This window comes from Chryseobacterium cheonjiense, assembly GCF_012927265.1.
Classification (GTDB): domain Bacteria; phylum Bacteroidota; class Bacteroidia; order Flavobacteriales; family Weeksellaceae; genus Chryseobacterium; species Chryseobacterium cheonjiense.
The window spans coordinates 1291933-1349603 of sequence record NZ_JABBGF010000001.1; the positions used below are offsets into that span (position 1 = coordinate 1291933).

The following is a 57671-nucleotide window of genomic DNA, read 5'->3' on the forward strand; positions in this document are numbered from 1 at the left end:
CTTTCAGGTATTTTTCTTTTTTTTCTTTTTCATAAAGATAAAGCAATACGTTACCACTGTTCAGAAGATCAATATTGTATTTTTCCAGTTCGTAAGTAAGTATTGTTCCGTCTTCCGTAACGAGCTTATCGCCGAAGCTGCTGATATAATCGTAATATTCTTTCTTGCCTGTTTTTGCGTAGAGCTGTTCGGCACCGTCCAATACGATGGCTGAAGGGTAGGTCCATTTCGGGCTTTTGCTGAAATCAAGCATCCATGATTCGGGAAAGCGGTACATCTCGGAAAGCAGCATTCTTTCTGACCAGTTCAGATGGGTTGGAACAATTTTACCCGATTGGACTGCAATCTTTTCAGTTTTTTTCTGAATTGTTGATTGTGCCGAAGCTAAGAGTATCCCCGTATGTAAAGCTGTAAAAGTCAGAATTTTTATTTTATGATTGAATAAACTCATTATTATTACATTTTAAATAACTGCAATCTAAAATAACCGGAGTTAAAAATTGTCCTGCACTGTCGGGATTATTTTAAAAATTTTAAGGTATACTATATTTTTAAAATATGGTTTATATTATAATTTATTTTATAAAATACCATTAATAACTATTTATTATTTTCAATTTTTTTATTTAAATAGAAAATAATTCTTAATCTGACGAAAAGTTTTTAAATTAGTAATAAAATAAAACTAAACAACCATCCAAAATAATGAAAATCTTTTTAGTTGATGATGATCCTTTCTTCGCGGAAATGCTCAAATATTATCTGCAGCTGAATCCTGATTATGACGTTCATATCTGCAATACCGGAAAAGAGTGTCTGTCTGCGCTTTACCAGGCTCCGGATATCATCTGTATTGATTTCGGACTGCCTGATTTGCAGGGTGATGAGTTATTTACCCAGATCAAAAGTTTATATCCGGATCTTCCCATTATCGTCATCAGTGGTCAGGAAAATATTGAGGTAGCCGTAAATTTCTTAAAGCTTGGTGCAAAAGATTATATTGTAAAGAACGAGCATACGAAAGAATTGCTGTGGAATTCTATTATCCGGGTTAAAGAAACCATTTCTTTGAAACAGGAAGTTGAAGATCTGAAAGATGAGCTTGGAACCAAATATGCTTTTGAAAAAACAATTATCGGACAGAGCGAATCCATAAAAAAAATATTTTCGAAAATAAATAAGGCTTTACAATCAAACATCAATGTTTCGATAACCGGCGAAACGGGTACCGGAAAAGAAGTGGTGGCTAAAGCGATTCATTACAATTCTGCAAGAAAAAATAAACCTTTTATAGCGGTTAATATGGCTGCTATCCCGAAAGAACTTGTGGAGAGTGAATTTTTCGGTCATGAAAAAGGTGCGTTTACCGGAGCCTCGGAAAGAGCGTCAGGGAAATTTGAACAGGCTAATGGCGGAACCATCTTCCTGGATGAGATTGCAGAGCTTGATCTCAATATTCAGAGTAAGCTGCTTCGGGCCCTTCAGGAAAGAGAAATTACCAGAGTAGGAGGGAGCCAGAAAATTAAGCTTGATGTGCGGGTAATTACTGCAACCCATAAAGATCTTGCTAATGAAGTAAAAGCCGGGACCTTCAGGGAAGATTTGTATTATCGGATTATCGGCCTTCCCATTGAAATTCCGCCGCTTCGCGATAGGGAACAGGATACTTTGATTCTGGCAAGGCATTTTATAGAATTGTTTGCCAAAGAAAATAAAAGCAAACCTTTAGTATTATCCAACGAGGCCAAAAAAAAGCTTCTTTCGTATGGCTTTCCCGGAAATGTGCGGGAGCTGAAATCGGTTATTGATCTGGCATGTGTGATGTCGGATCAGGCAGAGATTATGGCAGAAGATATTACTTTTTATAATCTCGAAAAAAAATCGGAGAACTTTCTTCACGGTCAGAAAACGCTTAAAGAATATACAACCGATATTATCATCCACTTTCTGAAAAAAAATAATAATGATGTAATTAAAACAGCTAAAATGCTGGATATCGGGAAATCAACGATCTATAATTTACTTCAGCATATTGAAAAGAAAAACACATAATATTCTTATGAAAGCTGCAAAATTACTTTATAAAAACGGAGAGTGGAAGTTTGAAAGAAATGATAAAAAACTTGATTACCAAAATACCGGGCTGGTTCTGGCTTACGGAGCCAGAGCGATACTTGAAGATGAAAATTTTTTCAATGTATTGAAAGAAAAATTCCCGAAAGCGGAAATTGCTTTGTCATCATCTTCAGGAGAAATCTTCAGCAATGAGGTGTATGATGATGCTGTAGCCGTTACGGCCATCAGCTTTTACAAGGCGTTACTGAAAACCTCCCAAATTGACATTACTGATTTTCCGGACAGTTATGAAGCAGGGAAAATGCTCATCAGCCGACTTCCAAAAGAGGATCTCAGATGGGTATTCATCCTGTCGGACGGAAGTCGGGTCAACGGAAGCCAGCTTGTTGAGGGACTGAATTCGGGAAGGCCTGCAGATGTTTTGATAACCGGTGGTCTTGCCGGTGATGATGACCATTTTGAAAAAACGGTAGTCGGACTGAATGCTGTGGCAGAACCCAATAAGATTGTAGCCATTGGATTCTACGGTAAGAACCTGGTGCTGTCTCATTCTTCATACGGAGGGTGGGAGAGCTTCGGACTCGAAAAAACAGTTACAAAGTCTCATCAAAACGTGCTTTACGAAATTGACGGAAGAAATGCACTGGAATTGTATAAAAAATATCTGGGAAAATACGCTGAAGAATTACCGGGTTCGGCACTTCTTTTTCCATTGTCCCTTACCTCGGAAAACAATCCTTATCCTGTGGTGAGAACTATTTTATCCGTTAATGAAAATGATGAGACAATGGTATTTGCAGGAGACATCCCGGAAGGCAGCAAAGTAAGATTCATGAAAGCCAATATAGACAGGCTGGTTGATGCCGCCCACGATGCTGCAGTTCAGTGTCTTGAAATGTGCAAGGAAAACGCTGCAATAGCAATCATTATCAGTTGTGTGGGAAGAAAATTGGTTTTGGGCGACCGTATTGCAGAAGAGGTAGATGTGGTAAGGGATGTTCTGGGACCGGATACTGTAATCGCAGGATTTTATTCATACGGCGAAATATCACCCCTGCAGCCTTTTGATCATTGTGTTTTGCATAACCAGACCATCACTATTACGACCATCAACGAAATTACACAAAATGGAAATTAAATTTCACAAGCTTTTAAAAAGACAGATTGATAAATATCTGACCGAAGACTGTAAAAATCATCCGCAATTCAAAAACTTCATTCATGCAGTCAACGAATCTTACAAATCTTTTGAGAGAGATAAAGATCTCATGAATCATGTTTTTAAACAAAACGAAGAAGAATATAACGAGATTAATGAAAACCTTAAGAATGAAAATATTTTGAAGCAAAAGTCCATCTCTAATCTTTACGAGGTTATAAAAATTCTTGACCCTTCTCTTGAAAGTCACGGTTCTGAAGATCTTACCGAGCTGTCATCCTATATATCTGAGCAGTTGAAAAAGAGAATATTTTTGCAGGAGCAGCTTAACAGCCAGCTTGAATTTCAGAATCTTCTAATGGATATTTCTTCCGAGTACATCAATATCCCCATAGAAGAGGTGTCCCAAAGCGTCAATAAATCCCTTAAGGAAATGTCTGAATTTGTGAAAGCAGACCGGGCGTATATTTTCAGATATGATTTTACAAAAAAAACCTGTTCAAATGTCTATGAATACTGCAGTGAGGGCATTACCCCGCAGATAGAAAACCTTCAGGATATCCCTCTTGAAATGATGGGAGATTGGGTGGAAATCAACAAAAAGGGAGGAAGTATTTATTATCCTGATGTTCAGGAACTTCCCGAAAGTGACATCAAACAAATCTTACAGGAACAGGACATTAAGAGTCTTTTTGTAATTCCGGCAATGATGCAGAATGAATGCCTGGGTTTTGTAGGATTTGATTTTGTAAAGGAGTATCATAATTTATCGGATACTGAGAAAAATCTTCTCACTATATTCACCCAGGTTCTTGTAAACGTAAGGGAACGCCTTGTTCTTGAAAGAGACCTTTCGCGTACCGTAGAAATGCTTAAAAAGCTGCTTGCCAATTTACAATCAGGGGTCTTAATGGAGGATGAAAAGCGGCAGATTATTTTTACCAATAATCTTTTTTGCAGAATGTTTAATATACCTGTTTCTGCTGATATGATGGTTGGGATGGATTGCACAAACTCAGCAGAAGAATCCAAAGCCCTCTTTAAAGATCAGGATCATTTTGTACAGCGAATCAACAAAATACTTGAGGAAAAGAAGATCGTTACCAATGAACTGCTGGAAATGCAGGACGGAACGTTTCTGGAGAGAGATTACATCCCTATTTTTATTAATGATCAATATCAGGGGCATCTTTGGAAGTACAACGATATTTCCGAAAGAAAAAGAACGGAAGACCACCTTAAGAGACAGGAGGAAAAATACCGTAACATCATCGCCAATATGAATCTGGGACTGCTTGAAGTTGATAACAATCAGATGATCCGGTACGCCAATCAGAGTTTTTGTGAGGTATCGGGCTTTGAACCTGATGAGCTGATTGGTAAAAATCCGGCTCAGCTGTTTCTGTATGGAGAAAGCAACATGCAGTTTCTTCGTGAGCAGATCGAGCTGAGGAAGAAAGGTGTTTCAAGTGTTTATCAGCTTCCTGTAAAAAACAAACGTGGAGAAATAAGATGGTGGGCAATAAGCGGAGCTCCGAATTACGACGATCAGGGAAACCTTTTAGGATCAATAGGCATTCATCTTGACATTACAGATCAGAAAAAACTGGAGGAAGAACTGAAACTGCAACGTGCCAAAGCACTTGAAGCTTCCAAAGCTAAGGAGGTCTTTCTGGCAAATATGAGCCATGAAATAAGGACTCCTTTAAATGCAATCATAGGTTTTTTACGTGAGCTGAAAAGAGCAGGGGTAAGCGGTTCACAACAGGAATTTTTAGATTACAGCTACAATGCTTCACAACATTTATTATCGATTATCAATAATATTCTTGATATTTCGAAGATCGAATCGGGAGAAATGTTGCTGGAAAATAAAAATTTCTCATTAAAAGAAAGTATTGAAAATGTTATTACCATACTCAGGCCAAAAGCGCAGGAAAAAGGACTGATGCTTACGACATCTTTTTCCGACAAGCTTTTTCCGACCTTTAAAGGAGATCCTTCTAAAATAGAGCAGATATTGTATAATATTTTGGGCAATTCACTAAAATTTACCAGCAGGGGGAAAATCGCTGTGGATTGTAAGGTTATAGAGGATCTTCCTCACCAGCAGACATTCTCGATCAGTATTACAGATACGGGCATTGGTATGAGTGAAGAATACGTCCGAAGTATATTTAAAAAGTTTAACCAGGAAGACAGCTCCATTTCCAGGAAATATGGTGGTACAGGCTTAGGAATGTCGATCACCAGGGAACTCATCCATCTTATGAAAGGTGAAATTGATGTAAAGAGCGAAAAAAATGTCGGAACGAGCATCACTATACAGCTGGTTCTCAATAAAGGGAATCAGGAACCCCGCAAAGAGGTTTCAGCAGAAAATCAGCATGTTGTTCTTGATGGTATTCGGGTATTGCTTGTAGAAGATAATGAGCTGAACCAACTGGTGGCAGAAAATTCGCTGAAACATTACAACTGTATGGTAACTAAAGCCGACAACGGCAGAATCGCCGTAGAACTTCTGGAAAAAGAACAGTTTGATATTGTTTTAATGGATATTCAGATGCCCGAAATGGACGGAATTGAGGCGACCAAAATACTACGGGAGGAAATGGGTATTAAAACTCCGATCATCGCCCTCACTGCCAATGCTTTTAAAAGCGAGATAGATAAATGTATCAGCATCGGAATGGATGATTATATTACCAAACCTTTTGCAGAGGAGAGTCTCATAAAGATTATCGATAAGCATTTAAAGAATCAAAAAAGTGGTTCAGAGGCAGTACATGCAATAGCTTCTTATGATCTTACAGAAATTAAAAAGCTGGGCCAGGGTGATGAAGCGTTTATCAGGAAGATTATTACATTATTTATTACGCAGACCCAGGAGATGATTCCTCTTATAGAGCTTGCTTTTAACGAAAAAAACTTTGCAGAAATTGCAAGGTTGGTCCATAAGATCAGACCAAGTGTGGAAGCAGTAGGCATTACTTCAATAACATCAGACCTCAAAGAGCTGGAAATTTCAGCTAAAGAGCAGAGTATGGATATTGCCATGCTGTTTTCTTTATTTGAAAAAATAAAAAATGTACTATTGACCGTCATAGAACAGATGAAAGAAGATCAATTATAGATTGTCCAGATTCAGGATCAGATTCCATATTTTGGAAATATATTTATGTGTAAATATTTGTATTTCAGTTATTTAATAAAAGGTATAATTGTGGTGACAGTATTTAGTAAATTATATAAATGGACAATACTCACAATTTGAAGCTTTTTATTGTAGATGATGACCAATTTTGCTCCAGCATGTATGAGCGATATTTAAAAAATAATTATTATAATGATATAACGATTTTCAGCAACGGAACCGAATGCCTTAATGCGCTTCACCATAAACCTGATATCATCTTTCTGGATTACAATATGGAAGACCTCAACGGTTTTGAAGTTCTAAAGAAAATTAAACGATATGATCCTAATATTTATGTGATTATGGTTTCTTCCCAGCAAAATATTGATACCGCTGTAGATACACTCAAATACGGTACTTTCGATTATATTACGAAAGGAAACGATGTCTGCGAAAAAATGAAAGAAGCTATAGAAAAGATCATCAGCATCAGAGAGGAAATGGCCCAGAATAAATTTAAAATATTCAGGAAATTTTTTTTATTTCTATTTTAATATAAGATTGAATAATACATATTTATCTATACTCTCTTCACTATTACTGTGAAAAACTTATCACGAATTTATAAGAATTACCTTTAAAATCTAACCTAAGGTAACCATTTACCATTGCCGAATTACCCCATTAAATCGATGTAAAAAAAGGAAATAATTTTCTAATTATTTTCAATTTGTCGTACCCAATAATATGATATTTTCCCTAGGTAGTAATCCAGTACAAAAGCTATATAATTTCTTATAATTTTCAGTTTAAAAATTAGACTTTATTCCAAAATATGGAAAAACGGTATTTTTAAATATGAATTAATATACTGATAATCAGTGTTTTATTTATTTGGCAATGTATTTATATTATATACATCAAAGTAAATAATATGAAAACTTTATTTAATAGTACAGGATATAAGTTGTATAGTACACAGCAGCCTGGAAGTTTAAAAATATCTTTTTCTTATATACAGAATGCAGACGGCTCCCTGAAATGGTTTTGGAACTCAAAATCAAAAAAACCATTGTTTTTAAAATTTTATAGTGCCTGTACAGTTAATGCAAAATTATATTCAATTGCAGTAAGGCTTATATTTGAGCTTGGTTTGCAGAGACTGCTCTTTAAGAAAGAGACATTATACTGCGCTGTTGAAGGAAAGCCTGTTTTTAATATCAAAGGTGACTGGGCAATGTCTACCGGAACAGCCGGTGCCGATAAAGCTCTTTTGTACGCTGCGGAAAGATTTTATAAAATTGCATGTACAGAAACAGCGAAAGATCTTCTTATTAATGAGCTTGCCAACATACGTTTTGCTTCCAGCAGTAACTTTTATTCGGTTCCGAGGTCCTTATTTCACAACGGTAATATTTTGCAGACCCGTGATATTTCTAAAAACGGGCACCGCCAAAATACATTCGGAAGAATCCATGCGAAAGCAGTTAAAGGGATCGGACAGAGGTATCAGCGTCGATGTTTAGTAGCGAATTGGGGATACTTCCAGATGCTGAAGAAAAATTTGAATATATTCAATGATGAAAATATTCCGCCGGGCTTAATCCGGAAACTGAACAAAGTAATAGAAAAAGTAGATGAAACACAATATATTAATCTTTCTTTTTCTCACGGCGATTTTACTTCATGGAATTGCTATGTGCAGGGTAATTTGCTTTCTATTTATGACTGGGAGCTTGCATCCTGTGATAAGCCGAAGGGATTTGATTTCTTCCATTTCATTATCCGGAACGGAATTTTAGTTGATAGAAAACCCTGGAAAGCTATTTTAAAGGATCTGAAACAGAAAAACAGACTAACCCTCCAATTTAGTGACGCAGAGCTGATTCACTACCTGAAATTTTACCTTATAATCAATATATCAGAATATTTCACAATACAAAAACAAAAAGTATTGGATGTGGAGACTCATCTGCTCCTGCAGACCTGGACGGAAGCATTGAACGAGTTTGCAAAAGAAATATATACAAAAAAAGAACTGCTTATCATGGATATGTTTGATAGCATGCATCTGACTCCTTATGCCGTTTTAAAATTTCCCGATCAGGAACCCGAAAAGCTAAGTCCTGAGTCTGAAATTGATATTCTCGTATCTCCGAAGAACGCTGACAACATAATCCGTTTTCTTAAAAGCAATAGTATGACCGATCATTTGATGATTTCAAAAAAATCATTTATGTACAGTATAAGAATTATTATGAACAATAAGCAGATCCTCAATCTTAATCTTATTCAAAAAATTGGAGAGAAAAGCTTTGAATTTATGAAAGCACGAAAAATGATCAAGCGGTCAGTAGCCGATACATTTGGAATAAAAACTACCTGTGATTCAGATACTGCAAAATACCTGCATTATTTTTATTCGCTTAACGAAAGGGAAGTACCGGAGTGCTGCAAAGATTTTATTAAAGAAAATATACCTGAATACAAACAGATAAAAATAACGGAGCAGATTAAAGAATTGAAAATGCAGCCCGAACAAAGAATATCTTTTTTAAAAAACACATTTATATATATCAAAGGCATTTTCTCCGGGAAAGAATTTGTCATGTCTGTTAACGGTGTTAAGGGTACTGCAGGATCCGCAGTAATTTCAGAAACAGCAAATCTTAATGTTTTACAGGATCACGTAGTACCTGCCAACCGTACAGCCAACACCCAGAATATATCAGTATTTCCATTTGTTACCTGGGAGGCGGGCGAAAATAATCAAAATAAAAAACTGCCGGATCGGGAGCAACTCTGGAAAATAGATTCGTCGCTGCAAAATCCAATTTGAAAAAGTATCATCGCAGGTGTTCCTGCTAAATTAATAATAAAGAACAATTATGAAAACGAATCAAACTATATTGGCGAGCTGCTATGCTATAAATCCTTATGAAGGATCACAAGATGAGATGGGTTGGAATTTTGTATGTCAGATTGCAAGATTCAGGAAAGTGATCGCCGTTACAAGAGAAAATAACAGGACTTCTATTGAAAAATATATAGCGGAACATCCTGACAGTATTTACAGAAATATTTCTTTTCTCTATTTCGATCTTCCTCATTGGATGAGGTTCTGGAAAAAAGGTCGTAGAGGAGCCTTGCTGTACTACTATCTCTGGCAGAAAGGTATTGTTTCATTTATTAAAAAACAAAAACTGGAATTTGATATTACCCACAATGTAAATTTTCATGATGACCGTACTCCAAGCTTTCTGTGGAAGTTCCATAAGCCAATGGTTTGGGGACCTGTGGAACCTCATTCGCTGATCCCGGAACAATATTTAAATATGTATTCAAAAACATATTTTTTACAAGACCGGTTTATGTGGATGATGAAAAACCTTTTCCGAAAGTTTTCATGTTCATTAAAAAAGACTGTCAAGCATTCCGAAAATACCTGGTACCTGAATACAGTCGTTCCCGAAAAGCTCGAGTTCACTGAAGATCTTTATCCATCCGCAAATGCCGAAGATTTTAAGCAACACCTGGAGGTTAATCCCAAATCTGGCTTTACGGCAATAAGTGTGGGAAGATTTGTTCCTTTAAAAGCTTTTGATTTAACGATACGGTCATTCATCGGATTTATCAATTATCTGCCGGAAAAAGATAAGGCCCAATGCAGACTTATACTTGTAGGAACAGTAAAGCAAAAAGCACTCTACGAAAACCTTATCCGCCAAAACGGGATGAATGATTTTATAGAAATTATAGACTGGATCGAGCGTAAAGAACTCATAAAACTGTATGAAAGTGCTTCTGTATTCCTTTTTCCTTCCCATGAAGGAGCAGGAATGGTAGTTCCCGAAGCACTGAGTTTCGGATTACCCGTGATAAGCCTTCAAAATGACGGCTCCGGAAAATTTATAAATAACAGTTGTGGGGTTTTGGTTCCTCAGCAGAATTATAAAAAGACAATAGAAGAACTGAGCCTCACTTTGGTAAGACTGTTTCTGGATCAGCCTCTCAGAAAAAAATTAAGTCTGGGAGCCAGGAAACAATACGTTGAAAAGTTCTCCCTGAATAAAAAGTAGAACATCTTAATGAAATTAGAACCGTATATGACATGAGCAGAATTATAGCCATCCATTTACTAAACGACTATAGCGGAAGTCCGAAGGTATTAATGCAGCTTTTAAAAACCTGGACAAGAAAAAATATAGAAGCTCACTTATTTACTTCCGGCGGGACCAGAGGCTTTTTATCAGATTTGCCTGAAGTAACCCGTCATCCTATTTGGTACCGGTTTTCTCAGAACCCGCTGATAAAAGGATGTAATTTTTTTATCAGTTAGCTTTATCTTACGATCAGGCTTCTGTTTTTCTTGAGAAGGGAAGATACTATCTACATTAATACCGTGCTTCCTTTTGGGGCAGCTGTCGCTGGCAAACTGAGGGGCTGTAAAATAATTTATCATATTCATGAAACTTCTCTAAAACCTGAAATTTTTAAAAAATTTTTATTCGGAATCGCAAGGTTAACAGCTTCAAAGGGAGTTTTTGTTTCAAATTATCTTATGGAAAAGGAACCGATTGTTAAAAATCAGGTACTTCTGTATAACTTTTTAGAACGCGAATTTGCCGAAAAGGCAGATCAGTCATACATGCATACAATGCAGGGGAAAACAGATCCTATTATTTTGATGATCTGTTCTCTGAAATCCTATAAGGGGGTCAACGAATTCGTAAAGCTGGCAGAAATAAACAGCACATATATTTTCAAACTTGTATTAAATGCTTCCCAGAAAGAAATTGATGCCTATTTTAAAAATAAAACGGTACCGGGTCATCTTAAAATGTATCCCGCACAGGAGGATATGCATTCTTTTTACCGTGAGGCAAGCATTATTGTCAACCTGTCACGTCCGGAACAATGGGTTGAAGCTTTTGGGTTGACGATTCTGGAAGGAATGCGATATAGGCTTCCGGCAATAGTTCCTCCTGTTGGAGGAATAACAGAATTGGTCAATGAAAATAAGAACGGTTTCCTTATCAATTCTGCAGATGTATATGAGCTGTCGGGAAAAATTCATTACCTGATGTGCAATGAGGAAATATACCGGTCTTTCAGTGAGTCGGCATATCATAAGAGTCTGCTGTTTTCAGAATCTTATTTTGAAGAAACCTGTATACGGATGATTTCCAATTAATGATTTTTTTTCCGGAATTTGGAATCTTGGATTTTAGTTTATTTATATAAAATACTGTAAGTCAGTTAATTGAATATTTAATTTAATTTGGAATATAATTAGTACTTCTCTTGTAAGAAATAACAGTATGAAACTGAAGCAAAGATTGAATAAGTTGATTATCTGGAATATAATTTAAAAAAAATGTAATCTTTATTATTTGTCCTGAAGAAATCAATACAATAAACAGGCATTAAACCTGAGTATATATTGAATCCTTATAGTACGGAAAAGCTATAATAAGTTACAGCCTAAAATACACAATGATGAATTTAATTTTCCCGAGGATCCCCATCTGTACAACAGATACACGAAATACAGTGCAATGTGGTGCAGATCCTCGGTTTTATATTAAATTTTATAAGTTAAAATAGTAGTTTTTCATGTTATAAGTTTTTGATAATGCTCCGAAGTTTCTTCGGAGCATTTATTTTAAAAATTAACCCTTATATCGGCAGGTTTTTTCATTCTTATGGTAACCTTTACGGGATTATCGGTGATTTCATACTCTGCGTCTTCATAAATTTCGTCATCTTTTCTTTCCTGTACCCTTATTTCCCCGAATCCGATTTCGTCTTTTGAGATCTCAATCACAAAATCATTTGTTTTTTCATCTTCTTTAAAATGTTCTTTTTTAAAATCAATAAACTGCATAATATATTGTATTTGGTTTGTTTTTAGATTGAGCAAATTGTGTGCAAATGGCGATGAATAAAATTATTCGGAATATACACAGTGATTTTTTTCTAATTAATTCCCTGTCTCAGATTTAATGCAGGTACGAAAAACCAATAAAATAATGTTTTTCTGCATGGTGCTGCAATCCATAATTAAGTCCCGCATCAACTTTGAAATTTTTTGCTACCTCCATCTGGACTGCAGCATTAATATAGTTGGCAAACTGATGTGCTTTAAAGTCATATGTATAATACGTTTCTGCAATGCCGTCAATATTTTTTGTTAGCGGATGGCTAATGGTAAGGGTTTGTAGAAGTTCGGTATGCATTTCCGGCAGGTCCTGATCCTTCAAACGATCTACTTCTACCTGAAATCCTAAATTCCACTCTCCTGCAAATTTATAAAGCATAGGCACGATTAAACCGTACTCAAACCGGCTTTCATCATCATACTGCGATGATGGAATTTTAGCATAGGGCAGTACCGCCATTACAAAATTACCTTTATCATTTCCTGTGATATTCTGTTTTATGCGGAAGGTGATGTCTCCAAAACCATGTGTCTTCGAGATATTGCCGGAACTTTTTTCAGTTTCTTTCTGTAATCCATAACTTTGAAAACCTATTTGTATGGCCGTAGAACCTGTAATTCCTATCTTTACATTAGCCTGATTGATCAGTATGGTCTGCGTTTTATTTAATTCAGACTCTTCTCTTTTAAGCCTTACTGCATCTGTCTCATATTGAATGTGACCTGCATCTACTGTATAAGGTGATTCGGTGACATCCGGACGGTCGGTATTCATTTCCCGCATAAGCGCTTTCGGAACAGGGTTAAATAATGAGTATTTTTTTTCATTCTCCTGTTGTGCACCGCAGGCGAAAGAAAATAAGAATGCAGATAAAACCAATATCCGGAAGCTGTGATTGTAAGTCATCGTTTTTTAAAGACTATTGCAAATTGCATACTAATTATTACCATTACCCTGAGATGTGGTATAAATGATTGCAGAGGCAAATTAAACCATCGGAAGAATATATTGTTAAGTGTACTTAAAATACCTATTTTTGCATATGGTTAAAATGTACGTTTATTCATGAATACTCTGTCTGAAAACTACCATATCGGAATGGTCTCTTCATTTCCTGAGCTTGTGAACACAGAATTTCAGGGGAATTTGAATGCTCTCTGCTGGAAGAGAAAATTAAACGGAGATTTTCACGAGATTGTATCTAAACTTACGCTTAAAGACAATATCACAGAAGTTTCTGTAAATGATCTTTTGGCCCTTAATCTGTCTGAAAAAGGACATGTAGCGCGGGAAATGATCATCCTCGATATGAAAATGCTGTCAGAGTTCGGGGCAGCACCTTGCCTTAATTTATTAAAAAACTATGAACGCGACGAAGAATTCGACTTTATTTCTACCGATGTTTATTCATATCATGCAGATCGTTCCCCTATAGAAACCTCAACTTTTTTGTGCACCTATTACGGTGCAGCCAGTGAGCTTGTATCTAATGACCAGTGTGTTCAGAAAATTCTCATTCCTGAAATTCGTGAAAAGCTTAAAAAACTATATGATGGCCCTGATACAGAATTTGAATCTTTCCTGAGAGACAACTATTTTGATCTTCATTATACCGCAGATGCAGAAGCAATACCTGTTAATTTAGGAAAAGGCAATCTCTGGAGATTGGCAGTAGAGCATCCGGGACAGAAAGTTTTGCCCTGTATTCATCGGGCTCCGCACGAAAAAGAATGGGAGTACAGACTTCTGTTGATTTGTTAAGAAGCGAAAGCATTTATTAAATTTAATCTGATTTCGGTTGCTCGTAACTACGCATCATAGGCTAAAAAAGTTTATTTACTACTTTACTGGTTTGCTCCATCGCTATTCCGAAAATAATATGAGAACCGAATTCCCAAACCCACCAGGACTTCGGCATTTCAGAAACTTTTCCCTGTAGTTTCAGGGATGGAACCGTAGAGCCATGGGTTAATGCCCACACTGCTGCTGCTGCTGCAATACCTTCACCAGCCTTAAAGAAGTTGCTTTTATTTACTAATGTCACATAACTTACACTGATCAAAGTACCCAAAGTATAATGGATTATTTTCATGGATTGCAATGTTTTAGCATACGAAAGCTCTTTATGGGTAATTTTATTATACACTTCCTTGGCTAAAACTGCCGGAGGCATATTTTCCGGCTGATGCGTTACGTCTGCTCCACGAAGTTTGAGATCATCATCATTAGGAGCAAATTGTTTTTCTCCGATCTTTTGCAAAGGCGGTTCTGCAAGAGTTTTTATGAATGACGCCACTAGTCCGACGGCAATTCCTTTTATAAAAGTTTTTGTTATGGTATTCATCGGCATAATTTTAAATCGTTTTCCTGTGGATAGAAATTCGGGCGGCCGTTTCACGGCCGCCCGAATTTTATATTATTAAAAAGTCAAAAAATTTATTTCTTCAGAACGGACATTAATTTCTCTGCGGCACCTTCTGACGAAGCGGGATTTTGTCCCGTAATCAGAAGGCCGTCCTGTACAACATGTACTCCCCAATTATCAGTCTTCGTATATTTTCCGCCGGATTTTTTAAGCTCATCTTCAACAAGAAAAGGTACAACGTCCGTTAACTGTACAGCTTCCTCCTCGGTATTCGAAAATCCGGTAACATTTTTATCCTTAACAAATGGCTCGCCGTTTTCGAGCATTATATTTTTAAAAACTCCGGGAGCGTGACACACTGCTGCTACCGGCTTTTCATTATTATAAAAATCAAGAATCAATTGCTGAGAATCTTTATCGTAAGCAAGGTCCCATAGCGGGCCGTGGCCTCCCGGATAGAAAACGGCGTCAAAATCAGCAGCTTTCTGCTCACTAAGTTTCTCCGTATTGGCGATGATGTTTTGTACTTCTTCATCCTGATAATAACGTTTTGTAGCAGGTGTCTGCGCATCCGGATCTTCACTTTTAGGATCAATAGGAGCCTGTCCGCCTTTTGGCGTTGCTACCGTAATATCAAAGCCCGCATCTTTTAATAAATAATAAGGCGCTGCAAATTCTTCTACCCAAAATCCTGTTTTTTTACCTGTACTTCCCAATTCGTCATGGGAGGTAACTACGAATAGTACTTTCATTGTATTTATTTTTTATGTAATTGTTTTCTTGAAAAATTTTTCAGTTAAAGATAATGTTCAGAGCATATTACTGTACAACTTTGTTGCCAATAAAGGTTAGATTCATATAAATGTGGTATGCGGTAAATAGATAAATAAAATGGAAATATTTTGAAATAATCATTTCATTACTTCATAATCTGAAAACTTTATGAATTATTTAAGAAACTATTTTATCAGCAATAGTATCGGCTTTTAAGCAAGTGGCCACTCTTTTTCCTGCGGTATCACAAAAATCGAGACCGGAATAATCGGGATTGAGGCCTGCAATATATGGAACAGCCATAATAAAGAGATTTTCCGTAGCTTTTCCGTAGTAATCCAGTGCCTGAAAATAATCATTGATATTCAATCCGTCAACACGCAGATAATAATTCTCAGAATCTGTTTTGAGAATTTTTCTGTTATCTTTCTCAAACTGCATTTTACCCACATTTGTATCTTTAAATTTAAGATATCCGGAGCTGATGAGTCCTTCTTCCCTTAACGTCCTGAAAGGAATGTCATTAAACTGTACCGGCTGCTGCCCGATGGCATCAATATACATTTGGTAATGATCAGATTTTTTATCTCCGGTATGATGATCGGTATAATGATAGACCGCTCCTTCTTCCTGATGAGGTTCTACGTAGCTTTCATCATCAACACTTATCAGATTAATAAGTCCCTGATTATACAAAGCAATAATTTCCCTGTACGAAGATTGAGGAAGTGAAGCAATAATTACGGAGATAAGCGGAAGTAAAGTTTTTTTCATCCTCATCATATCTTCTGCCGAAAAATGCTTGGCCGGATAATTAATCGCATAGCTGAATGCCGAAAGCGTCTCTTTCCATGCAATGGTTTGGTGTCTCTCAATTGATTTCTGTGCTTCCTCATACTCAGCTTTAAAAAGTTCAAAACTATCCAGCTCTTCCCGTATACTGAGCATTTTTTCTACAAATTGCTCAATGGTGAGATCTTTAATTTCATTGTAAAATTTTTCATTTTTTTTACGTAGCGGCTGCTTGAAGTTGCGTTCAAACACATAATTCAGGTCTATAAAACCACCATTTTTCTCCTTATATTCGTAGATTTCTTCCTGCGACATGATCCAACCTTCAGAAAAGGCGCTTCCTTCAGAATGGAATCGCAATGCCGGCAGATAGCCTCTTTTTGAAAATAAAGTGAGTGAAAATTTACTACTGTTTTCATTTAATTGATAGACTATTTCGCCATTCTTCTCACTGAATGTCCCGTTAAGCCGTGCCAGTGTTTTAATGGCATCAACAGCGGTGAGAGAAGTTCCACGTATAGCAACCGGGAAATTGGTAGGCGCAGAGAATTTTGATGGTGGATAGGGTGAATCGTACCAGCCTTTTATATGCTCTTCATGTTTTATAGGCCAGTGATGCCCGGTGCATAGTATTGCTGCTGAACACTCATACTGCCCGCTTTCTGTAATTATTTCAAAAAAGCCATTCTTCTTTCGAATATCCGTAACTTTTGTTTCCGTGAAAACTTTTACAGCAACCCCTGATTTTCTGGCGGTATTCAAAAGTATTTTGAATTGCTCTTCAAGATAATCACCCAAGATAAGCCTGGGGATTACTTTGTATTCCTTGATATCACGATAATCGGAGAAATCAGGATGATGAGGGTAGGGCTTTCTGTGAATAAAGGATGAAAAAGTTTCCGGCAATTCGGGAAGCTCATTGGCAGAAACGTTGGCAACATGCTCTTTGGCCGCACCTTCACGGCTATAAGGCATTCCTGCGCCAATTCTTGTACTTTTTTCAAAGATATATAATGTCCGCGGATATACGTTTTCGGAGATGAGATGCTTCACTACAAATAATGCAGCCGGCCCGCCTCCGACAATACCAATACTGTCGATTTTTTCCATATCTATACTTCTGTTTTGCAGTAATTTTGATTATAAAAAAGACTGTTCAATAGTAAACACTAATTGAACCTGTTTTTTTATTTGCAGTCATGTTGGAGTATTCAAAGCGTATGCCACGACATACCTAGGTATGTAAGAATATCATGATAATAGAGTTTATTTAGAATAGTAAACAGTGATAATATATTACATGATCCTTGAAAATTCTTCAGCAAAAAGTTTTACCTGGAGTGGCCTTTTCTTTTCATCCACATCCAGTCTGTTATAAAATCCGGTTTTCACAATGACCATTTGCTTTTCTGGGATCATAATAATAAACTGGCCTAAAAACCCGTAAAAAAATCGATATTTTAACGATGTTTCATCATCAGCCCATATGGTGAAGCAGAAAGCATCATTTACTTTTGTAGGGGTCAGCATTCTTTTGCAGTACGCTTCGCTGATGAGCTGTTGCCCATTCCAGCTGCCATTTTGCATAACCAGCTGCCCAATTTTAGCAAAATCTCTCGATGTTGCATGGATACAGCAGAAGGATTTTTCCACCCCTTTTTGATCGATGCTCCATTTTGCAGGAGATTCCATGCCGAGAGGCTGCCATATTTTTTCAGAAAGGTAGGTCGCAAGATCTTTTTGGGTTGCTTTTCGTAAGGCAAGACCCAGAAGCTGGGCAGCGACACTCTGGTACTCATAGTTTTGTCCCGGCATTTCCTTACATTCGGTTTCAAAAGCCTGTTTTGCAAGATCTTCTACAAAATACTGTTTCGAATTTTCTGAGAAAGGGTGGTGATATTCTTCATTCCAGTCAAGTCCGGCCTGCATCGTCATAAGATGGTTGAGGGTAATATGTCTGCCGTATCTGCTTTTTTCGTAAGAAGGAAATATGGAAGACAGCAATTGATGTTCCGACTGCAGGTAACCGTCGTCAATCGCACATCCTACCAATAATGAAAGAACACCTTTTGCCATTGAAAAAGAATTCATTAAAGATGAAGCGTCGTGATCCTTCCAGTATTCTTCATAAAGAAGCTTTTTGTCGCGTATGATGACGAGAGATGAAGCTCTTGTTTTTTTCAGTTCTTTAAGAATAGGCTCAGTAAGCTCAGCAGAATTGTAGTCAGGAGACTTTTCCCACGGTTCCGGATTTTGGTTGGGGATACTTCTTGAGGAAAATATTTCTGCGTCATCACTCGACGGTGTCATCGGTCCTTTTCTGATATTTAATGCAAATGCTTTAAATATAAAGTGATAACCTGAAATAAAGATCAAGGCGATGCATGCTGAAATTGCGGCTATAAATACAGACAGGATTTTTTTCATAATGAAATTGAAGGCTCTGCTGTTTTTTTATTCAAAGGCTGTGCCGCCAATATTGAAATCCTGAATTGAAGGTGAAGAATCAGATTTTAAAGTAATAAAACTGAATTATTTAGGCTAAATATCAAAAGTGTAAACAGCCTTTATCAGTCTTTTATAATTTTTTCAATATTTAATTTGGCAAGCTGGAGCGCTTCTTCGGCCTCCTGAAAAATAATTTTCATGGAAATCTGGAAGCCATTTACCATAAAGTAGGTGACCTTACTTTCCGTGTCAAAGCTCAAAAAAGTTATCTGGTTAGCATTAATAATTAAAGGACTGCCTGAAGTTTTTGCACCGTCAATAGAATTGGGCTTGCTGATTTTGATGATGCTTGAGGCTTTAATGTAGATTAGTCCCTCTTTGGTTGCTTTTATGGTATAAGACACCTTAATTTTTTGCTAATGTACTAAAACATTGAAGACAATGTGGGAATCGTGGTACTTTAAACAAATATAATTACTCATAATCATTTATGGTTACCTATTAAATGTCAGGATTTTTGAATTTTATTTTGTGTTCTATACATCTTAGGAGACTTGGCTGTGACAGATTTGAAATATTTTCCGAAATGTGAATTATCGGTAAATCCAAGCTCGTAGGAAATTTCCGTCACCGAGAGGTTGGTATGCAGCAGGAGTCTTTCAGCTTCCAGTATGACGCGATTTTTTATAAACTGTCCCGCACTCAGAGCAAGATATTGTTTAATAAGCGTATTCAGATAATTTGGAGTCAGGTGCAGTTTTTCAGCATAAGGAGCTGTAGTTTTAGATTCCTTATAATGCTGGTCGACAAGTTCTGAGAACTTTTCTACGACTTGTCTTTTATGATCGGCAGGCGAATTACGCCCTTGCTTCATTTTTGAAGCTCTTATACACCTTAAAATAAATATCTTCAGCTGCATACAGATCATTTCTTTAGTAAACAGGCGATTTCTGCCGTATTCTTTTCTGATGATGTAAAAATTCTGCCAGAATTCTGCCACAGACGAAACATTGAGATCGATGATCTGCGGCATTTCGGCCATTGCGGTATCGCTTCGGATAAGTTTATTACCGGTATAAACATAATTGTAGAAAGACTTCGTGAACAGAACAGCATATCCTTTTGCACCGGATAAAAAATTGAAAGAGTAAGCCTGATTGTAATTTATGAAAACCAGACAGTCTTTTTTAATTTCATAAAGCTGATCATCAATAATTACTGAGCCTCCGGTATCTTTAAAAAGAAAAAGGGTATAAAACCGGTTTCTCCAATGCTTATTAGCATCAATTCTGTCAAACAATTGAGCAATAGGAATGATCAGTACTTCATTTTTCAGGTGGTGTACTTTCTCCAGATGATGAAGTTGCAGCGTTTTGATATCCTGTTTCAAAATATAAGCTTTTCCGTTTATCCATAAATCTTAATACCGCACAAAGCGTCTGGCATGGAACATCTGTTCAAATCATACTACTGCCTTTACAGGGGTGTTTTTTATTTTTCCTGTATTAATGATTTTCTTATCAACATAGTCTGAATTCATCGCCCGCAAAACAGCAAGATAGCGTACTCCGAAATTAAGCTCATCACCTACTTTCAGATTTTTGGTATCATCCGTAATGTTCAGAATCATCATATCTGAGCTTGCTCCCAGAATTTCAATCCCTTCGTGAAGAGGATAAACCTGTTTGATATCGATATCCAGAACACCCAGATCTACAATGGCCCGCACCGAAGTTTTATCCCGGTCTTTCTCATCATATTCAGGACTGTCGCCAGTAAGGTTTTTACCAACTTTTCCGGTAGGAACCATTGGTTTTTCAATTATTTCTATTACTTCTGCAGTCAGGGTAAAAACATCCTGATGCATCCCTTTGAGAACGGTATCGTTAAAAACGTCGGTCCCGAAGAAAAGACTTTCTCCAACGCGGAAATGGTTGATTTCTTCTGGAACATTTCCCTTGCTGAGAAGAGGAATTGTAACGGATGATCCGGCACTGATGTAGGGGATTTCTTTTTTAAAACGCTGTTGGGCATTTCGTCTGTAGGCTACGAGCTGACTTAATTTTCCGCGGTCGGGAAGAATACCGTTCAGGCATTTCAGGTTTGTTCCGATTCCCGAAACTTCAATATTCGGAAGCTTTAAAACTTCAGCGTAAAAGTCAGGAAGAGAATCAGCCATGATGCCTTCCCGAAGCTCACCCATTTCTATCATAATAACAATCCTGTGAATCTTTTTTTGTTTAAAAGCTTCTTCGGATAATGCTTTTATGGTTTCAAGTTCAGAATTAAAGCTTACATCTGCATATTTCACAATGCTTTCTGCAAGACGTTTTGCTGGAGGCTTAATGTAAACGGTTTTGGTTTCGGGTGACAGCTCTTTGATTTTTCTCAGATTACTGAGACGCGAATCACAGATATCATTATCTGTTACGGAAAGAAGACTTTTCAGGAATGTTTCATTTCCGCAGAGAAGTTTGGCAACGACTGCCCATTCTATTTTGTGACTGCTGAAAAGATGATTCAGAAAATCATAATTTTTTGCAAGCTTTTGTGTATTTAAAGTGATATAAGACATATTATTTTTTTAATCGCATTTCTAGATACTTTGTTTTAAATCCAAGCTTTTCGTAAAGATGCCTGGCGGGATTTTCGTTTTCACAGTGAAGTGCGATATCTCCTTCTGTGGTTTCGATAACCTTCTGCATTATTTTTTTTCCTATTCCCTGACCTCTGGATTCTTTATCTGTCGCGATATAAACGAGAATGTTTTCAGGAATATAGCCGCTCATGCCTGTTTTATTGACAACGCAGACTCCTTTTAGTGTTCCTGATTGTTGGTCTGTTGCGGTTACAATTGTTCCGCCGGGTTTATTTTCTTTTCCTAAGGCATAATTTATGGCTTTTTTGATGTCATTCTCATGATCACCGTACTTGCCGAGATGCTCGAAAAGGAATTCTGTAAATTTAATTTCAGTAGCTTCAGTAGTTTGTTTAGGGTTGTATATTTCTATTGTTATCATCGGTTGTTATTATCCCGGAAAGGGTAGTGTAATATCATAACCTGCCGGTTCCGGATCCTGGCCCGGGATGTCGCTGTCTTTAAAAAACAACAGCGGGACAGATGTGTTATTAATAATTTGTTTAAAAAAATTCTCTGAAAAGAATGACTTCCAGCTTTCTTCATCCTGATACGTAAGGATAATTAAATCAAACTCGGCATCTTTGGAAGCTTTGGAAATTTCCACGGCTTTATCATTGCTTACAACGAATGAAGTATAATGTTCGGTATTACTCACTTTCAGAGATTCTCTCATTTTTATAAAAGCTCTTCGAATGGCGGTAGGATTTTCATCTCCCGAGATTCCGAAAAGACTGATGAGTCCTTTGTTCTTTTCAGCAATGAGTTTTGATATCTCCAGTTTTTCATTAAGCTTTTCCAAGACTCGCACAGGCACCAGGATTTTCTCAAATTTGTACTTATGGGAACCTTCCGGCATTAAAAGTACAGAACAGTTCACTCCGGTGAGTATCTGATAGGATGATGATCCCAGAATCAGTTCACGAAGTCCTTGTTTTCCGGATGTTCCGGTTATAACAATGTCAACTGAATCTTCCTCAATAATTTTATTGATGCTGTTTGTGATTGTATCTGTACCAATTCGTGTTAAAAACTCAATATCATTATAGGACTGTTGCAGGGAATTTTTTATAAGTTCGAGGCTGTTTTCCGCATCATTATATTGTTTGCTTATGGTATCTTCTCCTACCATCTGCCTGCCGGTCCGGTCGATTATAAAAAATTTCATCACGTTATGAAACAGAATGATGCGTGCTTTATGACGCCGTGCCATATGTACGGCCAGCATAGTGGCGCTATCGGTCTTTACGGTAAAATCGATAGCAACAAGTATTGTTTTTATTTTGGTGTATTTTTCCATATCAATTGTGATTTAGAGTACAAAATTACGGCCAAGCATTGTAAAATAGTGTCACGATTTATTGATATTATGGTATATTTTACTTATAGAGTTGCGGTTAAATGATAAAAATATATTAAATATACTTTTATTTATAGCAGTTGGTGGCTTAAAAAAAATAAAAAAATATTAATTAAAAAATACAAGATGTAAAAAGTGGAGTTATTTCTCCTGATTTATTCTGTAAAAAGTCCTTTCTATCAATATTTACATTATATTTTAATGATTATCAATATATTAAAAATAATATGTTAGCCGCTCTTTTAAATTAATTCTCCTGTATGTCCAGATATATAAATTCTCAAATTAGAAAACTATTTTATATTTTAATGGATTTTTAAGTTTTATTTTGCATTTCTATTCTTAAATCCGAATATATTTTAGTAAATTTGAATTCAATATGCGGTGATATAAAAAATTCCGGAGTAAAATTTTATGTGCATTTTAGTATAGGAAATAAGAAGTAAATATTATATTTTTACTATGTCTAAATTTCGGTTGTAAAACTTATATTTAGATGCTAAAAATTATTTTTACTATGAACATAAAACTATTATTATCCGGAGTCTTATTATTGTCCCTTTTAGCGGCTTGTTCGGATAGGTATGAAGAAGAAAATCCATACCAGGAACCAATTGAAAGCTCTCAGGCTTTTAAACAAGCAGGTAAACAGGGCAGTGAAACGGCGAAAACAACAGATTCAACGAAAACCAAGGAAATTATCAATGCACCACAAGCAATCCCAACAGAATTCTCCACAGAGCAGGGAACAGCGGATACAGGAGAAACAATTGATCCGACAAAACCGGACAGGCCTAAGTAAACTCATTATTGAGATTACGGCTTCGGCTTTTGTCATTATTTCAGCTATATTGCCTTTTTTGAACAATATAGTAGGTTACTTTATTGATGTAAATGTACAGCTTGAGAATAATGCCGGTGTAAGAAGTCTCGATCTTGATTCTGCTATTTATTTTTTATCGATACCGGTTTGTATGATACTGTTGGCGCTGGGCGGTTTGTTCAGAGCAAACAGATTTACTTTCTATGCAGCCCTGATATCGGGATATTTTCACTTAAGCACCTATGTGAAATTTGTGTTTTTTAATCAGAACAAAATTTCGGCTATTGCAGATGCTGCAATAATCTGTCTGCTTTTAGTGATTATCGTCCTTGTATTTCTGCTTGACAGGTATTACAGGAAAATTTATCTCCTTGATAAATTTAATAACAGTACGCTTGAAAGATTTTCTTCCATATTATTTAAACGTTTAGGAAAAAATGAGTAGTCACAGAGAAAGATTAAAGATTCTTGTTGCTCTCTCGGATAAATTATGGGAAGATTATGACAATACGGTAATATCTGAGGAGGAATATATAAGAAAAATGAATTTGGTAAAGAAGGAAATTAATAACGGATTTATCAAAACCCTTGAAGAGCTGGAAGTATTTACCAGTGAACTTGGGTATATCGTTATGTCTGTGCCTACGAAAAGTTTCATCTACGGCTCGGAAAAGATTATTATCAACAAAAACTAAATTTATTTAGCAGGTGTTTTCATTGCTGAAAGAATTTCATGTAACATTTTATTCTGTTCTGAAATCGCTTTGCTGTATTTCTTTTCAATTTTACTGATCTGGCTTTGTAAAAACATTAATGTCTTGTCCTGAGCATTATACTGGGCAAAAAGATTCGCAAGCAGATCCCCAATTTTATCATTAAAATCATTAGTATAAAGATCATCATTCTGATGGTCTTTTTTGTTTTCTTCCGTTTGCGTCAGCAATTCACCTTCACCTGTAATAAGCCATACAAGATTATCATTCAAATCAGGATAAACTCTTAGGATTTTGGCAAGCTTGTCTACACCCAGGTCACTTTTAAGTCCGGCGCCTTTAAAATTCGATGCTGAAATCCCGGTTTCTCTGTAAAAAGATTCCTTTTTGATGTTGTTTGTTTCCAAAAAAATTAAAATTCTTTCTTTTGTAGTCTGAATTTTGTCCATAATTGTTTTTTTATAGTCGGAATTTAGTCTATATTTGCAAAGATAAAACAAAATTATAGAATATTAATACAAATGAAAAATTATATGCAATCGGCGAATGACTACTACCGTCATTTTATACAGCCAAGAGATTTTGTTGAATTCAGTTCCGGATATTTTCTTTCCGAAGGACTTTTTAGAATATCTGGTGAAACGCAATGCTACTGGCTTTTACAGATTATTTGTTTTCAGGAGAAAGCAGGGGGGCAACAACTGATGGAGTTTTGGAACCTGAAAAGGACAGAAGGACTTGAATATTTACTTCAGTGTAGAGACAGCTCAGGAAATGCTCTTTTTGAAAACACATTTATCTCGCCGGATTTTTTATTTGATGAAATCACAATTTGGAAGATGGGCAGTTATCTGATCTTACCGACTGAATATAATGAATTTGTAAAGCTTATCAAAAATGATGCAGTGAATCATCCTTCCAAAAAAACGGATGATCTTAAAATAGAATTGAACTAAATAAAGAACTAAGAATAATTTTATAAACTAATTTCATGAGTATTAAAAGAAACAAAAAAAGAAACTCCGTAAACACTCTTTACGATTCTTACACCTCAACAGAAGAACTGTTTGATTTCAAAAAAGGTTACAAACTAACGAAAGGAATTGTAGATGTATCCTCTGAAGAAGACTGCGACTGGCTTCTGGAGCTTATCCTGGAAGAACAATCGAAACTGAACTGTGACGTTCAAAACTGGCATCTTAAAAGAATTGAAGGAAATCTTTTTATGCTTTACTGTACCGATCAGAACGGCGTGGTACTTACTGAGGTAAATGATCTTTCAATCCGTTTTTATTTCGATGATCTCTTCTTACTGGTAAAGAACAACCTGCTTTGTCTGCCGATAGAATCGAAAATGTATGCATAAGCTTCAGCAGTACTTAGTACGCTTAAACCTAAGATTATTAAAAAAATAAAGTGCCGTTATTGAATAACGGCACTTAACTTTTCTGAGGTGTGAGCGGAAAAATATCCCAGTGCACCATTGCTGATATTGCTGGGTGGATTTGCCGGTGTTATTCCGCCTCCGGGGCCGCTGCCGGAAAGCTGAAGCAGGGCAGAGTAGAAGGTGTACACATTTTGATCGATGCACTGCATCTCCACATAAATAATATCTCCCTTCACCACTTTTATATCTCCCGGATCGCTGTCGTCATTAGGAAGCAGTAGTGGTCTCTGATTAGGCAATCCATTATTTACATTATCAGAAAACTCCGAGAAGAATTTCTTAGGATTATTGTTTACGGTAAAACTAAAAAGATAGCGGTTTCCCAACGCCGGAGGATCTGTAAAAACTGGAAGAAGCGTATAGCTTGTTTCACCTGCCACTACAAAAGAATCCTGCTGCAGTCCCTCGAAAGCAACCGGTAGAGGCATGGTGCTTTGCGCAATATATTCCTTTCCTTCCGCTTTTACATTTAAGGTGTATATTCTTCCCGGTTCGCCGGTAATTGTTGATGTTTTATAATTTCCATTACCTATGTACTGCAATACTTCAGAATGTCCCGCGTTATCATTCAATGTTACCTGTGCGCCTTCTACGGCAGGATACTCGTTGGCAGATGTAAAAGAAACCGATTTCGTGATTTTCACAATATAAGGTCCTGCCTTGTCGGTGATGTTGCCTTCGATTACAATTTTTCCGCTTTCATTTTCAAGTTCAAGATCAATTTCTTTTTCACATGAAGCTGTTATTGTAAGAGCTGCTATAATTAAAAATATTTTTTTCATGATTAAAACTTAAAATTGTAAGTGATATTAGGAACCCATCGGAACAGGGAAGTCTGTACGGCTCTTGTTGTTCCCGGATTGTCAGGATTGTCTTCGAAATTGATAGTATAGGCATTTTCGCGTCCATATACATTATAAATACCAAATGACCACGACCCTTTGAAACGCCCGTTTCCTGTTGGCTCATAGGTAGCATTCAGATCCATTCTGTGGTAGGCCGGCATCCTGTCTGCATTTCTGCTGCTGTATTGAAACACAGTCTGACCGTTTAATTCATACTTTCCTGTAGGGAAAGTCACTGCATTACCGGTGCTGTAAAGAAACAATCCGGAAAAAGACCATTTTGGATTGAGCTGGTAAGTTGCTACTAACGAAAGATCATGTGTTTTGTCCATTCTTGCGTTGTACCATTCGTTGTCATTGATTCCGTCAATTTTTCTTTCTGTTTTCGAGAGGGTATAAGAAATCCATCCGGTAAGCTTTCCGCTTTTCTTTTTGGCGATAATTTCAAGCCCGTAAGCTCTTCCTTTACCGAACAAGAGTTCGCTTTCCACATCTGCTGCCGTATCAAAAGTAATCTGCGCTCCATTCTTATAATCGATCTGGTTCTGCATCGATTTGTAATATACTTCAGTATTAATTTCATAATTATTATTGCTGAAGTTTCTGCTGTAGCCGATGCTTACCTGGTCAGCGATTTCCGGCTTTACGGTATAGCTGCTTCCGAGCCATTGGTCCGTAGGATTTCCGCTTCCGCTGTTGCTGAGTAAATGCAGATTTTGTGTATTTCTGGAATAACCTCCTTTTATGCTGCTGACTTCATTAATGCGGTAATTGGCCGTAATTCTCGGTTCGGGATTTACATACGTTTTTCCGAATTTTCCTTTTTCGAGAAATTCGGAATCGGTAAGAACTCCATTTTCATAGGTATTAAATGTATCGCCTCCTAAAACGCTGAACAAAGAAAGCCTTATGCCATAATTTACGGTAAAACTTTCACTTACTTTATAATCGTCGTTGATGTAAAAAGCATTTTCCCATGAATATCTCGGATTTCTCGGAAAACTGCTTACGCTCGTTCCTGAAGCACTGCTTGGTGTAATTGTATGATAAATAGACTGAAGACCGAACTTTACCGAATGGTTATTTCCAGCAAACCATGTGAAATCCTGTTTCAGATTCCAGTCTTCAATCTTGGAAGATAAACCAAATGTGTTGTTATTGCTGCTTAAGCTTACATTATAATTGTAATTGCTGAATATAAAAGAGGTATTGGAAAACAATTTACTGCTGATGATGCTGTTCCATCGCAGAGTAGCGGTTGTATTTCCCCAGTCTGTCGCAAACGTATCGCCTAACCCCAAAACATCCCTTCCAAAGTATCCGGATAAATAAAGCCTGTTGTTCTCATTGATCTGATAATTGGCTTTTAAATTTAAATCATAAAAATAAAGCTTGCTGTCTTTGAAATCATCGGTTGCTTTTAGAAAAACATCCGCATAGGTTCTTCTTCCCGAAACAATAAATGAAGATTTTTCCTTTTGAATAGGTCCTTCGACACTCAGTCTGCTGCTGATAAGCCCCAGTCCTCCGTTTACATTATATTCTTTGTTGTTTCCGTCCTTCATTTTCACATCAAGTACGGAAGAAAGACGACCACCGTATTGCGCAGGACTGTTGCCTTTAATAATGCTCGCATCTTTCAGCGCATCACTGTTAAAGGTGCTGAAAAAACCAAGCAGGTGAGAAGCATTGTATACCGCTGCTTCATCAAGCAGGATAAGGTTCTGGTCTGTGGCTCCTCCCCGAACGCTGAATCCGCTGCTGCCTTCTCCGTTGCTTTTTATGCCCGGTAAAAGCTGGATGGTTTTCATAATATCTTTTTCACCAAAAAGAACAGGCAGTTTTTCAATGTTTTTAATGCTTAATGTTTCCGTTCCCATTTGGGCAGAGGTAAGATTTTTATCCTTTCTCACTCCTGAGATCACCACTTCATCAATTTTAGCTGTTCTTTCTTCCTCTTCTCCTCCCTGGGCGAGCTGAAGATCCTGTTTTAGATTATCTTCAACAGCAATGCTCTGCCGGAAATCTTTAAAGCCGGGATTTGAAATGACTAAATGATACGTGCCTTTGGGAAGTGACAGAGAATAAAACCCGTAATCATTGGATACCACAGAAATAGTGGGATCTTCGGCTACTCTTACCGTAACCCCAATCATTAATTCTCCGTTTCTGATATCTTTGATGGTGCCGCTTACCGAAAATTTCTGCTGTGCAAAAACAGCCGTACTGAAGCAGATTGCTGCTACGGTAGTGGCAATTTTAAAGGATAATATCTGCATTCTGGTTTGTTTGATTGAGAATTTTATATACCATATTAAAGTGGCTAAAATTACAATTTTTATAGATACAAATCTACGAACAGGTTCTATTATTGTTTAAGGTTAATAACATAAACAGTATTATGAATCCTACTAAAAAAAGGGAGAGTATTTTCATAACAATTATGATTTGATGATCAATTATAGGCGAAACACTTTTTGTAAATGGAATTTATTTATGATTAATAGTTTTTTAATATTTATATTGATATAATTTAAAAATGTCGATTTTATTGAGTTAATTATATTATATGAAAGGTTGTTTTGAATATTTCCATATTGCTGATTTTTCTTTAAATTACAATTTCTTCATCATTATTTTTTTCATCATTAGCATTTGCGTAATTTTATTCTCTGTATAACAGAATTTATATAATATCAATACAATGGAAGGATATAATTATGGGATGATCGGTCTCGGAGTGATGGGAAGAAATCTTCTCTACAACATTGCCGACAACGGATTCTCGGTGGCAGGTTTTGATCTCGATGAAGAGAAGGTAAAACAGCTGCACAGCGATGCAACTTCAGAAATGAAAATCAAAGGAACAGGCTCTCTGGCAGAATTCGTGGAAGCATTGGAAGCTCCAAGGAAAATCATTCTTATGGTTCCTGCAGGAAAGCCGGTAGATGCCGTTCTGGAAAATATTTCACCCTTATTAAGCAAAGGAGACATCGTGATTGATGCCGGTAATTCCTACTTTAAAGATACCGACAGACGTATTTCCGGGATGGCTTCAAAAGGTCTTCATTTTATGGGAATTGGTGTTTCCGGAGGTGAAAAAGGAGCCAGAAAAGGACCAAGTATCATGCCTGGCGGAGACTCTGAAGCGTTCAGCCTTCTGAAACCTATGCTTGAATCTATTGCGGCTAAAGTAGAGGGTGAAGCTTGTACCGCTTATATGGGAAAAGGTTCAGCCGGAAACTATGTAAAAATGGTTCACAACGGTATCGAATATGCGATCATGCAGCTGATCAGCGAAGCCTATGATCTTCTGAAAAGAGGAGTCGATCTTTCTAATGATGAACTTTATGAAGTATTCAGAGAATGGAATAATGGTGAAATGAATTCATTCCTAATCGAGATTACCAGAGATATTTTTAAACAGAAAGATTCTCTTGGCAACAGTGATCTTTTAGATCAGATTCTGGATAAAGCCGGTGCAAAAGGAACCGGAAAGTGGACTTCAGAACAGGCTATGGAAATAGGCGTTTCTATCCCGACCATTGATATCGCGGTGACGTCAAGAATTTTATCCGCCTATAAAGATGAAAGAATCCAGGCTTCAGAACTCTATGCTGATAAAGAAATAATTACTCCGGAAGACAAGGAGCTGTTCATCCGCGAAGTGGGAGAGGCACTTTACCTTTCCACACTGATCAGCTATGCGCAGGGGCTGGCTTTGCTCATTAAAGCTTCTGAAGAATACGATTTCGGAATTCCATTGAAGGATGTCGTAAAAATCTGGAGAGGCGGGTGCATCATCCGGTCATTGCTTCTCGAAAAATTCTATGCGGCCTACACACAAAATCCCGAATTGACCAATATTTTACTGGATAAGGATATATCAGAATTGGTAAAATCTAAAATAAAATCTCTCCGCAAGACTGCTGCATTTGCCGTTACAAACGGAATTCCAAGTCTTGGCCTTCAGACGGCATTAGGATATTTTGATGCGTATACAACGAAATCACTGCCTGTAAATCTTATTCAGGCACAACGAGATTATTTCGGCGCACATACCTATCAGAGAATTGATAGAGAAGGAGTTTTCCACACCGTTTGGAACAGTACAAATCAATAAATTTCGGGAAAATGAATGAAAATAAAATCCTGAGGCCCACTACGATTATTATTTTTGGTGCCACAGGCGATCTTGCAAAAAGAAAACTTTTTCCGGCGTTTTATAATTTATATATAGACGGAAGAATGCCTAAAGGGTTTAATATCCTTGCTTTGGGAAGGGCAGACAATACGGATGAATATTTTAAAAATTACGTTAAAGAAAATCTTGAGAGCTTTTCAAGGAAAAAACTGACTCCGGAAGACTGGGCCGGTTTTCAGGCGCATATTATGTATTTCAGACACCAGCTGGATCAGGAAAGTTCTTATACAGATTTGCAGCAGAAGCTTAATGATTTCGACACCATTTACGGGACGAGGGCCAACCGCTTATTCTATCTTTCCATAGGACCAAATTTCATCTCCACGATCTCTAATCATATTAAAAACAGCGCACTTGCTTCCGATCCTAAAAAAGACAGGATTATTATCGAGAAACCATTCGGGCACGATAAACAGTCGGCTATCGAACTCAATAAACTCCTCTCCGAAACATTTGAAGAAGAACAGATTTACAGAATCGATCATTATTTAGGAAAAGAAACCGTACAGAATATTCTGGCTTTCAGATTCGGAAATTCTATTTTTGAACCGCTTTGGGATCACAAGCATATAGAATCTGTACAGATTACCGTTGCAGAAGAAGTGGGGGTAGAGACAAGAGGAAGCTTTTATGAACAGACGGGAGCATTACGTGATATGATCCAGAATCATTTGCTCCAGATTCTCTGCATGGTAGCGATGGAACCTCCCGCAACTTTAGAATCCGGTGAGATCAGAGACCGTAAAGTGGATGTTCTGAAATCAATCCGCAGAATTCCCGCCGATAAGGTAGACCATTATGCCGTGAGAGGGCAGTACGGAAAGAATACCATCAATGGCTTTGAAGCAAAAGGCTATCGTCAGGAAAACGGGATTGCACCGGATTCCAATACGGAAACTTTTGCGGCAGTAAAGTTTTATCTTGACAATGAACGTTGGGATGGTGTTCCTTTTTATGTACGTACCGGAAAAAAAATGAAGGAAAAGCATTCTTACATTACCATTCAGTTCAAACCGCTTCCGAATTCCACTTTTTCAGATACACAGCACCATCTTGCGGCTAACAGGCTTGTTATTAATATACAACCATTAATGGATATCAGACTGCAATTCATGGCCAAAAAGCCGGGACTTACCCTTTCACTTGAGCCGGTAGAAATGATCTTCGACTATTTCGTGTGTCAGGAAGATACTCCGGAAGCATATGAAACTTTATTGCTGGACGCCCTTTTGGGTGATCTTACCCTATTCATGCGTTCCGACCAGGTAGAAGAAGCATGGGATGTGGTAAAAACAATACAGGAAGCATGGGAAAACAATAAAGACGCTTCTTTCCCGAATTACAAAGCAGGAAGCTGGGGTCCCGATGAAAGCTTTACGCTGGTGGAAAGACAGGGCGATAAATGGTGGTAAATTAAATAAAGCAAAATGAATATCAGAATATTTGACGATTTAGAAACATTATATAAGGAAGCAGCCGAAATGTTTGCTGCCCTCTCTGTAAAATCAATACAGGAAAAAGGGCGTTTTGCCGTTGCATTAAGCGGGGGATCTTCCCCTAAAGCCATTTTTAAATTACTGGCAACCGATGAATACGCAGGAATTGAATGGAATAAAATCTATTTTTTTTGGGTTGATGAAAGATGGGTACCTTTAAACGATGAAAAAAGCAATGCAAAAATGACTTTTGACACGCTTTTGAATAAGGCTCCTGTGAATAAAGACCATATTTTCCCAATGTACAAAGATGATGTTCTTCCTGAAGACTATGCGAAAGAATATGAATCTTATATCCGCACTATTCTCGGTGATGAAGGTATTTTTGATTTTATTCTCCTAGGAATGGGAGATGACGGTCATACAGCATCACTTTTCCCCGGAGAAGAAATCCTTCATGAAAAAGAAAAATGGGTGTCTGCCTATTACCTGAAATCCCAGGAAATGTACAGAATTACCCTTACAGAGCCGATAATCAACAAAGCTGAAAATATCCTGGCTGTTGCCTTCGGTGAGTCTAAAAAACATGCATTGAATGAAATCCTGAACGGAGAATACCAACCGGAATTATACCCGATGCAGCTCATCGAGAAAAAGGAAAATTTCCTGTTTTTTACAGATCATAAAGCCATGGGAAAATAGATCAAGAAAATATATAATTCATCCTGCAGAACTTTCTGCAGGATTTTTTATGTTTATTAAAAAAATACATTTTGAAGATATATGATCCTTTCCTTGGCTATTACGATCTTTGACAAGTATAAGATTACATTCTTGCGAGGTAAAGTTAAGTTCTTGCGATGAAGAATTACTTTTTTGTAATGAAGATTTGCATTCTTGTGATCATTACTTACATTCTTGCGATGTTAGGATAGATTCTTGTGATGAAGAACTACTTTCTTGCGATGTAGATTGTATTCTTTTGATGTAAAAGAACATTGGAGCGATATGGAGTTATATTCATGCAATGTGAAATATGGTTTTTTAACACTTTAACATATCCTAAATGTGGTACTTTTTCATTAAATTTGTTAGAGTACTGAAAAATACCAAACACCATCCACAAATGTTATGAGCATAAAGAAAATCTCTGTGTCGCTTTTTCTGATGCTTTCAGCAAAAATTTTCTGTCAGCAGTTTTCTTTACAATATTGCATTGAAAAAGCACAGCAAAACAACGCTGTCGTAAAGCTCGCCGAGCAGTCGCTTGAAACCAGGCAGAAACTGCTGGCTTCAAGTAAAAACAACGGACTTCCCAAGCTTGACCTTCTGGCAGGTTATAATTATATCGGTGAACCGCTCAGGGTGAATCTGCAGCAGGTAAAAGATGGTGTTGTGGAAGGTTCTGCCAACCAGGCGGTATATTCGGCTAATACGGTTTATCAGCAGATTACGGGCAATCCGCTTTCACAGCAGGTACAGAATGTTATTTATCAGACTTCAAAAGATATTATCAGTGCAGTATATCCCAACTACAATCCTGAAATTACTAAGCAAAGTTATTTCCTGGCTGGGCTGGTCATAAGACAGCCGATTTATCTCGGAGGAAAGTTGAAATCGTCCCGGAGACTTTCCGAGGAACAGGTGAAAAGCGGCGAAGCCAATCTTGAGTCTTCGAAAGATCTTACGGCATACAATATTGCTTTACAATACATTCAGGTGATGTACCTGAATTCAATGATTGATAAACAGAAGAGCAGTCTCGAATCTCTGCAGAAGAATGAAGCTTATGCAGGAAACCTTCTCAAAGCAGAAATTATTCCGCCATATCAGAAGAATTGGGCAGATATTGCCAGAATGCAAGGCGAAACCAATCTGAAAAGTTTAACCACGGAAAAGGAAAATGCTCTGTTTATTTTAAAAGATATGATGGGCTTACCTCTTGATGAGCCGGTGGAAATTGATCAAAAATTGAATGAATCTGCTGAAGCTCCTGCTTTTTCATCAGCAACAGATAATGCAGACCTTAAACTTCTTCAGAGTAAAAAAGCAGAAGCGGAAACCGGAGTCGATATTACAAAATCACTTTCAAGACCTAATGTATTCGCTATCGGCAATGTTCAGTTCTTCAGAAAAGATCTTCCCGTTATTACCCCGCCCTGGCTGATAGGACTTGAACTGCAATGGACTCTTTTTGATCCTGAAAGACGTTCAAAGAATCTTGCCTCGCAGTCTCTGGTCAAAGAAGCTGATTTGCTCATCGAGCAGAAACAGAAATCGGTAAACCTCGCTACGAAAATAGCGGAAAATAAACTGATCAGCCTAAAACAGCAAAGCAAAACGCTGGACACATCCCGAAAGCAGGCATATGAAACAACAGCTATGATAACGAAGAGAATGGAAAACAGCCTTTCTTCCGTAAAAGATGTCAATGACGCCTTGCAGCTGCAGTATGAGACCGAAAAACTTTATTACACGTCACTTGTGGCGTACCAGACTGCTTTGGCAACTTATTTTTATATCACAGGGAATCCGGAGAATATTACCACTTATATCCCCTGATCATAATTTTATGCCAACTGATTATAACTATTATAAATAAATTAACCGGATAAGATCCGAAGCACAATCAACAGATGAGAAATTTTGTAAAAAACTACTGGGCTGTTTTTATTCCGGTTGCCGTACTTGCAGCAGCGCTTGTTTATCTCCTGAAAGAAAAATCTGAGGATACACCTAAAGATGCCATCATTGGTATGGTAGACGCCGAATTTGTTGACGTCTCGGCCTCTCTCCCCGGCCGTGTTCTGGAGATTCCTGTAAAGGAAGGAGATGAGGTAAAAGAAGGACAAACCGTAGCCCAGATGAAAACTTCTGAAATCGAGACCATCCAGTCTCAGGTTGCGGATGCCGTTGAAATTGCACGCAACCAGATGGATAAAGTAAACCGTGGGGTGGAGCCTGAAGTATTGGCGTCTGCCAAAAACCTTCAGCAGATTGCTCAGCAGCAGATGGATCTGATGTCTAAAACCTACAGCCGTTTTCAGAATTTATATTCCGAAGGAGTTGTTTCCGGCCAGGAAAGGGATGTTATTTACTTTAAATATAAAGCCGCCCAGAAAGAACTGGAAACCGCAAAACTGAATGTACAGCTTCTGGAGAGAGGCAGCAATGATGAAATGAAAAACTCTGCACAGGCAATTCTCAATCAGGCAAAACAGGCGGAAAAGCTGACGCAGGAAATTAAAGATAATGCTTCTCTTAAAGCACCGGTATCGGGGAAGATATCAACCATCGTTTCCAATAAAGGTGAAATGGTGAATGCGGGATATCCGATGATGACCATTCAGAAGGATAATTCATTTTTCGTAAAGTTCAATCTTCGTCAGAATCAGATCTCAAGGGTCGATAAAGGAAGCCTGGTGATGATGAAAATACCGGGCTGTATACCTGAAACAATGAAAGGAAGAGTTTCAGAGCTTGCTCCGGCGCTGGGTTACGCAGACTGGGTTCCGGAAAAACAGAATGGGGAGTTCGAACTGAGAACCTTTCAGATCAAAGTGAAGCCGGAAAATCCGAACCGGGTAAAAGGCCTCCGTTCCGGAATGACGGCACAGCTTATATTACCGTAACTTAAATTATTACGATTTGAAAAAAATCAGCATCATCATGGTACGCGAATGGAAACGGATTTTTTCGATTCCTAATTTCTATGTGATTTTGCTGGTCATTCCGCCGATTATTTTCCTATTTTACGGATTGATTTATCAGAAACAGTTTGCCAGAGAGCTTCCGATGGCAGTCTGGGATGAAGATGGTTCTTTCGTCTCAAGAACGCTCACTGATATGATGGAGCAGAATGATAATATTCATTTCACCCATGTTGTTTTTAGTAATGCGGAAATTGAAAAGCTGATGAAGGAAGGGAAAATTTTCGGTGCTGTTCATTTTCCGAAAAATATGGAAGCTGATGCCAAAAAAAATCATCAGTCGAACATCACATTATACACCAACGGCGCTTACCTTGTTCCGGCAAAAATGATCTACAAAGGCGCTGCCGAAATCATTATAAAAGGTGGCCTTGCGGTAGTACTGCAAAAGGCGGAAAAGCAGGGAATGGCTGCCGATAAAGCCAATACGCTTGTGCAGCCAATCAAACTCAACACGACGGTTCTCTATAATCCGGATTTTAATTATCAGCTGTACCTTACTCCCGGGCTGGTAACCGTAGGTTTGCAGATGGCATTGATTGTAGCATCTGTCCTTATCCTTAATCTGGAATTTAAAAAAAAGACAATTGACAGTCTGCTGGATATTTCCAGTTCTTCTTCACAGATAATTATGGGGAAAATGCTTGCTCATCTCTGTATTGCATGGATTTTATTTATTCTGATCAGTTTCGTTGTATTTCCTGTTTTTGATCTTGGGAAGCCGGAAACGGATTTCAGTTTTTTCATATTGTATACATTACTCGCTCTGGCATGTATCGGAATCGGGATGATGCTTTCCGCCATTTCAGATAACCTGCTTTTTGTGGTGGATGTGGCTCTCTTTTTCACATCCCCCGCATTTGTATTCAGCGGTTTTACGTTTCCCCGCTGGGCGATGCCGTGGTATGATCAGCTGTATGCAGACATCATGCCTTATACCCATTTTCTGGACGGATTCATTAAGCTTTACTTCATGGAACTTCCGTTACGGTATGCCGCTCCGGAAATGGTTAAGCTGATGCTTTTTATAGGGATCACATTTCCGGTTGCTATTGTGTTTTTTCAGAGAAAAGTCAATCAGTATCTAAAAAAAATGCGGTCATGAAAGATATCTTTACCATTTTGAAAAGGGAAATGCGGAATATTTCAAAAGATTCAAGCTTATTTCTCATTTTGCTGATTGCTCCTGTTTTATATGCTTTTATGTACGGCAGCATTTACCTGAATAAAGGCGAAGAGAAAGTAAAGCTTGCCCTGATTGATGATGACGGTACTGTTGTTTCCCGGCTGCTTACCGAACAGCTCAATGCAACTCCGATGATTGAAATTGTTCCGGCTTCTAATATCTCGGAAGCTCAGGAGAAAATGCATCAGGGTGAGGTGGAAGGTTATTTTTATATTCAGAAAGATCTTGAAAAATATATTTTTTCCCAAAAGCAGGCAAACGTAAACCTGGTTTTGAACGCCTCACGCTTTCTGCCTTCCAGTGACTTACTCAGCACCGTAACCAAAGTCTGCCTTACTGTTGGAGCCGGTGTTCGGAAGACTTATTTCAACAAGCAGGGGATGAGTGAGGATGAATCCATGAAAATGACCAATCCCATTAATATGGATTATCGGCCTCTGTATAATTCGAGTATGACATATGGTTCTTTTCTCTTGCCGGGGCTGCTCGCCATTATCCTGCAGCAGACTTTGCTGATAGGTGTTGCCGCGGGGTTTACCTCAGAAAGGGAACAAAAAAAATTAGGTGAACTTTACCGGATTTCGGGATTCAGTATTTCAAAGTTAATATTGGGAAAAGGAATTCTGTATCTGTGTATTTTTATGATCTTCGGGATGTTTTTTGCCACAGTTAATTTTTCGGTTTTCGGAGTTTCAGTCAGAGGAAGTTTTATTGATCTGGCTTTCATTACCACAATATTCATTTCTTCTGTAATTGTACTGGGAATGCTGATCGGGAGCTTTTTCAGAAGCAAGCTTTTTGCGTTCCAGGTATTGGTGTTTTCTTCTTATCCTATATTTTTGATCACAGGATACTCCATGCCGTATCAGTCATTGCCGTCTGTAATTCAGATAATGTCAAATCTTATTCCCACTTCGCCATTCCTTAAAGTTTATATCTCAATTGTTCAGGCAGGAGGATCAGTTGCAGATAATATTGATGCTGTAATACATCTTCTGATCCTGCTTCTGATCCTGACGATTCTTTTATTTTTAAGGGTAAAATATATTCTTAAGCACGATCAGAAATAGCATCTATTCATTAAACCGCAAAAGACACAGAAGGTTTGAGCACTATACTTTAAGTATAATAAAAAAGAACCTCAAAGTCTTAAAAATCCTTGATTTTTATTTTAAAGCCTTTTATTATTAACGACCAAAGACAAGATAACTTTTGTCTCTTTTGGCTTCGTCCAACCTTCGGTTTGCAGTTAAGTTTAAATCATTTTTAAATTATTAATAATATCCTAAAACTTTCATCCAAAGACCACCAAGCCCCATATAAATAACTAAAAGTACGATTCCGATTTCAAGACCGCGCAGCCACCAGGATTTCAGATCGACATAGCCGCTTCCAAAAAACACCGGTGCTGGACCATGTCCGTAATGTGTCAGCACTCCGTAAATTGATCCTAAAAACCCCAGCATCATGGCTAAAAGCATAGGCGGAATTCCTACGGCAACGCCCACTCCCAGCAATGCGGCATACATGGCTGCCACATGAGCGGTAGCACTGGCAAAAATATAATGACTGAAGAAATATACCAGAACAATTACGGGAAAAGCGACAGTCCAGGTCATTCCACCGATTTTCTGTTTAATGAGATCGCTGAACCAGCCAATGAATCCGAGTTCATTTAATGAGCTTGCCATCATCACCAAAACAGCGAACCATACAATTGTATCCCATGCGCCTTTCTCAGATTTTACATCTTCCCACGTGAGTACTGATGTCAGTAAAAGTAACGTAAGACCGATAAAAGCAGTGGTAGTCGCATCAATGGACAGGCTGCCCCCGAAGATCCAGAGAACAAGTAGAATAAAAAATGCCAACAGCATAAGCCATTCGTTTTTGCTGATGGGTCCCATTTCCTTCAGCTTTTCGGCGGCCATTCTTGGGGCATCACCTGTTTTTTTCAATTCAGGCGGATAGAGTTTATATAAAACAAGCGGAACAATAAAAAATGCGGCCAATCCCGGAATAAAACCGGCAGCAGCCCAGGACATCCAGGTGATATTGATGCCGAGATTGGCTGCAAATTTCTGACACATCGGGTTACTAGCCGTTCCCGTTAAGAACATGGATGATGAGATCAGATTCATATAATAACTGTTTAGTGTAAGGTATGAACCTAATTTCCTGTGGGTTTCCGGTTTTTCCGGTACCGAATCGAAGCTTGTGGCCATCGATTTCATAATGGGGTAAATAATCCCTCCGCCTCTTGCCGTATTGCTCGGAATTGCCGGAGCAAGACAGACATCTGCCAAACCTAATCCGTACGCCAGTCCCAAAGAACTTTTACCGAAAATTCTTATGAATAAAAATGCAATCCTGTTTCCTAGGCCTGTTTTGATAAATCCTCTTGCTATAAAGAATGATATTCCGATTAACCATATTACTTTATCGCCAAACCCTGAAAGTGCCTTGGTAATTGATTTTCCTGCCTCTCCCGGAGCTAAGACCTGTGTAAAAGCCGTAAAGCCAATGGCCATCATACACATGGTACCCATTGGTGCCGCTTTAAGGATTATGCCTAAAATAGTCGCAGCAAAAATTGCAAAAAGATGCCATGCATTGTCGCTTACGCCTTCCGGAACGGGAATAAACCAGATAACGAGTGCTACTGCAAAGGTTATCGCAACATTTTTACTATTTATTTCTTTCATGATGGTTGAGTTTTATATTTAGAATCTGCTCTGAACCTGAATGATAAAGAGGTTATTGTTGTACTGTGTTGTATTTTCTATTTGATGTTTATAACGGTCGAACTGCATTCCCAACTGAATTCTGGCTCCGTAATTTTTGAGGAATTCGAGGCCGAACATAGGAGTAATGGTCTGCCTAGGATTTGAATTTAGTCTAAAGTTGGTATCTAAATATTCATACCGACAGGAAAGTTCGAAAGCACTCAGGTTTCTGTGGTTAATTTCGTACCGTATATTGGGCAGAAAATAAGCCCCTCTTATTAAATATTCGTCAGGATTCTGAGACCTCGTTTCCGGATCTGCTGCAAAATAGAGCGGGTGATTGGTGGCCTGTTTTGCCTCAAGCTGCATATCCAGGCTCCACCTGGGATCAAACTTGATCAGTGAACTGACATCGACTCCTACCGCATATATTTTTTTACCAAAGACTTCACCGATTCCACCATTTAAGCCGAGATTAAGGTTGTATTTTTTTGAGAATCCGAATACAAGACGGGTTGAATATTGTTTGCCATTATCATTATCATTAATCTGGTTTTTGCCATTGCCATTTACTACAGAAATACCATACTGAAAAGGAATTGTTCCCAGATTGAGCTGCCCTGTTGCAGAAAGCCCGATCTGAAAACTTGTCCATCCCAGTTTTCCAAATTCGGTATACTGATTAGACCAGTCCAGTGATTTAATGATATCGATAGGGTAGGTCTCTTCAAGCCCGAACCAGGGACGAAACTGCCCTACCGTAAAGGCGAGTTTGGGATTGAATGTATATTTTAAGTATGCATTTTCGAGGACTCTTGATTTAGGGTCGTTTTTAAAATCTGCAAGATTTGCAAGAGCTACAACTTCTGTTCGTTTACTGATCTGAGCACGCATCTGGACTCTCATGTATTTGATCATAAAATTATTATCAGTACCGCTGTGATCAGAATGATGCAGACCATTGACATCTACATCTTTACTCATCCCAACCAGATAGCGTGCCTGAAAGAGGCCTTTGACCTGAATCTGGGGATACTTAATATTTTCCTGTTCCGGGGGGCTGTATAAGGAATCCGGTTTTTGACCGGCAGTTATGCAGAAAAGCATTATGAAGAAAAATAGCACAGCCTTTTTTATTAGAAAAGCCATAGGTTATAGTTTTTGGTGAAAGGTGTTTATGCTGAATATAGTCCTAAAACTCGAAGGTTTTAATCACGTAAAGCGGGAGTGACTCCGCTGAATGTCGTAAAGTTGTTCCGGACAGGCTCCGTTGTCCATGGCCTGCGGGAAGAGTAGCTGAATAGCAGACTCAGGTAAAATTTGTTCATGATATAGTATTTTGTGGTGATTCTATTTAATAATTATAAAATAGTATCGGATTGGTGAAATAAATGTAGTGAAATATTTTGATACCACATTACTATATTGCATATAATTTACCGTATCAAAATGCAGGAATGACAGCAGTGTATTTTGGAAGAAAGATAATTTCAGGAATTGAAATTTCTCAAGAAAAAAAACCGGACCAATTATTTCCGGATTGATAAATTGTTGTATAGGAGTTCAGTCATTGATATGGTATTCAGATCAAAACATACGGATTCATGAGAATGGATCTTCTGTGCCTGACCAAACTCTATACGTAAGGCGTGTAATTAATTAAGTTCATAATTAAAAATAATCAGACTCAACATGAAGTGGATATAATTCTGGTCGGCTTCTTTTCTGTTGATCAGTTTATTTTTATAGTCGTAAGAATTTAAGACTCTTGATAATTGTTGATAAGTCTCAAATTTGTCGTCTTTAATTTTTACTCTGAGATTTCCGTCTCTTCTTTTGATAATTTCATCATCCAGTGTTCTTAACTTGAAGATAACCTCACATAATTTAGGATTGAAATTCATTTTCCCGGTATATCTTTCAATAATATTTACCTTGAATGCATCGAATTTTATGGTGTTAAAAACAAGATTAGAGCCAGACTCCTGTGTGTTGAGCTCAAGCGTGTAGTTCATAAATTTAAATTTAGTACAAATGTAATCAGAAGCTGAAAAAATTCAAAATAATTCGATCAACTAATGTACCATTTATAGTGATTTTATTTTTTAATTCTTTTAAAGGTGGTCAGAGCGTGCTATTTGCTATCGAATTTTTTCACCCGGATTTTCTTTTCTTTTACTTTAATGACGAATGGGGCAAGCTCGCTTATTTTCCCCGGTTCAACATTAAACTCCTGTAGGGTATTCTCACAATAGGTATTCGAAGGTAGTGAATTTTCATTCAGTTTTATCTTATAATTTCCTGATTCAATGAAAGATATGATCTCGCCGGCGTCATCGGAAACCATGTGTCTTATAAGTTTTTCATCCTTGTAGATATCAAAAGCAATACCTGCAGATTTAGGATCAAATTCGAGTGCGGTTTTGGTGTCATAATCATAAGTTACCTTACCATGAACGGTACCATTCTGATGTAGTGGAATTTCTAACGAATAATTGTGGGAATTCACATCAAACTCAGTTTCATCATAATACCATCCCTGCTGGATCACCTGTCTTAAAGTGTATTTGTTGTAAGGAATCGCACGGTATTCAATATTCCCGTCTTCATCGGTTTTGAATGATATATTGTTGATCATGATGGTATAGCCTGTCGCTTTATCGTCTCCTTCGTCATAGATACGATTGTTGTTCCTGTCATAATATACGAAAGCTCTAATGCTGCTTTTCTTACCCGGATCCATATAGTTGCTGCGCAGATTTATCGTAACGCCGGCTTCTACCGTAAAAAGATTGTTGTTGAAGTTATTAAGCGAATAATTAAACCACGATGAGTTCAGGTAAAATCCATAATTTTCTTTAGAGAATTTCACATTGATAAATCCGGAAGGCGATTTCCCGTACAGGGTATCGTCAGTATAAGACAACCCTGAATTGATATTCAGCTTTCCTTTAAGCATCGTTTGGGTGATAAACGCTGAAGCCGAAGATTTCTCATAAGTACTGTTAATGCCCAGTAATTTAGAAAATGCAAATTCGGAAAGATAATAGCTTCCGTACTGGTAAATATACTGGAAGTTTAGCCATTTGTAGGCGTAGGTTCCCGTAAATTTCATCTGGTACTGATTGGCATCGCTGTCAGGATAATTTACAAGCCCCGTTTCAATTCCCAAGATGGAAGAATGCTGTCTGTTGGTGCTCGACCAGCTTATGCGCTCCACAAGTCTTTTCGCACTCATCTCTTTCAGATCTCTGTTTTGTGCAAGCCCGAAAAAGGTATTGTAGGTATTGGAGTTTTCATTCTGATACTGAAGGCTGATGCCCAATCCGAAATTTTTTCTTTTGGGAAAATTGAATCCCGCTTCCAGTCTGCTGCTGTTGGTCTCTAAATTATTATCAAAGAAATAAAATTTAGGAGAAAAGTTGGAAATCATGATGTTACCATAAATAGAATTATCCTTGAATATGCTGCTGGAAATATTCTGCTGCAGCTGGAATATCCCTCTCTGGTTGCCGGGATAATAATTGGTGCTGAAAGAATAATTACCGCTCAGATTGATTTTATTGATAATTCCCGAGTATTGCGTTTCCAATGCTCCGGAAGGCTTTGTTGTATTGATACTCTCATAGATGCTCATCCCGCTGAATAATTTACCGCTGATTTTCCATTCTTTATTAAAAGCATATTGAAAATTGGTTCCCAGGAGGTTATGTTTCACTTTTTCGTAAGGATCAGTTTTAAAAATATAAGCAGCTGAAATATTCCGGCTTGCATTGCTTGCTCCCAGTGTACCTCTTACATAGAAGCCATATCCCAACTTCAGGAAAGGAGTTCTGTCTATAAGACTGAAACTTTGGTCTATGAAACCGAATTCAAGCCTTTTGTCCTTATCCGAAGAAGTGAAAGCATACTCTACACCTCTTCCGTATAGCGAAAGTTCTATAATCTTACTTATATTTCCCAGTGTATATTCGCTCTTTTCTCTTTTATAGGTAACGAAGGTATTATTTACTACCGGATCTTCAGGTCCATTGGTTTTATAGATATTTCCCCTGATAAAAACATATCCCGACGGAAGGTTGAAACCACCGGAACCAATCATCTGATACAGGTATGTTTCTCTGCCGAGATACCTTAAGCTTGTCGTAATGCTGTTTTTGGTATAGCCGAGATTGTTATTGTCTAAAGACTGATAGCGCTGCATTGAAGCATTATTCTGAATAGACACCGTGCTGTTCCCGAATATTTCTTTATCCGGCTCCCTGAAACCAACAATATTTACACTGAATTGAGGGGTTTTTGCAAGATTGCTGGAAGGCCTGAATCTATAAATAAAAACAGAATCTTTCTGTACTTCGATACTTCCTTTTTTTTCGATAAAGAAATTTCCCTGGTCTGCTTCCGGAATTTTAAATACAATCGTAACGTCCTGTCTTCTGTTCCCCAGATTTGAAACCCTCGCTCTTACTTCTATAGAATCATTTACATTACTCATATAGATAATAGGAGTATCTGTACTGATTGCCATGGAATTGTTTTCAGCGATCGTATGGACGAGGGTCTGGGTTTTTACAATATTATTCTGTGAATCGGTAAGATTGAAGTCTATTTTACTTTCTCCGAAGCCGGCATTGCTGTTAACTAGTATTTTAATAGGCAGATATAAATTTCCTCCAGCGGGCACCTCGATTTCTGAAGTATTTCCTGAAATATTCCTGAATCCTTTAGGAACAGCGATATTCAGTTTGCCTTTAAAAAGATTTTGGGAATCGTTCTTAATTTCAGCGATAGTACTGATGATACGGTCATTCCCTATATTGGAGTCGTCCCGTACCTGCATGCTGATCCCGTTGCCTGTTTGTGCAGCAATCAATGAAGTAATGAAAAAGATTAAAAATAAAAAAAAGATTCTCCGGAAATGATTTAAAAACATTTGGTTTTATTGAGGCGTTATCTCGTACTGAAGGGTTGCGGTATAATCATCTGATTTTGCACTGATGAAGATTTCATCATTATGGGTGGTAGAATATTTCACATCATAATAAATGGTATTTCCCTGGGTGGCATTTCCTTTGGCAACAAGCTGCGGTAATGCGCTGAGTGATATGGGATATACACTGGTATTTGCCGTTGCTGAAGAAAGCGCCATCTTTACAGCATCAATCGGGATGGTATTTCCATAAGACGATGTAAACTGGGACTGCAGAGATTTGAGTTTAATCTGATAATTGGTATTGCTTTTTACCATCAGTGCATTGTTGTACGTTACACTTACTCCGTTGGTATAATCGTCCATACTTTTGAATTCCAGTAATGCATTCTGGGCATTTGGTGCAAAAGTAAGCGACATTTCGGGAATATCGGTGGGAGGGATGCCTGAAAGCGTACCGATCTGAATCTCAAAATTATGATTCATTTTACCGATGACATTATTGTACTGATCATACATGGTAAATTCTACCGGTGCATAAAATTTCATCCATGCAGGATAGCTTCCCAAGTAAGCGCCACCCATCACGGTAAGGCTGAATTTTATCTGTAAATTGTAGTATCCGTTTGGCTGTGATGGCGAATTATACAATGGGGCATTAGAGCTAGGAACCAGAAAAACTTCCTGGCCTTCCTGCAGAATTACATTAAGCGGCATCCCGATTTGCGGAATACCGGGCACAGGACCTGGTTCTGCCTGTCCTGAAGAAGCTACAGGATGCAGTGATATTTTGTTGCCGGGGATGGTATAATTACCGTCGGTAGATTTTATCGGCTGCTTCAGTTTTGCAGACAGACGCCATAAAGGGACGTTAAAATTGCCGTTCCCGCTCATCATTGCGGTATAGGCATCAGGATTTGTGTTTCCTTCGTATGAATTAATCTGAAGGTAACTGTTAACCCATGAATAATATGATATTTGTGAATAGCAGTACTGACCTAGTAACAGAAGTACGGCTGAGATTATTTTAATCATACACAAAATTTAACTCTCCGAGTTCAAGATTATTATCTCCGTAATCAATCATTACAGAGGCTGTATATTTTCCTTTCGGAAGATCTGCAGGAAGAGAGATGTCCATCTGTCTTTTATTACCAGGCATGGTATAAAATATAATGGGATCTATAGAAACCTTCTTGCCGTCTTCAATATTGACAAGATCTGTGTAAACTTTGCCGTCTGTCCATACGTTTCCCTGATTTTCAAAAAACAGGTTGAGCTGCTTTTTAGACTTTTCAAAAGTAAGGTTCTGGATTTCAATTTTTTTCGTCTTTGCGGAAGGAGTTTTGTGAAAAATCTTAATTCCAGAGCGAATGCTAACCTTTATTTTTGCTCCCTTGTTATCAACATCATCTACCGGATTCATCTGGCTTACATACAGAACTGCCGTGTGAGCGGCTAATGTATCTGCGGCTTTGTTGGGAACTGTAATGGTGACATCTATATCCTTCCTTTCTCCAGGAGCCAGCGAAAAATAGTTGTCTTCTTTTTTCACACTGATCCACCCTGCACAGGAATTTTTAAGCGTATTGGCAGCATACATTATATTCTCGCCTTTTTCATTGTATTCCCAATCTCCAAGGCTTACGGCAAGATCCAGTGTGTTTTTGGTACTCACATTGGTAATGGTGATTTTCTGCGTATTACTGTTTCCTGCGGTAGATTCGAAATATAATCTCGGAGGAGATACGGAAACACCTGTTTGTGCATAATCCAGAGAGAAAAGCAAAACTAGAATGAAAATAAAAATACGATGTATTTTGTAGGTCTTGTTCATCATGAAATTTAAGACTAAAACAGCATAAAAAATGCCACAATTTCTTGTAGCATTTTAATTTTATAAATAGATCTACAATATTTATTACTGTGCAATAATAGTGTAGGTAAGCTCAGTAGTATATACTGTAGGATCCTGTCCTGCAATATAGTTATCGATGTAAGCATTTCCTCCTGCACCTTTATATTCGATGCTGATTTTTTTGTTTACACCTCCTGCTGTAGACGTTACCAAAGTTGTTTCGTTTGCAGAAAGGGTAGTACCTTGTGCATATTGTGCCCCGTTTACAGCATCTGTACCTGCACTGGCTTTAAGCTGGATCGTGTTCGCCTGGATGTTTTTGCCTCCGTTTTGTAAGGCAGCATTCGCAGCTTTCACTTTTACCTGGAAACCTCCGGTACTGAAAATTGTTAAGTGATCTGCATTAAGAGAAGATACTCCGTTTGCATAATCATCTTTTGTCACGTAGTCTAAGTTTACGATTTTCTGAGAATTGTTAACCACCAAAGTCTGGATTGGTTTTAGTCTTACGTTTAACGTAACGTTTTGTGCTCCGATTGTTATGAACCCTAATAAAGCAACAGAAGCAAGAATACACTTTTTCATAAATACGATTATTGTTTTTAAATATTAATTCAAAAAATTTATGGTGCAAAAGTATAGACTTAAAAAGTTAGAGTTATTGTGAAAAATTACGATTTTTTTGTAAATTTTGTAGCTGAGAATAAGCGATATAGAAGAATGCTTTTATTGATTTGTCAATAAAAATTATTTATGAAAATGAAAATAACTCCACAAATCACGATTATTTGTAGTTAAATAATCATTAATTAATTATGTGTAGTAAATTAATAAATCTTTAATTGTATAAAATTTTTTTTCTGATGTTAATTTTTTTCTCCTAATTTGACATTAAGGTTAAAATATAATAATCATTGTCTGAAGAAGCATATTTTTTATTGTCTTTGGCATGATGATTAATTTCAAATATTTTTTCAACCACCCCTTTTTCATAATTGATAAGGTTGTATGCTTTATCTTTTTCACTGTAAAGCTGCCCGTGATCCCCATTTTTGATATCGGCAGACTTATTGTATACATTCTGCTGCATTTTTATTTCAAATCCCGATGGGCTTGAAATCACAACAAAGCTTGATTCCTGATTGCTTTTTGTTTTGGCAGATTCTGTACCTGCAGGAGCAATCGCCAGCATCTGAACCGGATATAAGCGCACATTTATTGTAGTTCCGTCATTTTGTGCCCGGAACAAAGTGAAAGCAAGAAGACAAACTACAATAAAAAAATATTTGGTATACATTTCCTGATTTATCACCGTGTGGTTACATAATCAAATATACAAATATTTTTTAATTATCTCATTTCTGAAGGATTTTTTTGTGTGTGTTTTTTAAAAAAGTTTGTGAAGTTACCTTCATCGCTGAATCCAAGCTCAAATGCGATCTGAGAAATCGTGTAATTGGTATAGCTGAGCATTTTTTTAGATTCGGATATAAGTTTCTCAATGATAACGTGTTTGGCGCTTTTTCCCAATACATACTCGGTCATTTCCGTAAGTTTTCTTGGAGTTACATTGAGCTCGCCTGCATAGTGTGAAACTTTTTTTGCTGTTTTATAATCGCGCTGTAAAACAACTTTAAATTTGTTTACGCAATAGAGGTAATCAAATTTTATATCTTTTTTTACTTCTTCCGTGGGAATATGAAGAAAGGCGTCAAGAATTAATCTTTCTATCGCATTATGGGCAGCAGAAAGATAAAGGCTTTTGTCTTTCTTCCGGAAGTTTTCCATTCGGTCCATAAAAACTACGCGCATTTCTTCTATATTGCTAAAAGGAGCAATGAAGATATCGGAATTATAATTAAAAAAAAGCTGAGAGTTTAAAAACAGGCTATCCTTAATAGATCGTTCGTAAAAGCTTGAAGAAAATGAAATAATGAAAGTATCCTGTCCTTTTGCTTTTCCGAATTCTATACTTTTTTGCGGCCCGAGAAAAACGATGTTTCCGGCGGTTATATTATACGAAGTATTTTCTACTATGAGACCTATGTTTTCCATAATAATATAGATGCAAAAATATTCCAGCGTGTTGAACTGTCTTTTGTTGTTGTTTCTCTTTATGATCTGATCCAAACGATTAACACTGAAACCATTTTCTTTTAGCTGATCTGTAATAATATACATATTATATTCTAATAGACTTAATAATGGGCTAAGATAATTTTTTACTAAGATTATATTGATATTATTATATTAGATATAATTCTATAATTATTATAAAATTATATAGTAATTTCTGTACCAAAAATAATCTGTAATAATAAAATTACTATTATTAAGAAATTGAAATAGAACTTTAAAAATGTACTTATAATTACAAATAGTTTACCATCATTTAAGGTTTATCGTGCAAAATTCTTTCACAATATCAAAATAGCTGATAATCAACAGTACTAATTTCAATATTTAAAAATTATTGAAATATGATCCTACGCATATTTTAATTTTGTATTAAATAAAATATTATCATAGTTAATTATGATTGTGTTATTCGTTTTGAGACTATATTATAATGTGTACATTACCGGAATGTTTCGTTAATAGCAATTTTCTTTAAACTAAGATTAATTATAGGGCTTGGAGTAATAATATCCGGTACATGAAGAATTAAATCACGATAATGTATACATAATTTATTATCTTTGGCGTGCTGAAATCGTATTATATTAAAATGTAAATGGTGTATGACACTGTAATAGCTCTTTCAAAAAGAAAGAATGTTTTTAACCTCAGGGAGTTAGAGTCTAAGCCCAATCTGCAAAGTAACGCAGTGGCTGCTCTGGTTATTTCTTTAGTACTGTTTTCATGTTTATTTTTCAAAAATATCAGTGCAGTAGTAGTCAATACAGGTCTTTCTGACAAAGGTTACATAACTCTCTTTCTTATTGTTTGTTTTGCTATTCAATTCATTTGTCTGTTGATATCCAAGGTATCTTCATATTGTTGATTTTTGAGTGTAAATATTAGCAGGGAAAGCATAATTTATATAAGAATATATAAATAAGATAGGACTGATCATTTTTATGATTATTTATAAATAATATAATATTATTTAATTATACTGATAATCTGATTATTCCATTTTTAATACTGTATTATTTTTCAGATGATACTATTTCGGCAGAAAAATTGATATAGGAAAGCATTAAAAAAATCACATGTAGGTGTGATGACGGATTTATAATATAATAATTAAAAAGTGAGAAGCCTTTTTGTAATCAGGACGCTGTCTTACCAGAGTATAACTATGAATAGAAATATCATTACTTATCTGTTATTGATATCAATAACTTTACTGTCGTGCAAACCCAAGCAGAATATGGTCTATATGTCTAAAAATAATATGGAAGAAGAGGTTGCCAAAGCAAAATATGACGGGTTACGTATTCAGGAAGGAGATGTACTTCTTATCTTGGTCTCCGCACTTGATGACACTGCAGTAAAACCTTTTAATCTTAATACTGCAAATAAGGTAGGAGGTGAGACGGGTGTAAACCAATATGTGCAGCCAAGCGAGTATCTGGTGAATGAAGAGGGATATGTTAATTTTCCGGTACTGGGTAATATATTTGCTAAAGGCATGACGCAAATACAACTGAAGCAGGATATTGAATCCCGCCTGAAAAGATACCTCACCGATCCTCTGGTAACCATTACATTAAAGAACTTTAATGTAAGTGTTCTAGGTGAAGTTAAAGAGCCCGGACAGAAAGAGAGTATTTCCCAAAAAATCAATATTTTCCAGGCGCTTGGCTTAGCAGGTGATATGACTGATTTTGGAGATCGTACTCATGTAAAATTGATCCGTACAAAGGATGATGGTAATGATGAAATTGTCAATTTAGACCTTACAAGATCAGATATCGTAAGTTCACCTTACTATTATATGAAACAGAATGACATATTATATGTACAGCCGGATAAAAATAAGCAAATTCAGGCAAATTCTAACCCTAACAGAGCCCTTACTTTCCAGATTATAGGTTCAGTAATAGCGGCGGCCACCCTGGTTATTGCTTTAACAAGATAAATGTATAATATGCAGCAGTTTGAATTTCAAGAAAAAGAGGAAAAAATTGATCTACGAAAAATCATTTCCAAATACCTCTATAAATGGCCATGGTTTGTGGCGTCTGTTTTAGTTTGTGTAATAAGCGCATATATTTATCTTCGCTATAGTGTACCAAAATATCAGAGTAAAACAACTCTTAAATTTGATAAAAAAGAAAATGACCTTACTTCGGCATTATCCGATCTTGATAATCTTGGAATAGGTTTAGGAAACTCAGATGAATTGAAAAGTGAAGCTGCAGTTGTAACTTCACGACCTATATTGATGCAGGTTATAAAAAAACTTAATCTCAATGTAGAATATTTTAATACAGGTGAAATTAAAGATTCCCAACTCTTTACACAGGTGCCAATATCCGGTAAAATTCTGAATTTTAATAAAGAATTTGTATCATCAGAATATTATGTAAGAAGAATTAATGGTGATGAGTTCACACTTGTGAGCGAGAAATACGGTAAGTTTACCGGAAAGTTTGATATGCCTTTAAATCTTGATTTCGGAACCGTTATTTTGAATAGAAACCGTCAGTTTCCCGTAAAGCCAGAATATAAAATTGTCTTCTCGAATCCTATAGAAAAAGTAAAAAAGCTTGAAAAGACAATTCAGGTTGATTTACCGGATGAAAAAGCCCTTTTGATGGACATAAGTTTAGTAGGAACCGTTCCTGAAAAATCAGAAAGCATTCTTGATGAAGTTACCCGTCAATATAATTTAGACGGACAAAGAGATAAAAACCTTCAGGCCGAAAATACACAAAAATTTATAGATAAAAGACTGGAGGTTATTACCCGCGATTTATCAGGGGTAGAGAATCAGAAAGAAGACTTTCAGAACCGAAATCGCATTGTGGATCTTCAGGCGCAGGCAGAACTTGCTTTACAGAACACCAGTGAAAATACAAAAGCACTCCTTCAGCAGCAGGCTCAGCTTGATCTTTTAAATTCGCTTACTTCTGAAGCGGCAAAAGGCAATAATCAATTAATGCCTTCTAATCTTGGACTTAATCCTTCATTAGAGCAGTCAATTGCACAGTACAACCAGATGCTGATCAGCAGAAACAAAACGTTGAAGCAAGCTACCAGCGAAAACCCTGCGGTTGTCGAAATGAACAGGGAAATAGCTTCCTTGAAAGACATTATCCGGGACAATATCAGAGAACAGAAAGATGCGGTTAGAACAACTATATCGCAGATTCAAAATCAGATTACAACAAGTAATAGCGTTATAGACAAAGTTCCCGGTCAATCAAAGGTGTATAGAGGAATCGAACGCCAGCAGAATCTTAAAGAACAGCTTTTCTTATTCCTTCTACAGAAAAGAGAAGAAAACGCCATCAATTTATCTGTAGATGTACCAAAGGCAAAAATTGTTAATCCTGCATTTACGGATGATACACCGGTTTCTCCAAAAAGCAATATTATTCTTATGGGGGCATTGCTTGTTGGATTATTTCTTCCATTTGCTGTTTTTTATGTACTTTTTATGCTTGATGATAAAATTTACAATAGAGACGATATAAAAGCGCGATCAGGCCTTGGCGTTCTTGTAGATATCCCATCCCTGGATGAAGATGAAAATCATCTTGTGCAGAAAAACGATTTTTCCGAACTCGCAGAGTCTTTCAGAGTCTTGGTTTCTAACCTTAAATTTGTTTTGCCTAAAAAAGATTTGGCTAAAATAATCATGGTAACCTCTTCCGTAAAAGGTGAAGGAAAAACATTAGTCTCTGTAAATCTTGCATTGACAATTGCCAATAAAAACGGAAGATCTCTTCTTATCGGTTCTGATATCCGAAATCCACAGATTCAGAGATACGACAGTGAACCAGTTAAAAGAAAAGGTCTTACGGAGTTTTTATACGATGAATCAGTACATGTTGAGGACCTTATCCATACATCATATACCAATCCTTATTGTGACGTAATCTATGCGGGAACGATTCCTCCCAATCCTCAGGAACTTCTTTCCAATGGAAGATATCAAAAGCTGATTGCCCAGATGGCGTCACAATATGCGTATATAATTATTGACTCGGCACCACTTATGTTGGTTTCGGATACCCTTAGTATTGCAGATGTGGCAGATGCGACATTATACGTAGTTAGATCAGGCGTTTCGCGAACAGTACTTATTGATTTCGCTCAGGATCTGGTAAAAGAGTCTAAATTAAAGAACGTTTCTTTTGTGGTAAATGATGTTTCCAAAAAAGCAAGAGGGTACGGATACGGTTATAATTATGGCTATGGCTATGGCTATAATAATGATGAAAGTAAAAAAAGTTGGTGGAAAAGAATTTTTAAATCATAAAAATGGGTAAAATTTTAATTACGGGAGGAGCAGGGTTCATAGGCTCCAACCTTACGGAATACTTTTTAGATAAAGGCTATAAGGTAGTCTGTCTGGACAATTTTTCAACCGGGCATCGCCATAATATTGAACCCTTTTTAAGTAATCCGGATTATAAACTGATTGAAGGAAGCATCTGCGATCTTGAAGTCTGCAGAGCTGCACTTGAAAATGTAGACTATGTGCTACATCAGGCTGCATTGGGATCCGTTCCCAGGTCAATCAATGATCCCATTACCAGCAATGAAGTTAATGTTTCAGGTTTTCTGAATATGCTCGTTGCAGCGAGGGACGCAAAAGTTAAACGTTTCGTATATGCTGCCTCCTCTTCTACGTATGGCGACTCGGCTTCACTTCCGAAAGTGGAAGAAGTGATTGGAAAACCTTTATCTCCTTATGCCATTACAAAATATGTCAATGAATTGTATGCAGATGTTTTTTCTAAAACCTATGGGATACAATGCATTGGACTTAGATATTTTAATGTATTCGGGCGAAGACAGGATCCCAATGGAACTTACGCAGCGGTAATTCCGTTATTTGTAAAGCAGCTGATGAATCACCAGTCACCAAAGATTAACGGAACCGGGGACTATTCCAGAGACTTTACATACATCGATAACGTGATCCAGATGAATGAACTGGCTATGCTCACCGAAAGTCCTGAAGCCATCAATACTGTTTATAATACAGCGGTAGGTGATCGTACAACACTAAATGATCTCGTAAATTATATCAAAAAATATTTAAGTGAATATGATGCGAAAATCGCTGATGTCGAAATCGTACACGGGCCAAATCGGGTAGGTGACATTCCGCATTCATTGGCATCGATTGATAAAGCTAAAAACCTTTTAGGATACAATCCTAGCCATACCATTGAAAATGGTCTGAAAGAAGCCATCAAATGGTACTGGGGAAATTTAAAATAAACTATTGAAAAGATTTTTATGGAAAAACAATATAAAATTGCTGTTATCGGCCTCGGATATGTAGGATTACCGCTGGCCCGTTTATTTGCAACACAATACCCTGTTGTAGGATTTGATATTAACCAGAAAAGAATTGAAGAACTAAGAGCAGGAAATGACAGCACACTTGAGGTGGAAGCTGATGTTTTGCAATCTGTTTTGGTGAGCGAAAGCCCTTTTGCAGAAAATGAAAAAGGATTTTTTGCTTCTGCCGATATTCAGGATATCAAAGATGCAAATATATATGTTGTAACTGTACCAACACCTGTAGACAAGCACAACCGTCCGGATCTTACTCCGCTTTATAAATCTTCGGAAACAGTAGGGAAAGTATTGTCTAAAGGTGATATTGTGATCTATGAGTCTACCGTTTATCCGGGTGCTACCGAAGAAGAATGTATTCCTGTGCTTGAAAGAGTTTCAGGGATGAAATTCAATGAAGATTTTTTTGCGGGATATTCTCCCGAGCGTATCAACCCAGGAGATAAGGAACATACAGTAGAAAAAATTCTAAAAGTAACCTCCGGTTCTACACCTGAAATCGGAGAAGTTGTAAATAGTTTATACCAATCCGTTATTGTAGCAGGTACCCATTTGGCTCCTACGATCAAGATTGCTGAAGCTGCAAAAGTTATTGAAAACTCACAAAGAGATATCAATATTGCTTTCGTTAATGAACTGGCAAAGATTTTTAATCTTCTTGAAATTGATACTCACGAAGTATTAAAAGCAGCAGGCACAAAATGGAATTTTTTACCCTTTAAACCAGGGCTTGTAGGAGGTCACTGTATTGGTGTAGATCCTTATTATCTTGCGCAGAAAGCTCAGGAAAACGGCTACCATCCTGAAATTATCCTTGCAGGACGCAGACTTAATGATTCAATGGGCCAATATGTAGCTTCTGAGCTGGTAAAATGCATGATTAAAAAAAATATCAACATCAATGGAGCAGAGGTTTTGAACTTGGGAATTACATTTAAAGAAAACTGTCCGGATGTACGGAATACCAAAGCAGTAGATGTAATCTGCGGGCTTCAGGATTACCAGTTACAAGTTACAACATTCGATCCGTGGGCAAATCCTGAAGAAGTGGTTCATGAATATGGCCTTACGGTAGTGAATGAAATTCCTAATAAGAAATTTGATGCGGTTATTCTTACTGTTGCTCATAAGGAATTCATGAACATGAATCTTAAAGATTATCTTAAGGAGAATGGGGTAGTATACGATGTAAAGGGAATTCTGGCCGACTGTGATTCCAGATTGTAGTATAAAAGGGATTATAAATTGTTTTATTTTCCCTTTAAATCTTTAATATGAGTTTAATAAAACAAGCGAAACAGGGAGTTATCTGGACTTTTATACAGCAGTTCAGTATACAGTTCATTAACTTCGGAGTTCAGATTATTTTGGCCCGGTTATTACAACCATCCGATTTTGGACTTATAGCCATGATTGCTGTTTTTGTAGCTCTGGGGCAGAGCTTAAGTGACAGTGGCATGACTTCCTCTTTGATACGGAATGATAAAAATACAGAAAATGATTATGGTACTGTTTTTCTTACCAATCTTGGAGTAAGTGTAATTTTATATGGCATTGCTTATATAATAGCACCCTTTGTTGCAGAGTTTTATAAACAGGAAATATTGACCCATCTTCTTAGAATGTATGCATTAGTGTTTATTATTTCTTCATTTAATGTAGTACAGCTGGCTAAGTTCACAAAAGAATTAAACTTCAAATCTCAGTTTACCTATCAGCTACCGTCAGTAGTTATAGGTGCTATAACGGGTATACTTATGGCCTATTATGGCTTTGGAGTTTGGAGCCTTGTTGGACTTAATATTTCTCAGGCAGTTTCTTTTTCATTGTTTCTATGGTTCTTTTACCGATGGAAGCCTAAGATGATATTTGATAAGTCTGTATTTAAATACCATTTTGATTTCGGATATAAACTTACATTATCAGGTGTTCTCAACACAGTTTATCTGAATTTATACAGGATCATTATTGGTAAAAAATTCTCTACAACAAGTGTTGGATATTTTACACAGGCCGACAGTCTTAGATTATTTCCGGTCAATCAGATTTCCGCTGTTTTAAATAAAGTTACTTTTCCGCTGTTTGCAAGCATAAAAAATGATCAGGATAAACTAAAAAAGGCTTATATTTCATCAACACGCTTAGTGCTGTCATTTTCGTCAGTTTTAATGATTATTCTGATTTTAATAGCCAAGCCTCTGTTTCTTATTGTATTTGGCGAAAAATGGCTACCTTCTGTTCCTTATTTTCAGATTTTATGTATAGCCTCTATATTTTTACCATTAGGAACCTATAACTTAAATATTTTAAAGGTAAAAGGAAGAAGCGATATGTTTTTACGGGTGGAAGTCATTAAAAAAATAATAGGGGTAATATCTTTAATAATCTGCATTCCGTTTGGCATTAACGCAATTGTTTGGTCACTGTGTATTACCAATGTTTTTTTTGCTTACCTCAATGGTTATTTTAGTGGCCGGTTTATTAGCTATAGTGTTTATCAGCAAATAGGCCATAGCCTTAGTATTATCCTTATTTCTATAATTCCATTCGCTCTGGTTTTTTGGCTGAACGAATTATGGTTTAAACAATACAATAATTTTCTTATAATAGCTATAGATGTATTGTGTTATATGGCCATTTATTTACCATTTCTGTTAGTATTCAACAAAGCATTAATTAACGATTTAAAGATGGTTTTAAAAAAATGATAAATACAGATATTTTATTTACAGGATATTATGGGCAGCTGAACACAGGTGACGATGCCTTTGTTGAAGTTGCCTCTTGGGGAGCCGATATGATTTGGAATAAGAAAAAAAGCAGGTTTCTCGGACTCCAATCCAAGCTGCCGAAAACTATTGTCAATGCAAAAGGGTATCCTTTAGAAATTCCCAAAACGTATGATCTGCAGAAAAAAATATTGCTGAATAATACCCGTTTTTTGATCTCTGCCGGCGGATCTACCATCCATAGCAAAATGTCTTCAAATAATGTTAAACAATATGCTGTAAACTTAAAAAAAACAGGTAAGAAGATTAAAATAGGTGCTATTGGAGTATCAGTCGGGCCTTTCAAAACAAATGAAGATGAAAAGGCTGTACAGCAATATCTTAAAGAAATCGATTTTATCGCCGTACGTGATAAAAGATCCTATGACTACGTAAATTCACTTAGTGGCCTGCCATATCAGCCTGTTGATGCCTTTGACCTGGCGGCTTTATTACCTGAAATATACGGCTGTCAGGAAAATAGATCTTCAAATAATTCTCAAAAAATTATTGGGATAAGTGTGTGCCCGTTCGAATCTGTTCATAAAGGAGGGCATGTGGAAAATGAAGTAAGGCGGAATGAGCAGATTATTAATTTAATTAAGTTTCTGGACAAAAAAGAGGATATACTGTTTAAATTCTACATTATAAATGGAAATAAAAATAGTGGAGATAAGAAATTAACTCAGGATGTTATTAATAAAGCCCAGCCTAAAAAATTTGTAATTGTGGATTATGATAAAGATACACAGGCTGTATGGAGAGATATCAACTCATGCGATGCTGTAATTGCTACCAGATTACATGCAGGAATTTTTGCCTGTTTTGGTAATACTCCATTTATGCT

General features: G+C 37.1%; 51 protein-coding genes (2 of these 51 only partly in view). 27 read left to right on the plus strand and 24 right to left on the minus strand.

The features are described 5' to 3' along the window. On the minus strand, positions 1 to 451 hold the beginning of the coding sequence (locus HHL20_RS05910; protein WP_169230236.1) for a glycoside hydrolase family 88/105 protein. 806 nt of this gene lie to the left of the window's left edge; only the first 451 of its 1257 coding nucleotides appear in the window; its start codon is at positions 449 to 451; its stop codon lies beyond the left edge, outside the window. Between the two features lie 254 nt (positions 452 to 705). On the opposite strand from HHL20_RS05910, the gene HHL20_RS05915 reads away from it, so the two are divergent. The 8 genes from HHL20_RS05915 (at position 706) to HHL20_RS05950 (ending at position 11565) form a co-directional block, all read left to right on the plus strand. Further along, on the plus strand, positions 706 to 2052 hold the full coding sequence (locus HHL20_RS05915) for a sigma-54-dependent transcriptional regulator (RefSeq protein ID WP_169230237.1): 1347 nt from the start codon (positions 706 to 708) through the stop codon (positions 2050 to 2052). A gap of 7 nt (positions 2053 to 2059) precedes the next feature. Beyond that, on the plus strand, positions 2060 to 3214 hold the full coding sequence (locus tag HHL20_RS05920) for an FIST signal transduction protein (protein WP_169230238.1): 1155 nt from the start codon (positions 2060 to 2062) through the stop codon (positions 3212 to 3214). After that, entirely contained in the window at positions 3204 to 6368 is a 3165-nt protein-coding gene (locus HHL20_RS05925; protein WP_169230239.1) for a response regulator, read from the plus strand. Before HHL20_RS05920 ends, HHL20_RS05925 begins: the two co-directional genes overlap by 11 nt. Positions 6369 to 6487: 119 nt before the next feature. Beyond that, positions 6488 to 6925 (plus strand): response regulator, encoded by a 438-nt coding sequence (locus HHL20_RS05930; protein ID WP_169230240.1) that lies wholly within the window; start codon positions 6488 to 6490, stop codon positions 6923 to 6925. A 380-nt stretch (positions 6926 to 7305) separates the two neighbouring features. Then, positions 7306 to 9210, plus strand: coding sequence for a hypothetical protein (locus tag HHL20_RS05935; RefSeq protein WP_169230241.1), 1905 nt, complete (start codon positions 7306 to 7308; stop codon positions 9208 to 9210). Between the two features lie 49 nt (positions 9211 to 9259). After that, positions 9260 to 10450 carry a glycosyltransferase gene (locus HHL20_RS05940; RefSeq protein WP_169230242.1) on the plus strand — a complete coding sequence of 397 codons (1191 nt, stop codon included), beginning with the start codon at positions 9260 to 9262 and terminating at the stop codon, positions 10448 to 10450. A gap of 32 nt (positions 10451 to 10482) precedes the next feature. Continuing rightward, positions 10483 to 10710, plus strand: coding sequence for a hypothetical protein (locus HHL20_RS05945; protein ID WP_169230243.1), 228 nt, complete (start codon positions 10483 to 10485; stop codon positions 10708 to 10710). A 222-nt stretch (positions 10711 to 10932) separates the two neighbouring features. Then, positions 10933 to 11565 (plus strand): glycosyltransferase, encoded by a 633-nt coding sequence (locus HHL20_RS05950; protein WP_169230244.1) that lies wholly within the window; start codon positions 10933 to 10935, stop codon positions 11563 to 11565. Between the two features lie 471 nt (positions 11566 to 12036). Here the strand turns inward: HHL20_RS05950 and HHL20_RS05955 are convergent, their stop codons facing one another. Next, the gene (locus HHL20_RS05955; RefSeq protein WP_169230245.1) at positions 12037 to 12258 is read right to left on the minus strand and encodes a hypothetical protein; all 222 of its coding nucleotides are present in this window, start codon (positions 12256 to 12258) and stop codon (positions 12037 to 12039) included. Positions 12259 to 12373: 115 nt separating this feature from the next. Further along, the gene (locus HHL20_RS05960) at positions 12374 to 13219 is read right to left on the minus strand and encodes a transporter (protein WP_169230246.1); all 846 of its coding nucleotides are present in this window, start codon (positions 13217 to 13219) and stop codon (positions 12374 to 12376) included. A 159-nt stretch (positions 13220 to 13378) separates the two neighbouring features. Between HHL20_RS05960 and HHL20_RS05965 the strand changes: the two genes are divergently transcribed. Beyond that, positions 13379 to 14074 (plus strand): DUF1826 domain-containing protein, encoded by a 696-nt coding sequence (locus HHL20_RS05965; RefSeq protein ID WP_169230247.1) that lies wholly within the window; start codon positions 13379 to 13381, stop codon positions 14072 to 14074. A gap of 61 nt (positions 14075 to 14135) precedes the next feature. Here HHL20_RS05965 and HHL20_RS05970 read toward each other — a convergent pair whose 3' ends face one another. The 9 genes from HHL20_RS05970 to HHL20_RS06010 all read right to left on the minus strand — a co-directional run bounded on the left by HHL20_RS05970 (position 14136) and on the right by HHL20_RS06010 (position 22630). Next, positions 14136 to 14657, minus strand: a complete 522-nt coding sequence (locus HHL20_RS05970) for a DUF1440 domain-containing protein (protein ID WP_169230248.1) — start codon at positions 14655 to 14657, stop codon at positions 14136 to 14138. Between the two features lie 92 nt (positions 14658 to 14749). Continuing rightward, positions 14750 to 15430 (minus strand): type 1 glutamine amidotransferase domain-containing protein, encoded by a 681-nt coding sequence (locus HHL20_RS05975; protein WP_169230249.1) that lies wholly within the window; start codon positions 15428 to 15430, stop codon positions 14750 to 14752. 199 nt (positions 15431 to 15629) lie between these two features. Further along, positions 15630 to 17354 (minus strand): FAD/NAD(P)-binding protein, encoded by a 1725-nt coding sequence (locus tag HHL20_RS05980; protein ID WP_169230250.1) that lies wholly within the window; start codon positions 17352 to 17354, stop codon positions 15630 to 15632. A 186-nt stretch (positions 17355 to 17540) separates the two neighbouring features. Further along, complete coding sequence (locus HHL20_RS05985) at positions 17541 to 18671, minus strand: serine hydrolase domain-containing protein (protein ID WP_169230251.1); 1131 nt, start codon at positions 18669 to 18671, stop codon at positions 17541 to 17543. Positions 18672 to 18814: 143 nt separating this feature from the next. Next, a complete protein-coding gene (locus HHL20_RS05990; RefSeq protein ID WP_169230252.1) occupies positions 18815 to 19096 on the minus strand; it encodes a hypothetical protein in 282 nt (93 codons plus the stop codon). A 104-nt stretch (positions 19097 to 19200) separates the two neighbouring features. Next, positions 19201 to 20082, minus strand: a complete 882-nt coding sequence (locus HHL20_RS05995) for an AraC family transcriptional regulator (RefSeq protein ID WP_169230253.1) — start codon at positions 20080 to 20082, stop codon at positions 19201 to 19203. 72 nt (positions 20083 to 20154) lie between these two features. Next, positions 20155 to 21267 carry an alanine racemase gene (locus tag HHL20_RS06000; protein ID WP_169230254.1) on the minus strand — a complete coding sequence of 371 codons (1113 nt, stop codon included), beginning with the start codon at positions 21265 to 21267 and terminating at the stop codon, positions 20155 to 20157. A 1-nt stretch (position 21268) separates the two neighbouring features. Beyond that, positions 21269 to 21712 (minus strand): GNAT family N-acetyltransferase, encoded by a 444-nt coding sequence (locus HHL20_RS06005; RefSeq protein ID WP_169230255.1) that lies wholly within the window; start codon positions 21710 to 21712, stop codon positions 21269 to 21271. 9 nt (positions 21713 to 21721) lie between these two features. Continuing rightward, the gene (locus tag HHL20_RS06010; RefSeq protein ID WP_169230256.1) at positions 21722 to 22630 is read right to left on the minus strand and encodes a universal stress protein; all 909 of its coding nucleotides are present in this window, start codon (positions 22628 to 22630) and stop codon (positions 21722 to 21724) included. A gap of 577 nt (positions 22631 to 23207) precedes the next feature. Here HHL20_RS06010 and HHL20_RS06015 point away from each other — a divergent pair. Genes HHL20_RS06015 through HHL20_RS06025 form a run of 3 tightly spaced genes read left to right on the plus strand, consistent with a single transcriptional unit; the run spans position 23208 to position 24208 of the window. Next, positions 23208 to 23492, plus strand: coding sequence for a hypothetical protein (locus HHL20_RS06015; protein WP_169230257.1), 285 nt, complete (start codon positions 23208 to 23210; stop codon positions 23490 to 23492). 58 nt (positions 23493 to 23550) lie between these two features. Further along, entirely contained in the window at positions 23551 to 23958 is a 408-nt protein-coding gene (locus HHL20_RS06020; RefSeq protein WP_169230258.1) for a hypothetical protein, read from the plus strand. Beyond that, positions 23951 to 24208 carry a hypothetical protein gene (locus tag HHL20_RS06025; RefSeq protein ID WP_169230259.1) on the plus strand — a complete coding sequence of 86 codons (258 nt, stop codon included), beginning with the start codon at positions 23951 to 23953 and terminating at the stop codon, positions 24206 to 24208. The genes HHL20_RS06020 and HHL20_RS06025 overlap by 8 nt, the downstream gene beginning before the upstream one ends. A 2-nt stretch (positions 24209 to 24210) precedes the next feature. Here HHL20_RS06025 and HHL20_RS06030 read toward each other — a convergent pair whose 3' ends face one another. Then, positions 24211 to 24675, minus strand: coding sequence for a hypothetical protein (locus HHL20_RS06030; RefSeq protein ID WP_169230260.1), 465 nt, complete (start codon positions 24673 to 24675; stop codon positions 24211 to 24213). Between the two features lie 72 nt (positions 24676 to 24747). Here HHL20_RS06030 and HHL20_RS06035 point away from each other — a divergent pair, with 72 nt between their 5' ends. Both HHL20_RS06035 and HHL20_RS06040 read left to right on the plus strand, forming a co-directional pair. Beyond that, positions 24748 to 25182 carry a DUF6876 family protein gene (locus tag HHL20_RS06035; protein WP_169230261.1) on the plus strand — a complete coding sequence of 145 codons (435 nt, stop codon included), beginning with the start codon at positions 24748 to 24750 and terminating at the stop codon, positions 25180 to 25182. Between the two features lie 35 nt (positions 25183 to 25217). Next, a complete protein-coding gene (locus tag HHL20_RS06040; protein WP_169230262.1) occupies positions 25218 to 25592 on the plus strand; it encodes a DUF6876 family protein in 375 nt (124 codons plus the stop codon). Between the two features lie 56 nt (positions 25593 to 25648). Here the strand turns inward: HHL20_RS06040 and HHL20_RS06045 are convergent, their stop codons facing one another. Continuing rightward, positions 25649 to 26455: a DUF4249 domain-containing protein gene (locus HHL20_RS06045; RefSeq protein ID WP_169230263.1), complete on the minus strand. Its 807-nt coding sequence runs from the start codon at positions 26453 to 26455 to the stop codon at positions 25649 to 25651. 2 nt (positions 26456 to 26457) lie between these two features. Continuing rightward, positions 26458 to 28797, minus strand: coding sequence for a TonB-dependent receptor (locus HHL20_RS06050; RefSeq protein ID WP_169230264.1), 2340 nt, complete (start codon positions 28795 to 28797; stop codon positions 26458 to 26460). 425 nt (positions 28798 to 29222) lie between these two features. On the opposite strand from HHL20_RS06050, the gene gndA reads away from it, so the two are divergent. The 7 genes from gndA to HHL20_RS06085 all read left to right on the plus strand — a co-directional run bounded on the left by gndA (position 29223) and on the right by HHL20_RS06085 (position 38124). Next, a complete protein-coding gene (gndA, locus tag HHL20_RS06055; RefSeq protein WP_169230265.1) occupies positions 29223 to 30641 on the plus strand; it encodes an NADP-dependent phosphogluconate dehydrogenase in 1419 nt (472 codons plus the stop codon). Positions 30642 to 30652: 11 nt separating this feature from the next. Further along, on the plus strand, positions 30653 to 32134 hold the full coding sequence (gene zwf / locus HHL20_RS06060) for a glucose-6-phosphate dehydrogenase (RefSeq protein ID WP_169230266.1): 1482 nt from the start codon (positions 30653 to 30655) through the stop codon (positions 32132 to 32134). Between the two features lie 15 nt (positions 32135 to 32149). After that, on the plus strand, positions 32150 to 32860 hold the full coding sequence (gene pgl, locus HHL20_RS06065) for a 6-phosphogluconolactonase (RefSeq protein WP_169230267.1): 711 nt from the start codon (positions 32150 to 32152) through the stop codon (positions 32858 to 32860). Between the two features lie 429 nt (positions 32861 to 33289). Continuing rightward, positions 33290 to 34720, plus strand: coding sequence for a TolC family protein (locus HHL20_RS06070; RefSeq protein ID WP_169230268.1), 1431 nt, complete (start codon positions 33290 to 33292; stop codon positions 34718 to 34720). A gap of 74 nt (positions 34721 to 34794) precedes the next feature. Continuing rightward, positions 34795 to 35790, plus strand: a complete 996-nt coding sequence (locus HHL20_RS06075; protein ID WP_169230269.1) for an HlyD family secretion protein — start codon at positions 34795 to 34797, stop codon at positions 35788 to 35790. A gap of 16 nt (positions 35791 to 35806) precedes the next feature. After that, complete coding sequence (locus tag HHL20_RS06080; protein ID WP_228463105.1) at positions 35807 to 36973, plus strand: ABC transporter permease; 1167 nt, start codon at positions 35807 to 35809, stop codon at positions 36971 to 36973. Then, positions 36970 to 38124, plus strand: coding sequence for an ABC transporter permease (locus HHL20_RS06085; protein ID WP_169230270.1), 1155 nt, complete (start codon positions 36970 to 36972; stop codon positions 38122 to 38124). The genes HHL20_RS06080 and HHL20_RS06085 overlap by 4 nt, the downstream gene beginning before the upstream one ends. 204 nt (positions 38125 to 38328) lie before the next feature. On the opposite strand, the gene HHL20_RS06090 is transcribed toward HHL20_RS06085, so the two are convergent. From HHL20_RS06090 to HHL20_RS06130, 9 genes are all read right to left on the minus strand, one after another. Continuing rightward, entirely contained in the window at positions 38329 to 39759 is a 1431-nt protein-coding gene (locus HHL20_RS06090) for an anion permease (protein ID WP_169230271.1), read from the minus strand. A gap of 18 nt (positions 39760 to 39777) precedes the next feature. Then, positions 39778 to 40929 carry a porin gene (locus HHL20_RS06095; RefSeq protein WP_169230272.1) on the minus strand — a complete coding sequence of 384 codons (1152 nt, stop codon included), beginning with the start codon at positions 40927 to 40929 and terminating at the stop codon, positions 39778 to 39780. 506 nt (positions 40930 to 41435) lie between these two features. Continuing rightward, positions 41436 to 41795, minus strand: a complete 360-nt coding sequence (locus HHL20_RS06100; protein ID WP_169230273.1) for a prevent-host-death protein — start codon at positions 41793 to 41795, stop codon at positions 41436 to 41438. Positions 41796 to 41914: 119 nt separating this feature from the next. Beyond that, positions 41915 to 44713, minus strand: coding sequence for a COG1470 family protein (locus tag HHL20_RS06105; protein WP_169230274.1), 2799 nt, complete (start codon positions 44711 to 44713; stop codon positions 41915 to 41917). A gap of 6 nt (positions 44714 to 44719) precedes the next feature. Continuing rightward, positions 44720 to 45745, minus strand: coding sequence for a hypothetical protein (locus HHL20_RS06110; protein WP_169230275.1), 1026 nt, complete (start codon positions 45743 to 45745; stop codon positions 44720 to 44722). Beyond that, the gene (locus HHL20_RS06115) at positions 45738 to 46550 is read right to left on the minus strand and encodes a fimbrial biogenesis chaperone (RefSeq protein WP_228463108.1); all 813 of its coding nucleotides are present in this window, start codon (positions 46548 to 46550) and stop codon (positions 45738 to 45740) included. Before HHL20_RS06115 ends, HHL20_RS06110 begins: the two co-directional genes overlap by 8 nt. An 81-nt stretch (positions 46551 to 46631) precedes the next feature. Then, positions 46632 to 47153 (minus strand): hypothetical protein, encoded by a 522-nt coding sequence (locus HHL20_RS06120; protein ID WP_169230276.1) that lies wholly within the window; start codon positions 47151 to 47153, stop codon positions 46632 to 46634. Positions 47154 to 47448: 295 nt separating this feature from the next. Beyond that, entirely contained in the window at positions 47449 to 47865 is a 417-nt protein-coding gene (locus HHL20_RS06125) for a hypothetical protein (RefSeq protein ID WP_169230277.1), read from the minus strand. A 53-nt stretch (positions 47866 to 47918) separates the two neighbouring features. Further along, complete coding sequence (locus HHL20_RS06130) at positions 47919 to 48749, minus strand: helix-turn-helix domain-containing protein (RefSeq protein ID WP_169230278.1); 831 nt, start codon at positions 48747 to 48749, stop codon at positions 47919 to 47921. A 1204-nt stretch (positions 48750 to 49953) separates the two neighbouring features. Here HHL20_RS06130 and HHL20_RS06135 point away from each other — a divergent pair. The 6 genes in view from HHL20_RS06135 to HHL20_RS06160 are tightly spaced (at most 47 nt apart) and all read left to right on the plus strand, a layout consistent with a single transcriptional unit that may run on beyond the window. Continuing rightward, positions 49954 to 50655, plus strand: coding sequence for a polysaccharide biosynthesis/export family protein (locus HHL20_RS06135; protein WP_228463110.1), 702 nt, complete (start codon positions 49954 to 49956; stop codon positions 50653 to 50655). Between the two features lie 9 nt (positions 50656 to 50664). Then, complete coding sequence (locus HHL20_RS06140; RefSeq protein ID WP_169230280.1) at positions 50665 to 53004, plus strand: GumC family protein; 2340 nt, start codon at positions 50665 to 50667, stop codon at positions 53002 to 53004. Between the two features lie 2 nt (positions 53005 to 53006). Continuing rightward, a complete protein-coding gene (locus tag HHL20_RS06145; RefSeq protein ID WP_185194796.1) occupies positions 53007 to 53975 on the plus strand; it encodes an SDR family oxidoreductase in 969 nt (322 codons plus the stop codon). Between the two features lie 18 nt (positions 53976 to 53993). Then, positions 53994 to 55283 carry a nucleotide sugar dehydrogenase gene (locus HHL20_RS06150; protein WP_169230281.1) on the plus strand — a complete coding sequence of 430 codons (1290 nt, stop codon included), beginning with the start codon at positions 53994 to 53996 and terminating at the stop codon, positions 55281 to 55283. A gap of 47 nt (positions 55284 to 55330) precedes the next feature. Beyond that, positions 55331 to 56764: a lipopolysaccharide biosynthesis protein gene (locus HHL20_RS06155; protein WP_169230282.1), complete on the plus strand. Its 1434-nt coding sequence runs from the start codon at positions 55331 to 55333 to the stop codon at positions 56762 to 56764. Continuing rightward, on the plus strand, positions 56761 to 57671 hold the 5' portion of the coding sequence (locus tag HHL20_RS06160) for a polysaccharide pyruvyl transferase family protein (protein WP_169230283.1). It continues 208 nt past the right edge of the window; only the first 911 of its 1119 coding nucleotides appear in the window; its start codon is at positions 56761 to 56763; the stop codon falls past the right edge of the window. The genes HHL20_RS06155 and HHL20_RS06160 overlap by 4 nt, the downstream gene beginning before the upstream one ends.

Bases quoted from the DNA above. Each gene is read 5' to 3' on its own strand.
- HHL20_RS06045 (WP_169230263.1), bottom strand. From the start codon at position 26,455: ATGAAAAAAATATTTTTAATTATAGCAGCTCTTACAATAACAGCTTCA.
- HHL20_RS06115 (WP_228463108.1), bottom strand. From the start codon at position 46,550: ATGATGAACAAGACCTACAAAATACATCGTATTTTTATTTTCATTCTA.
- HHL20_RS05925 (WP_169230239.1), top strand. From the start codon at position 3,204: ATGGAAATTAAATTTCACAAGCTTTTAAAAAGACAGATTGATAAATAT.
- HHL20_RS06035 (WP_169230261.1), top strand. From the start codon at position 24,748: ATGAAAAATTATATGCAATCGGCGAATGACTACTACCGTCATTTTATA.
- HHL20_RS06010 (WP_169230256.1), bottom strand. From the start codon at position 22,630: ATGGAAAAATACACCAAAATAAAAACAATACTTGTTGCTATCGATTTT.
- HHL20_RS06015 (WP_169230257.1), top strand. From the start codon at position 23,208: ATGAACATAAAACTATTATTATCCGGAGTCTTATTATTGTCCCTTTTA.
- HHL20_RS06095 (WP_169230272.1), bottom strand. From the start codon at position 40,929: ATGGCTTTTCTAATAAAAAAGGCTGTGCTATTTTTCTTCATAATGCTT.
- HHL20_RS05975 (WP_169230249.1), bottom strand. From the start codon at position 15,430: ATGAAAGTACTATTCGTAGTTACCTCCCATGACGAATTGGGAAGTACA.
- HHL20_RS05945 (WP_169230243.1), top strand. From the start codon at position 10,483: ATGAGCAGAATTATAGCCATCCATTTACTAAACGACTATAGCGGAAGT.
- HHL20_RS05915 (WP_169230237.1), top strand. From the start codon at position 706: ATGAAAATCTTTTTAGTTGATGATGATCCTTTCTTCGCGGAAATGCTC.
- HHL20_RS06140 (WP_169230280.1), top strand. From the start codon at position 50,665: ATGCAGCAGTTTGAATTTCAAGAAAAAGAGGAAAAAATTGATCTACGA.
- HHL20_RS06155 (WP_169230282.1), top strand. From the start codon at position 55,331: ATGAGTTTAATAAAACAAGCGAAACAGGGAGTTATCTGGACTTTTATA.
- HHL20_RS05930 (WP_169230240.1), top strand. From the start codon at position 6,488: ATGGACAATACTCACAATTTGAAGCTTTTTATTGTAGATGATGACCAA.
- HHL20_RS06105 (WP_169230274.1), bottom strand. From the start codon at position 44,713: ATGTTTTTAAATCATTTCCGGAGAATCTTTTTTTTATTTTTAATCTTT.
- HHL20_RS06005 (WP_169230255.1), bottom strand. From the start codon at position 21,712: ATGATAACAATAGAAATATACAACCCTAAACAAACTACTGAAGCTACT.
- HHL20_RS06125 (WP_169230277.1), bottom strand. From the start codon at position 47,865: ATGTATACCAAATATTTTTTTATTGTAGTTTGTCTTCTTGCTTTCACT.
- HHL20_RS06040 (WP_169230262.1), top strand. From the start codon at position 25,218: ATGAGTATTAAAAGAAACAAAAAAAGAAACTCCGTAAACACTCTTTAC.
- HHL20_RS06150 (WP_169230281.1), top strand. From the start codon at position 53,994: ATGGAAAAACAATATAAAATTGCTGTTATCGGCCTCGGATATGTAGGA.
- HHL20_RS06030 (WP_169230260.1), bottom strand. From the start codon at position 24,675: ATGGACAAAATTCAGACTACAAAAGAAAGAATTTTAATTTTTTTGGAA.
- HHL20_RS06110 (WP_169230275.1), bottom strand. From the start codon at position 45,745: ATGATTAAAATAATCTCAGCCGTACTTCTGTTACTAGGTCAGTACTGC.
- HHL20_RS06130 (WP_169230278.1), bottom strand. From the start codon at position 48,749: ATGTATATTATTACAGATCAGCTAAAAGAAAATGGTTTCAGTGTTAAT.
- HHL20_RS05955 (WP_169230245.1), bottom strand. From the start codon at position 12,258: ATGCAGTTTATTGATTTTAAAAAAGAACATTTTAAAGAAGATGAAAAA.
- HHL20_RS06120 (WP_169230276.1), bottom strand. From the start codon at position 47,153: ATGAAAAAGTGTATTCTTGCTTCTGTTGCTTTATTAGGGTTCATAACA.
- HHL20_RS06000 (WP_169230254.1), bottom strand. From the start codon at position 21,267: ATGTCTTATATCACTTTAAATACACAAAAGCTTGCAAAAAATTATGAT.
- HHL20_RS06075 (WP_169230269.1), top strand. From the start codon at position 34,795: ATGAGAAATTTTGTAAAAAACTACTGGGCTGTTTTTATTCCGGTTGCC.
- HHL20_RS05935 (WP_169230241.1), top strand. From the start codon at position 7,306: ATGAAAACTTTATTTAATAGTACAGGATATAAGTTGTATAGTACACAG.
- HHL20_RS05960 (WP_169230246.1), bottom strand. From the start codon at position 13,219: ATGACTTACAATCACAGCTTCCGGATATTGGTTTTATCTGCATTCTTA.
- HHL20_RS06025 (WP_169230259.1), top strand. From the start codon at position 23,951: ATGAGTAGTCACAGAGAAAGATTAAAGATTCTTGTTGCTCTCTCGGAT.
- HHL20_RS05980 (WP_169230250.1), bottom strand. From the start codon at position 17,354: ATGGAAAAAATCGACAGTATTGGTATTGTCGGAGGCGGGCCGGCTGCA.
- HHL20_RS06100 (WP_169230273.1), bottom strand. From the start codon at position 41,795: ATGAACTACACGCTTGAGCTCAACACACAGGAGTCTGGCTCTAATCTT.
- HHL20_RS05920 (WP_169230238.1), top strand. From the start codon at position 2,060: ATGAAAGCTGCAAAATTACTTTATAAAAACGGAGAGTGGAAGTTTGAA.
- zwf (WP_169230266.1), top strand. From the start codon at position 30,653: ATGAATGAAAATAAAATCCTGAGGCCCACTACGATTATTATTTTTGGT.
- gndA (WP_169230265.1), top strand. From the start codon at position 29,223: ATGGAAGGATATAATTATGGGATGATCGGTCTCGGAGTGATGGGAAGA.
- HHL20_RS06050 (WP_169230264.1), bottom strand. From the start codon at position 28,797: ATGCAGATATTATCCTTTAAAATTGCCACTACCGTAGCAGCAATCTGC.
- HHL20_RS05965 (WP_169230247.1), top strand. From the start codon at position 13,379: ATGAATACTCTGTCTGAAAACTACCATATCGGAATGGTCTCTTCATTT.
- HHL20_RS06070 (WP_169230268.1), top strand. From the start codon at position 33,290: ATGAGCATAAAGAAAATCTCTGTGTCGCTTTTTCTGATGCTTTCAGCA.
- HHL20_RS05970 (WP_169230248.1), bottom strand. From the start codon at position 14,657: ATGAATACCATAACAAAAACTTTTATAAAAGGAATTGCCGTCGGACTA.
- HHL20_RS06135 (WP_228463110.1), top strand. From the start codon at position 49,954: ATGTCTAAAAATAATATGGAAGAAGAGGTTGCCAAAGCAAAATATGAC.
- HHL20_RS06085 (WP_169230270.1), top strand. From the start codon at position 36,970: ATGAAAGATATCTTTACCATTTTGAAAAGGGAAATGCGGAATATTTCA.
- HHL20_RS05950 (WP_169230244.1), top strand. From the start codon at position 10,933: ATGGAAAAGGAACCGATTGTTAAAAATCAGGTACTTCTGTATAACTTT.
- pgl (WP_169230267.1), top strand. From the start codon at position 32,150: ATGAATATCAGAATATTTGACGATTTAGAAACATTATATAAGGAAGCA.
- HHL20_RS05985 (WP_169230251.1), bottom strand. From the start codon at position 18,671: ATGAAAAAAATCCTGTCTGTATTTATAGCCGCAATTTCAGCATGCATC.
- HHL20_RS05940 (WP_169230242.1), top strand. From the start codon at position 9,260: ATGAAAACGAATCAAACTATATTGGCGAGCTGCTATGCTATAAATCCT.
- HHL20_RS06145 (WP_185194796.1), top strand. From the start codon at position 53,007: ATGGGTAAAATTTTAATTACGGGAGGAGCAGGGTTCATAGGCTCCAAC.
- HHL20_RS06090 (WP_169230271.1), bottom strand. From the start codon at position 39,759: ATGAAAGAAATAAATAGTAAAAATGTTGCGATAACCTTTGCAGTAGCA.